The organism is Vogesella alkaliphila (assembly GCF_014652475.1).
Lineage (GTDB): Bacteria > Pseudomonadota > Gammaproteobacteria > Burkholderiales > Chromobacteriaceae > Vogesella > Vogesella alkaliphila.
In genome coordinates this window covers 55638-111253 of record NZ_BMYW01000001.1, presented here as the reverse complement: position 1 = coordinate 111253, position 55616 = coordinate 55638, and the positions used below count along the sequence as shown (strand labels likewise).

The window sequence follows — 55616 nt, the reverse complement described above, 5'->3', positions numbered from 1 at the left end:
CTTCCAGGCTGTAGATGCCGGAGTAGATGATCAGCAGCTGGATGTACAGCGGCGTGCCGCGGAACACGTAGGTGTACAGCCACACCGGGCCGCTGATCAGGCGGTTGGACGACACCCGCGCCACCGCCAGCGGCACCGACATCACGAAACCGATCACGATGGACAACAGCAGCAGCCACAGCGTCATGGCGAGGCCGGACAGGCGGTAGCCGTCGCTCCACAGGTAGGCCTGCCCGTATTCCTGCACGATGGCAATGATCTCGTTCATAGCTCGGCCTTTCTGACACCGGCGGCGTAGTGGCGACCCAGCCACGCCAGCAACAGGGTGGACACCGTGGTGATGGCGAGATAGATCGCCGCCGCCACCAGGCTGAAGAAGAACAGCTGCAGCGAGCCCTTGCCGGCGTCCTGGGTGGCTTTCACCACGTCGGACAGGCCGATGATGGACACCAGCGCGGTGGCCTTGATCATCACCTGCCAGTTGTTGCCGATGCCCGGCAGCGCGAAGCGCATCATCTGCGGGAACAGCACGCGGCGGAACACCTGCCACGGCGTCATGCCGTAGGCCACCGCCGCCTCCAGCTGGCCGCGCGGCACCGCCTGGAACGCGCCGCGAAAGGTCTCGGTGAAGTAGGCGCCGTAGATGATGCCCAGCGTCACCACCCCGGCCACGAAGGGGTCGATGTCGATCTGCCCGGCACCGGCCCACTCGGTCAGGTGGTTCAGCGCGATCTGCAGGCTGTAGAACAGCAGCAGCATGGTGACCAGGTCCGGCACGCTGCGGATCAGCGTGGTATAGCCTGCGGCCAACGTTTGCAGCAGGCGGCTGGCTGACAACCGCGCGCTGGCCCCAAGCAGGCCCAGCAGCAGCGCCGCCGCCAGGGCCAGCAGCGCCAGCTGCAGCGTCATCCAGGTGCCGCTGGCGATCAGCGGCCCATAGCCTTGTAACATGATGATCTCCTTGCGGCACGGGGCGGTGCGCCCCGTGCCGGGGGCGGCTTAGTAGATGTCGAAGGAGAAGTACTTGGCGGCCAGGCGCTTGTAGGTGCCGTCCTTGTGCACCTCGGCCAGCGCGCGGTTCAGCTGCTGGCGCAGATCGGCATCCTCCTGCCGCAGGCCGATGGCGGCGCCCACGCCCAGGGTTTTCACGTCCGCCACGCCGTTGCCGGCGAAGGCGTAGTCACGCCCGGCGGCGGTCTTGAGGAAGCCCAGCTCGGCCTGCACCGAGGACTGGAACGCCGCGTCCAGCCGGCCGGAGGTCAGGTCCTGGTACACCTGGTCCTGGTTCGGGTATGAGGTCACCGTCACCCCCTTCGGCTCCCAGTAGGCCTTGGCGTAGGCCTCGGCGGTGGAGCCCTGCTCCACGCCGATGCGCTTGCCGCGCAGGGTGTCCGGCGCCGGCTGCAGCGCGTTGCCCTTCTTCGCCACCAGCCGTGGCGGCACGTTGTAGATCTTGTCGCTGAAGCTGATCTGCTGCAGGCGTTTTTCCGTCACCGCCATCGACGACAGGATGGCGTCGAACTTCTTCGCCTTCAGCGCCGGGATGATGCCGTCCCAGGCGTTCTCCACCCACACGCACTTGGCCTTCAGCCTGGCGCACAGCGCGTTGCCCAGGTCGATGTCGAAGCCGACCAGCTCGCCGCTGGCGGCCTTGGATTCGAACGGGGCGTAACTCGGATTCACGCCGAAGCGGATGACTTTCCAGTCCTTCGCCACCGCGCCCATGGATGCACAAACCAGCATTACGCCCAGTGCAAGCTTTTTCATGACAGATCTCCTCTTGATGTAGACAGGCGTGGGCGACCCACGCCGTTGCGGCCAACCTTGCTATTGCTGTTGCTCTGGGCTGGCCGTACTGCAACCGGCGGCGGCACGGCCGCGCACCGGGAAAACCTTGACTCAGATGCCGCGCATGCTGCGGCGGTAGCTGGCCGGCGCGAAGCACACCGTCAGCAGCGCCATCGCCAGCACGATGGCGCAGTGCCACCACCAGCCGGTGGCAAAGCTGCCGCCGCGATCGCGGAACCAGCCCAGCAGCCACGGCCCGGCGGCGGTGATCAGGAAACCGCAGCCCTGCACGAAGGCGGCCAGCAGGCCGGCCTGGCGCACATCGGGCAGGTGCTCCAGCACCACGATCAGGCTCAGCGAAAAGAAGCCGCCAAGACCGATGCCGGCCAGCGCCGCCCACAGCCACGGCGCCAGCTGCGGCTGCAGCGCGAGGCCGGCAAACCCGGCCGCCTGGCAGGCCAGCGCCAGCCACAGCATGGCGCGGCGGTCGTGCTGATGGCGCGACAGGAAGGGCAGCGCAAAGGCAGCCGCCGCCTGCAACAGCGCCATCCACGCCAGCAGGTTGGCCGCGGCCTGCGCCGCCTGTCCCTGCTCGCGATAGAACGACGGCAGCCACGCCACCAGGCTGGAATAGCCGCTATTGGTGAGGCCGAAATACAGCGCCAGCTGCCAGGCGCGGCGGTTGCGGAAGAAGCGGCGCATCGACAGCCCGCCCTCACCCGGCCCCGCCGCCAGCGACAGACCGGCGGTCTGCTGCAGCCACAGCCCGAGGCCCAGCAGCGCCGGCAGCAGCCACACCGCCAGCCCCAGCCGCCAGCCGCCGTAGTGCTCCAGCCACGGGCTGGCCGTCGCGCCCAGCGCGCCGCCGCCGACCAGCGCCGCCGAATAGATGCCCATCGCCAGCCCCACCCGCTGCGGGAACAGCCGCTTGGCCACCCCCGGCATCAGCGCCTGGATCGCCGCCACCCCGGCGCCGGCCACCCCGGCACCAGCGATCAGCGCGGCAGCGTCCGCCGCCCACAGCCGCGAGGCGCAGCCGGCGGCCAGCAGCAGCAGCGCCAGCGCCACCGTGCGCCGCTCGCCGATGCGCTGCGCCAGCTGCGCGCCGACAAAGGCCAGCACCCCCATCAGCAGGAAGGGCAGCGCCGTCATCACCGCCGCGGCGCGGAAGCTGAGGCCGGTGGCCGCGCGCAGCGGCTCCAGCAGCGGCCCGACCGAGGTGATGAACGGCCGCAGGTTGAGCGCCACCAGCGCCAGCAGCAGCAGCGCCGCCAGCGGCAGTTCGCCGGCCAGCGCGGCGGGGGCGGCCACGACACGCGACTCAGCCACGGCGCGCTTTCCGGTCGGCGTCGCCACTGCGATGCGGCCCGCGCGGCAGGCCCGCGCAGATGAAGGGGGTGGACAGGGGTGACGCCATGATTCGACTCCTCGATGCCTCGCACGGTGGCGAGTGGTGATTGCTTGCAACGAGTCTACTGAGCCGCGCTACAATTCAGAAATTAAATGTTCAACTAATCATCAGTGGAAAACGCAATGACAAATCCGATGCTGGACCCGGTGCTGCTGAAGAGCTTTGTCGCGGTGGTGGAGAGCGGCAGCTTCACCCGCGCCGGCGAGCGGGTCCACCTGAGCCAGTCCACCGTCAGCCAGCACCTGCGCCGGCTGGAAGAGCAGCTGGGCAGCGAGCTCTTGGACCGCAGCGGCCGCTACGTGGTGACCACCGAAAGCGGCACCCGCCTGCTGGGCCACGCGCGCAAGCTGCTGACGCTGATGGAAGAAGCGGTGGCGGAACTGCACGCGGGCGAGGTGCAGGGCGAGATCCGCCTCGGCGTGCCGGAAGACTTCGCCGCCGACCTGCTGACCCCGCTGCTGGCCGCCTTCGCCCGCGACCATCCGGCCATCCGGCTGGAGGTCAGCAGCGGGCTGAGCAACACGCTGTGGCAGCAGTTCTGCGCCGGCGGCCACGACCTGGTGCTGGTCAAGCAGCGCCAGGGCCACACCGTCGGCGACGCCGCCTGGCCGGAGCCACTGGCGTGGCTGGACAGCCGCGAGCACCCGACCTGGCAGCGCGACATCCTGCCGCTGGTGGTGTTTCCGGTCGGCGGCCTGTACCGCGACGAGATGATCCACGCGCTGGAAAGCAGCGGCCGCCGCTGGCGCATCGCCTACAGCAGCGCCAGCCTGGCCAGCATCCGCGCCGCTGTGGCCAGCGGCCTCGGCGTTAGCCTGCTGCCGGCCCGCCTCGCCCGCGCCGACCAGCACCGCCTGACGCCGGCCCAGGGCTTCCCGGCGCTGCCGCCGCTGGAGCTGGTGCTGCACAGCCGCCCGGAAGTGCCGCAGCGGGTGCGCGATCTGGCACAGCGGCTGATCGCGCTGTGCGATGCGGTGATGCAGGCCGAGCCGCAGCCGTAGCCCGGCCGCGCATGAGAAAGCCGCCGCGACCCGGGGGATCACGGCGGCAGGGGTTTGACGAAGACGCTCACCCGGTACGCGGCGGCCAGATGCCGCCGTTGCCGGTGTCGCTTAGCCGCCGCCCAGGTAGTCCGCCTTGCCCAGCGGCACGCCGTTGTGGCGCAGGATGTCGTAGGCGGTGGTGAGGTGGAAGTAGAAGTTGGGCAGCACGAAGAACTGCAGGTAGTCCTGACCGAGGAAGGTCATGGTCTGGTGCGGAAACTTCAGCACGATATCGCGCACTTCGCTGCCGTCGAACTGCGCCGGTGGCAGACTCTGCAGGAAGCTTATCGTCTTGGCCAGCCGCTGCTGCAGCTCGTCGAAACTGGTTTCGGTATCCGGATAACCGGGGACCTCCACCCCGGCCAGCCGCGCGCCGCAACCCTTGGCGGTATCCGCCGCGATCTGCACCTGGCGGATGAACGGAAACATGTCCGGTGCCAGCCGCGCCTGCAGCAAGACGGCGGCATCGACATGGCGGCTCTCGGCATTCAGCAGCGCCTTGTCGAGGATGGCGGACAGATTGGCCAGCCCGCGCAACAGCGGCGGTATCGCGGCCTGATACATGGATAAAGACATGATAGGGCTCCTGCAATGGGTGGCCATGCGGCCAACGTTGGCCGCAGCGGACACTTCACCATAGCCGATCGCGGCCGGAACCAGGATCAGAATGGCCCCCGTTCTTGCTCCTGCCTTGCTGACCGACCCACCGCCACCGCGCAAGGAAAAAACCGGCCCGCAGGCCGGTTTTGTCACGTCAGACCAGAACAACCTCAACCGCGCGCCAGTGCCGCCTGGGTGATGGTGGACAGCGTGGCGCGGGTGCTGATGATGTCCGGCGACAGGCGGATTTCCAGCAGCGTGCCGCTCTCGCGCGCCAGTGCGCGCTCCAGCGCGGCGTCGAACTCGTCGTTGCTGGCGATGCGCTCGGCGGCGTAGCCGTAGGCGCCGGCCAGCTGGCAGAAGTCCGGGTTGCCAAGCTGGGTGCCGCTGATGCGGTTGGGGTACTCGCGCTCCTGATGCATGCGGATGGTGCCGTACACGCCGTTGTTGAGCAGCAGGATGATGGATTTGCCGCCGTGCTGCAGCGCGGTGGCCAGTTCCTGGCCGTTCATCAGGAAGTCGCCGTCGCCGGCGATGGTGAAGGCGGTGCGCCCGGTGGCGAGGTTGGCCGCAATGCCGGCCGGCACGCCGTAGCCCATGGCGCCGTTGGTGGGCGCCAGCTGGGTTTTGTGGCCTTTCGCCACGCCGTGGTACTGGAAGTAGCGGTGGATCCAGCTGGCGAAGTTGCCGGCGCCGTTGGTGATGACCGCGTCGGCCGGCAGCTGGCGCTGCAGGCTGACAATGACGCGCGGCAGGTCGATATCGCCGCTGATGCCTTCGCTCAGCCCGGCCAGGCGCTGCGGCACCAGGTTGGCGCGGTAGTCGGCATTCAGCTGCTGGCTCCAGGGCTGCCAGCGCGGGGCTGCGGCCGGGGCCGGCAGCGCGGCCAGTGCCTGCGCGGCGGCGTTGACGCCGGACTGGATCGCCACGTCGGCCTGATACACGCGGTCCAGCTCATCGCCCTGCGGCAGGATGTGCACCAGCTGCTGCTGGCTGCGCGGTGCCTGCAGCAGGGTGTAGCCGCCGGTGGTCATCTCGCCGAGGCGAGCGCCGATGGCGATGATCAGGTCGCTGTTGCGGATGTTGGCCGCAAGCGCCGGGTTGATGCCGATGCCGACGTCGCCGGCATACAGCGGGTGGTGGTTGTCGAAGGTGTCCTGGAAGCGGAAGGCGTTGCCCACCGGCAGCTGCCAGCGCTCGGCAAAGGCTTGCAGCGCGGCGGCGCCTGCGGCATCCCAGCCACTGCCGCCGGCAATGATCAGCGGGCGTTCGGCCTTGTCCAGCAGGCGTTGCAGCGCGGCGATGCCGGCCGGGTCCGGGTACGGCGTTACCGCTTCCACTCGTGGCAGCGGCTGCAGGCTGTCGGCCACCGGCTGCACCAGCATGTCTTCCGGCAACACCAGCACTACCGGGCCGGGGCGGCCGTTCATGGCGGTGGCGAAGGCGCGGCTGATGTATTCCGGGATGCGGTTGGCGTCGTCGATGCGCTCCACGCGCTTGGCCATGCCCTTGGTGGACGGGCCGAAGTACACGCTGTAGTCCATTTCCTGGAACGCTTCGCGGTCGCGGCAATCGCTGCCTACGTCGCCTACCAGCAGCACCATGGGGGTGGAATCCTGGAACGCGGTGTGCACGCCGATGCTGGCGTTGGTGGCACCGGGTCCGCGCGTTACCAGGCACACGCCGGGGCGGCGCGTGAGCTTGCCGTGCGCCTCGGCCATGAAGGCGGCGCCGCCTTCGTTACGGCAGGCCACGAAGCGGATCTGCTCGCGGCTGCGATAGAAGCCGTCCAGCACCGCCAGGTAGCTTTCGCCCGGCACGCCAAAGGCGATGTCCACACCCTGTGCCACCAGGCACTCCACCAGCAGATGCCCTGCCAACTTGCTGTTCATGCATTACCCCCTTGTCGGTGGTGAGTTGTCATCATGCGGCCAACCTTGGCAGCCACACGCCGTGCACCTCGAAAAACGCCCGCTTTCGTTGCGATACTGCGTTGCTCACGAAAACCCCCTCCTTACATATTGTCCATATGCGGCGTCGGGGTTTTTCGCTCGCGCCTTGTCTCGCTTAGAAACCGGGGGTTTTTGGAGGCGCCCGCCTGGCAGGCCGCTTCGGCCCGCCGCAAAACAGTCACGGCCGGTGGCAAAGAGCCACCGACAAAATGCAGTACAACGGCGCTGGCAGAGCCTAGCCACGATCTGCTGCGCGTCGGCGATACGGCGTTGAAACCGACTTCGGAATGCTCATTTACCACTTGTAAACTCCGCTTCCTCAGTCGTTTTCGCCTTGTCTCGCCCTAGCTCGCTAGATCGTGATCACTCCAGTCAGGCAGCCGGCGTCAAAGCCTTCAACAACGCGCTGGCCGGATGCGGCAAGGCCACGTCGTCCATTAGCGCCACCTGGCAGCGGCAGGAGTAGCCGGTAGCCAGCAGCGGGCTGTCGTCACGCTGGCCGGCCACGATGCCCTGCCAGCTCTGGCGATAGATGGTTTCCGACAGCGCACGCTTGTCGGCCTCGTGGCCGAAGGTGCCGGCCATGCCGCAGCAGCCGCTGGCGCGGGTGGCGAGGTTCAGGCCGCAGGCGGCGAACACTTTTTGCCAGTCGCCCACCGCCGCCGGGGCGTTGGTCTTCTCGGTGCAGTGCGGCAGCAGGGTGAAGCTTGCGCGCCCAATATCACCCTGGCTGGCCCGCGCGTCTGCCGGCAGCTCGGCCAGTCGGCTGGCCAGCCATTCCTGCAGCAATTGCACCTTGGGCAATTCACCCATCCCCGGCAGCTTGGCGTATTCGCTGCGGTAGGTCAGCGTCATCGACGGGTCGATGCCCACCAGCGGCAGGCCGCTGGCCGCCAGCTGTTGCAGGCTGGCCACGTTGGCCGCCGCCACGTTTTCGAAACGGGCGAGGAAGCCGTGCACGTGCAGCGGCTTGCCGTTGGCGCGGAACGGCGCCAGCAGCGGCACGAAGCCCAGCCGTTGCAGCAGCGCGAACACATCCAGCACCAGCGGGGTTTCGAAGTAGCTGGTAAACGCGTCCTGCACCACGATCACCGCGCGGGCGCGATCTGTCTCGGGCAATGCGGCCAACGTTTGCGCGCTGGCCACGGCCACGCCGCGGCGTGCCAGCTCGGCCTGCAGATCAATACCGGACAGCAGCGGGCTTTCCACCAAGTTCAGCTTGCGCATCAGCATGCGGCCAACCCTGCTGCCGATCACGCCGTTGTATAGCCACGGCAGGCGTGCTGCCAGCGGCAGCGTATGTTCCAGCCCGCCGATCAGGTAGTCCTTGAGCGGGCGCAAGTAACGGCCGTAGTACAGCTCCAGGAACTTGGCGCGGAAGCTCGGCACGTCCACCTTCACCGGGCACTGGCCAACGCAGGATTTGCATGCCAGGCAGCCGTCCATCGCCTCCTTCACCTCGTGCGAGAAGTCGGCGGCGCCACGGCGCTTGCCCAGGGTGTTGGCGATGCGTGCCGGCAGGCCGGCGACAAAGCCGCGCGCGCGCAGCGCGCGGCTGGCGCTCACCGGGTCGCTACCTTGTGCGGCGAGCTGGCGCAGCCACTCGCGCAGCAGCGAGGCGCGGCCTTTCGGCGAATGGCGGCGCTCACGGGTGCCCTTCCACGACGGGCACATGGCGTCGTCCGGGTCGAAGTTGTAACAGGCGCCGTTGCCGTTGCAGTGCAGCGCCTCGTCGTAGTGCTGGCGCACGGCGATGGGAATGGTGCGGTCCAGCTGGCCACGGGTGGTAACGCCGTCCACCTTCCACAGCCCGTCCGGCGTCGGCGCGGCGATCTTGCCGGGGTTGAGCTGGTTGTACGGGTCGAACGCCGCCTTGATCTGCTGCAGCCGCGGGTACAGCGGGCCGAAGAAGGCCGGCGCGTACTCCGAGCGCACGCCCTTGCCGTGCTCGCCCCACAGCAGGCCGTGGTATTTCTGGGTGAGCGCCACCACGCCATCGGTGATGCTGCGCACCAGGCCTTCCTGCGCCGGGTCTTTCATATCGATGGCCGGGCGCACATGCAGCACCCCGGCATCCACATGGCCAAACATGCCGTAACTCACGCCGTGGCTGTCCAGCAGCGCGCGGAATTCGGCGATGTAGTCGGCCAGGTTTTCCGGCGGTACCGCGGTGTCTTCCACGAAGGGAATCGGCCGCCGGCTGTCGTTGACGTTGCCGAGCAGGCCCACCGATTTCTTGCGCATGCCCCAGATGCGGCCAACCGCGGCGCCGCGTGCCACGGTGTACCCCTGACGGCCATGGCTATTGCCTTCGCTATCCAGCTGCGCGCCAATGGCGGCCAGCGTGGCCTCCAGCGCGGTATCGCTGTCGGCGAGGAATTCCACCAGGTTGATACCCTGCGCCGGGGTGGCGTCGTCGGGGAAGAACTCGCGCACGCCGTGCCACACGATGTCCTGCCGCGCCAGGTTCAGCACCTTGGAATCCACCGTTTCGATGGAGGCGGCCCCCAGCTGCATCAGCGCCGGCGCGTCGCGCAGCGCGGCATCGAAACTGGCGTAGCGCACGTTCACCAGCGCGCTGGCGCGCGGCATCGGCAGCACGTTCAGCTTGGCTTCCACAATGAAGCCCAGCGTGCCTTCCGAGCCGCACAGGATGTTGTTGAGGTTGAAGCGGCCGGCGTCGTCGCGGATGTGCGCCAGGTCGTAGCCGGTGAGGCAGCGGTTAAGCTTGGGAAACTTCTCGGCGATCAGCGCCGCGTCCTCCCGCTGGATGTCGTCCAGCAGGCGGTGCACCGCGCCGACGCGGTCGTCACGGCGGCTGATGGCGGCGAATTCGGCCTCGTCCAGCGGCGCGGAGTGCCACAGCGTGCCGTCCAGCAGCACGGTGTCCAGTTCCAGCACGTGGTCGCGGGTCTTGCCGTACAGGCAGGAGCCCTGGCCGCTGGCGTCGGTGTTGATCATGCCGCCGATGGTCGCCCGGTTGGAGGTGGACAGCTCCGGCGCGAAGAACAGCCCGTGCGCCTTCAGCGCGGCATTGAGCTGGTCTTTCACCACGCCGCCCTGTACCCGCACCCAGCGCTCTGCGGCGTTGATTTCCAGGATGCGGTTCATGTGGCGCGAGATGTCCACGATCACACCGTGGCCCAGTGACTGACCGTTGGTGCCGGTGCCGCCGCCACGGGCGTTGAAGCTCAGACCCTGAAAGCGCGGCTCGCCCGCCAGGCGGGCAATGCGGATCACGTCTTCGTTATCGCGCGGGAACACCACCAGCTGCGGCAGCACCTGGTAGATGGAGTTGTCGGTGGACAGCACGGTCCGGTCGGCATAAGCGTGGCTGATCTCGCCGGCAAAGCCGCGCACGGCCAGTTCGGCCGCGAAATCGAGGTACAGCGTGTCGCTGGTGGGGGTGGTATGCAGACGGGGAATCATGTGTGTGTTCAGGCTAAAGGTTGGCCGCAGGCCGGAAAAAGACCTGCCCCGATGCTCAGGGCAGGTCAAGCAGGCAACAAGGAGCCGTTACCCAGAGAGATCGGACGGTGCTCAGCAGGCGGCGGCGGTCATCTTGAAGATGCCCTGCGCGTTGGAGCTGTCGAAGCGCAGATCCAGCTTGTTGTTGCCCGCTTCGTCGGTGTAACGGTCGCGGGTGATGAATTCGTAGAACGAGCCCGGCACGATGCGGCTGACGCGCTGGCCGTCGGCGTCGATGAATTCGCGCTCCACCTGCGCTGCCTTGAACGCGGTCTGGCGCACGCGGCCGCTGGCGGAGACTTCCACCTTGTCCTTGATCGGCTGGCCCTTGGCGCGCAGCTCGTCGGCGGTGGCGAACACGTCGGCTACGTGGTCGGTAGCGTGGTTGAAGGCGTTGCCCTCGGTGGAGATCCACGCCATTTCGGCGGATTCCTGCAGCAGGGTGTGGTAGTCGGCCAGCGCCGGAGTGGCGTGCTGCACGTCGAAGCAGCCTACCAGCTTCGGCAGCAGGCTGGCGGCATCGGCAAACGGCAGTTCACGCTTGTCGGACAGCGTGGCCAGCAGTGCCTTGTCTTCAGCGGACAGCGGGTCGCGCGAGGTGGATACCACCTTGTTCACCGCGGCCTGGAAGGCCGGCGAGAACTGGTCCACGTGCAGCTCTGACACGAAGAACTGCGCTACCTGTTCCGGCGCATCCTGGTGGCAGTAGGCGCGGCCGGTCATCTTCAGGCGCGGCAGTGGGTACACGTCGGCCACGGCAAAGCCCAGCGGCTCCAGCAGGCGCTTGAACGCCAGCTCGCCCTGCGGCAGCGCGCCGGTGTTGGCCGCCGCCACGGTGCGCAGCGCGCCGTGGTCGAACACCACCTGGCCGCCGGCGGCCAGCTTGTCTGCCACGTAGCGCTTGCCTTCCGGCACCGCTTCCAGGTTCTTCGCGAACAGCAGCATGTTCATCGCCTGCGCCAGCGTGAGGCGCGATACGGTGGCACAGGCCTGTTCGGCCAGCAGCACGTCTTCGACCTTGATCATGGTGAACAGCTCGGCGGCGGCTTTTTCGCCGGCGACCTGTACCAGCAGTTTGTGCAATTGGCTGTTGGCGGCGGACGCTTGAGTTTGTGTCATTTGTGAATACCCTTCCCTGAGTGTGCGATGGCGCCGGCGATCTATCGCTGATCCTTGCTGCGGCGTTGATGAAGCAAAGTGTCACGGCTTTCCCTGTCGCGCTCAAGCGATGTATTCTGCTGACTTCATTCCTTAAACTCATGAACTCACTATGCGCCGCACCCTCCCCTCGCTGATGGCCCTGCAGTGTTTCGAAGCCGCCGTGCGCCACCTGAGCTTCACCCGTGCCGCCGAGGAACTGAACCTGACGCAAAGCGCGGTCAGCCGCCAGATTCGCGGCCTGGAAGACTTCATCGGCCGCCCGCTGTTCGAGCGCGTCAAGCAGCGGCTGGTGCTCACCGTGGCCGGCGAGGCCTACGCCGCGGCGATCCAGGACGTGCTGGATCGCGCCGAAGCCGCCACACTGCAGCTGATGGCCTATCGCGGCGAAGGCGGCGTGCTCACCGTGGCCATGCTGCCCACCTTCGGCTCGCGCTGGCTGGTGCCGCGGCTGGTGGACTTCAGCGCGCGCTACCCGGATATCCAGCTCAACCTGGTTACCCAGGTGCGACCGTTCGATTTCGACAAGGTGGAAGCCGACGTGGCGATTCACTTCGGCCCGGCGCTGTGGCCGGGCGCCATCTGCCACCGGCTGATGGGCGAGGACATCGTGCCGGTGTGCGCCCCCGGCCTGCTGCAGAAGCCGCTCGCCGACGTGCGCGAGCTGCTGGACTACACCCTGCTGCAGCACACCACGCGGCCGCAGGCGTGGAACGACTGGCTGTCCGCCGTCGGCCTGCAGGACATGGACACCCATCAGGCCAGCCTGCTGAGCGGGCCCCGCTTCGAGCACTTCTTCATGGTGATCCAGGCGGCCATCTCCGGCCTCGGCATCGCGGTGCTGCCGCAGTTCCTGGTGGCGGAGGAGCTGGCCAGCGGCCGGCTGGTGCTGGCGCTGGACCAGCCGGTACGCAGCCAGCACGCCTACTACCTGGTGCACCCGGCCACCCGCACCGACGTGTACAAGGTGCGCGTGTTCCGCGACTGGCTGCTGGCGCAGGCGGCGCAGGAAGAGGCGGCCCTGTCGCCGCCCGGATAAATTCGTGAACCGGATAAGCGCTGCGCTTATCCGGGCGACGAAAGCCCCCCTCGCGGAGCACGTGCGCCATGTGGACGCCGGGGTGTGTCTATAGTGTGAGCAAGACAACGCCGCGAGGCGGTGCAAGCCGTTCCGGCACCAGCAGGAGACACGATCATGCCCACCACACCGGACCCCGGATTGCTGCAGCTCTTGTATCTCTATTTCATCCCCTACTGGCTGTTCCGCGACGTCTCGCGCGGCGACCAGATGCTGCGCGAGCAGAACTATCGCTACAACCGCGAGCAGCGCAAATACCTGCCGGGCTACCTGCTGAAGTGGACGATCCTGTGCGCCTTGCTGCTGGCCAGCCACCACCTGGCCAAGGCGCTGGCGCTGCAGCTGACGGACTGGGCGTCGCTGTTCCAGCTGTGGGCGCTATTTTCCGGCATCGGCTTCACGGTGGGCGTGGCGCTGATGTCCAACATCATGGTGGCCTGGAGCTTCCTGACCTTCATCCCCTGAGGTCTGTCCGCGTGCGGTGTGCCGCAAGGTTGGCCGCATGGCCGCGCTGTGCTTGCGGCCAAGCTTATCCGGGCTACGCTTCTCCCCGCTCCGCACCGGCACCCGTTGTCGGCATTGCCACACCGGCGGCGGGGTCAAATCAAGTTCCGGCACGCTGTCGCGGCATGGCGAGCATGACTTAAGGTAAAGTGATAACTTGCCGCCGGCACCGGACGGCGCTGCCTGACCACCCTTTTGCGACCCCAGCCGAAAGCCCGTCCGCATGCTATCTCTGTCCTGGCCCGCCAGTACGCCGTCCGCCAACAGCGCAACCCCGCTGCCGCTGGCGCTGCTGCTGTGCTTCCTGATCTCGCTGATGCTGCTGTTGCAGCTGGTGTCGCCCGGCTGGGCGCGCCTGCCCGGCTACGCCGCCATCCACACCATGCTGGAAATCCTGTCCATCGCGATGAGCCTGCTGGTGGCGGTGATGGCCTGGTTCCGCACCGACAGCAGCCGCCCGCTGCGGGTGCTTGCGGTCGGCTTCGCGGTGATCGCGGCGCTGGATACCCTGCACACCGTGTCCTACGCGCTGCTGCCGGCCTTCGTCACCGCCAACACCCCGCAAAAGGCCATCGTGCTGTGGCTGGGCGCACGCGCGATGGTGGCGCTGGCCATCCTGTGCATGCTGCTGCCGCCCCCGCAACAGCGGCGCGCTATTCCGCTGCTGTGGCTTTACGGCGCGCTGGTGGCGCTGCTCGGCGTCGGCCTGTACGACAGGCTGCCGGTGCTGTTCCAGCCCGGCAGCGGCCTGACGCCGCTGAAGATCTCGCTGGAGTGGCTGCTGGTGGGCGCCTACCTGTTGCTGGCCTTTCGCGTGCACCGCGCGCAGCAGTCCATCTTCGCCGGGCAGTGGCTGACCGCCGGCCTGCTGGTGCTGGCCTTCGGCGAGCTGTTTTTCTGCTTCTACCAGCTGGTCGACGACGTCGCCAACGGCCTCGGCCACGTGTTCAAGGTCATCGGCCAGGGCTTCTTCCTGCGCGGGGTGATCGAGACCCGCCTGCTGCAACCCTACCAGCAGCTGACGGTGGAAAAGACCGCGCACGAGGACGCGCGCAACCGGCTGCACGCGCTGGTTTCCGGCGCGCCGCTGGGCATTCTGGTGGTGGATCAGGACGGCCGCATCGTCAGCAGCAATCCGGCGGCGGAGCAGCTGTTCCATGCCGCGCCGGGCGCGCTGGACGGCGGCCACATCGACCAGCTGGTACCGATCGCGCGGCGCGGCGCGCACCGCCAGCACCGTGGCGACTACCACGCCGCGGCCAGCGTGCGCCGCATGAGCGAGCGCCAGCAGGTGACCGCCGAGCGCTGCGACGGCAGCCAGTTCCACGCCAGCGTCGAGCTGGCGCCGCTGCAGTGGGGGCCGCACGACTATGTGCTGGCCTTTGTCAGCGACATCAGCGTGCAGGTGCAGCAGACCTCGCAGCTGCAGTGGCTGGCGCTCAACGACGAGCTGACCGGGCTGCCCAACCGCCACGCCACCCTCCGCCAGCTGGACGCCAGCCTGCAGCAGTGCCCGCACGGCGCGCTGCTGCTGTGCAATATCGACGCGCTGGGCCGCATCAACCAGGTGTTCGGCCACGACAGCGGCGACGCGCTACTGGTGGCCGCCAGCCAGCGCCTGCTGCGCCTGCTGCACCCCGACGAGCAGCTGACGCGCTTGCAGGGTGACAGCTTCGCCGTGCTGATGCCGGGCCAGCGCGAGCCGCTGCCGCGTGCGCAGCAACTGCTGGAAGCCTTTGCCGCGCCCTTCGTGCTGCCCGGCGGCATCGAGCTGCAGGCCGGCGCCCGTGCCGGCTACTGCCGCTATCCCGAGGACGGCGACCAGCCCGGCCAGCTGCTGCAAAACGCCGAGATGGCGATGACCGCCGCCAAGCGCAGCGTCAGCACCCCGGTGGTGGCGTTCAGCGATTGCGAGCCGGCGCGCACCCGGCGCTGGCTGCAGCTGGCCGGCCAGATGGCGCTGGCGCTGCAGCAGCAACAATTCGCGATGGTGTACCAGCCGCGGGTGCGACTGCGCGACGGCTGCGTCGCCGGCTTCGAGGCGCTGCTGCGCTGGCAGGCGGCCGAGGGCGCCATCAGCCCCGGCGAGTTCATCCCGGTGGCGGAAGAAACCGGCTTCATCCTGCGCCTCGGGCGCTGGGCGCTGGACCAGGCCATCGTGCAGCGCGCCGCCTGGCAGCGCGACGGCCACCAGGTTGGCCGCATGGCGATCAACCTGTCGCCGCGCCAGCTCGGCGACGCCGGGCTGCAGGACTGGCTGCTGCAAAGCTGCCGGCGCCACGGCGTGGACCCGGCGCAGCTGGAGCTGGAAATCACCGAGACCGCGGCGATGGAAAACCTGCAGTGGGCGCTGCCGGTGCTGCAGCAGCTGCGCGGGCTGGGGCTGCATCTCGCGCTCGACGACTTCGGCACCGGCTACTCCTCGCTCGCCTACCTGCAGCAGCTGCCGGTGTCGGTGCTGAAGATCGACCTCGCCTTCGTGCGCAACCTCGACCGCGAGGAAGGCCGCGCGGTGGTGCGCACCATCATCACCCTGGCGCAACAGCTGGCCTGCCACACCGTGGCCGAGGGTGTGGAAACCCCGGCGCAGCAGGCCTGGCTGCTGGCCAACGGCTGCGACGAGATGCAGGGCTTTCTCGAAGCGCGACCCATGCCGCCGGCGGCGGTGGTCGACTACCTGCGCGGCAAGTCCTGACAAGCTGTTCAATGCCTGCTGCGACTGATCTCACATGGGGCGATACCGCGTTGAAAACGCCTTCGGCCTGCTTGTTGATATCCAGCTAAACGCCGCTTCCTCAGCCGTTTTCGCCTTGTCCCGCGTGAGCGCGCGAGACTTTGAACAGGTTCTGAGCGCGTGCGGCCAGGCTTGCACAAGCTTGGCCGCACGCAAAAAAGCCCGCACGCGGCGGGCTGTCAAGGAGCAGAAACAACACCCTCAGAAAGTCATGCCCGGCGACAGCTGGGCCGGCAGCGTCAGGCTGCCCGCTTCTACCGATGCCATCGGGTAGGCGCAGTAGTCGGCGGCGTAGTAGGCGCCCGGACGGTGGTTGCCGGACAGGCCGGTGCCACCGAACGGTGCCGCAGAGGAGGCGCCGTTGGTTGGTTTGTTCCAGTTCACCACACCAGCGCGGATGTCCTGGTTGAAGCGCTGCCACAGCGCCTCGTCGTCGGCCAGCAGCGCGGCGGACAGGCCGTACTGGGTGTTGTTGGCGATCTGCAGCGCTTCGTCGAAGTCGTGGTAGCGGATGATCTGGCTCAGCGGGCCGAAGTATTCCTCGTCCGGCAGCTGGGCGGCGATGTCAGTCACGTCCAGGATGGCCGGGGTAACGAAGGCCTTGCCGCCTTCCAGCTGGCGCATGGCCAGGATGGACTTGGCACCCATGGCCAGCAGCTTGTCCTGTGCGGCCAACATGCCCTGCGCGGCCTTCAGCGACACCATGGCGCCCATGAACGGCTGCTGCTCGGCATCGTATTCGCCGATGGTGAGCTTGGCAGCGACCTCGGCAAAGCGGGCGATGAAGCGGTCGCCGAACTCGCCGTGCGGTACCAGCAGACGGCGCGCGCAGGTGCAGCGCTGACCTGCGGACAGGAAGGACGACTGGATGGCGTGGTGCACGGCGCCGTCCAGGTTATCGACTTCAGCAACAACCATCGGATTGTTGCCACCCATTTCCAGCGCCAGCATGAAGCCCGGGCGGCCGGCGAACTGCTTGTGCAGTGCCACGCCGGTGGCGGAGCTGCCGGTGAACAGCAGGCCATCCAGCTGCGGGTGCTGCGCCAGGGCGATGCCGGTGTCGCGCTCGCCCTGCAGCAGGTTGATCACGCCAGCCGGTGCGCCGGCCTTTTCCCACAGCTTGATGGTGAGCTCGGCTACCAGCGGGGTGAGTTCGGACGGCTTGAACAGGATGGTGTTGCCGGCGATCAGCGCCGGCACGATGTGGCCGTTCGGCAGGTGGCCGGGGAAGTTGTACGGGCCGTATACCGCCATCACGCCGTGCGGGCGGTGGCGCAGCACGGTGGTGTCGCCGGCCAGTTCGCCGCGTTTTTCACCGGTACGTTCCTGGTAGGAGCGGATGGAGATGTCGATCTTGCCCACCATGGCGGCCACTTCCTGGCGCGATTCCCACAGCGGCTTGCCGGTTTCCACGCCGATGGCGCGGGCCATCTCTTCCTTGTGCTCGCCCAGCACTTCGGCAAAGCGGCGCACCAGCGCGATGCGCTCGTCCAGCGAGCGGCGGCGCCAGTCGTCAAAGGCGCGGCGGGCGGCGGCGAAGGCGGCGTCGATGTCGGCAGCGGAGGCCGAGTGACCTTCCCATACCGGCTGGCCGTTGGCCGGGTTGAGCGATACGAAGGATGCGCCGCGACCGGTGGTCCAGGCGCCGTCGATGAACAGTTGGCTCATGATTATTTTCCTGTCTGGTCACCCCGAAAACCGCAGTTTTTCGAGGCACCCGTTTGTAAGCCGGCAGCGCTGGCTGCCGGCAAAAGTCTTGGGTTATTTGGCCGGGTTCTGCAGCATCACGCGCACGCGGTCGCCGGCTTTCACCTGCAGCGCGCGCGCCTGTTCGGCAGTGAGATGCACCACACCAGCGCTAACGTTGGCCGCAGCCAGAATCACCCGGAAGTCGGCCAGCTCGCCGTTGGCCACCAGCTGGCGCGGCGCATCGGCGGCAGCTTCAGCCACGATTTCCACCTGGCACAGGCCGCTGTCGCGCATCACGCGCAGGTCGTCGATGCGCGCTTCCAGCACCGGGCCGCCTTCGAAGATGTCCACGTGCTGCTCCAGGCGCAGGCCTTCCACTTCCAGCAGCCGGCGTGCCGGCTCGGTTTCCTTGTGCACCTTGCCGATGCAGTCGCGGGCGTCCTGCGGCAGGAAGTCGATGTACACCGGGTAGCGCGGCATCAGCTCGGCGAGGAAGGATTTCTTGCCCAGCGCCACCAGCCGGTCGGCCTCGTGGAAGTCGATACGGTAGAAGTGCGCGCCCAGCGCCTTCCAGAACGGCGATTCGCCGTTGTCGTCGAAGTAGCCGCGCATTTCGGCGCAGATGCGCTCGGCAAAGCGTTCGCGGAACTGGCCGATGAACATGAAGCGCGCCTTGGACAGCAGCGAGCCGTTGCCGTTGACGCGGTAGTCCGGGTCGAGGAACAGCGTGCACAGCTCGGAGTAGCCAGTAAGGCCGTGCGACATGTGCAGTTTGTCCATGCGCGTCCACAGCCCCAGCTCGCGGCTGGCGTGCACGAAGGTATCCATGCGGTAGGTCCAGAACGCCTGGTCCAGGCCCACGGCCACTTCGATGCCGCACACGCCCACTACCTTGCCGCTGGTGGTGTCTTCCAGCACGAACAAATAACCCTGCTCCGGCAGCTCGGCGCTGCCGGCGATGGTGCGCTGCACGCGCTGCAGGCGCGCGCCCTGCGCATCCGGGTCGGGTTTCAGGGTGGTGAGGCCGGGGCCAGCCTTGTGCCCCAGTTGTACCAGCGCGTCTACGTCATCCGGCCGGCTCATACGCAATACGAACATCAGCGGGCCCCTTCGCTATTCAGCGGGACGCAACGCACGGCGTCGCCATCCACGATTTCCAGTGCATCCGCCACTTCCGGCGGCAAAACCACTTCGTCGCCCATCAGCGGCGGCAGGTCCACCAGCAGGCAGCGGAAGTCGGCAGTCAGCGTGTTGCTGACCAGGTGCGGCACGGTGTCGCCGCTCACTTCGCCACGGCGGGCGGTGTGCAGGCGGCTGTAGCGTACCGAGCGGCAGACATCCAGCTGGGCGGTGAGCACCGGGCCGGCGTCGAACAGGTCGACAAAATGATCCGGCTCCAGGCCTTCGGCCAGGTGGCAGCGGTAGTTGGTGCGCGCGCCGGCGTGCGGCTCGCCCATCACGCGCTGTGCTTCTTCGGCGATCAGCGGCACGTACAGCGGGTCCACCTGCATCATTTCGGCGATGAAGGTGCGGCTGCGACCACCGGAGGCCAGCTCCATCTCGGCGAAGTCGCGACGGAAGAACTTGAAGCCGACGGCGTCCCAGAACGGCGAGCGTCCGTTGTCGTCGGTCACACCCGGCAGCACCGAGAAGATCTCGTTGTTGAAGCGTTCGCGGTGCTGGGCAATGAACATCATGCGGGCGCGCGACAGCAGCTGCGGCAGCGCCATGCCGCGGCCCAGCGCGGCTTCGTCGTAGTAGAAGCCGGTAAGGCGGGTGCGGCCGGTCAGTTCGTGCGAGGTCACCAGCGCGTGTACGCGGTGGTTCACCTTCAGCTCGCGCGAGGCGTGCACCAGCACTTCGTTGCGGAAGGCGTAGAACGGTTCGGAGAAGCCGGCCACCGCCATGATGCCGGCAGTGCCGTGCAGTTGGCCGCTGGCGGTATCTTCCAGCACGAACAGGTAGCTTTCCTCGCCGGGGCAGTCGACATCGGCGCGCAGCGAATGCACGGAATCGTTCACGCGCTGCTGCAGGCGCTCGCGGTCGGGCGGCAGGGAGTGCAGGACCGGGCCGTCGGAGCGCGCCATGCGCTCGATCTGCGGCAGGTCGGACAGCTTGCTGGGGCGGACAAGAAGCATGGATCTTCCTCTGTAGGGAAAAACGGCGGCGATACGTGGTCGCCGCCGTGTATGGGCATTACGCCGGTTGCGCCTCTTTGGCTTCCACCTTGCTCACCAGTTCGGCGATGGTGGCCTCCAGGCGAGCCAGGCCTTCCTGTACGTCGGCTTCCGGAATGATCAGCGACGGCACGATGCGCAGCACGTTGGTGCCGGCGACCAGCACCAGCAGGCCGTGCTTGGCGGCGGCGTTGACGATGTCCTTGGCCTTGTTCACGAACTCGCCCTGCAGCTCGGCGCCCATCAAGAGGCCCATGCCGCGCACTTCCTTGAAGATGCCGTACTTGGCGTTGATGCGCGCGAGGCCGGCCTTGATCAGCTCATGGCGCTGCTGCACCCCGCCCAGCACGGCCGGGGTGTTGATCAGTTCCAGCACCTTGTCGGCCACGGCGCAGGCCATCGGGTTGCCACCGTAGGTGGAACCGTGGGTGCCGACCACGAAGGAGGCGGCTACCTTGTTGCTGGTCAGCATGGCGGCGACCGGGAAACCGTTACCCAGGGCCTTGGCGCTGGTCAGGATGTCCGGGGTCACGCCGTAGGCCTGGTAGGCGTACAGCGCGCCGGAGCGGCCAACACCAATCTGTACTTCGTCGAAAATCAGCAGGGCGTTGTGCTTGTCGCACAGCTCGCGCAGCTTTTGCAGGTAGGCCTGGGTGGCCGGCAGCACACCGCCTTCGCCCTGTACCGGCTCCACGATCACGGCGCAGGTACCGGCATTGATGGCGGCCTCGGCAGCTGCCAGGTTGTTGAATTCGATGTGGTTCAGGTCACCCGGCAGCGGGGCGAAGCCTTCGGTGTACTTCGGCTGGCCGCCCACCGATACGGTGAACAGGGTACGGCCGTGGAAGGCCTGCTTGCAGGACACGATGCCGGTCTTGCTGCCGCCGAAATGGTCGAAGGCGTAACGACGGGCCAGCTTCAGCGCGGCTTCGTTGGCTTCGGCGCCGGAGTTGCAGAAGAACACCTTCTCGGCAAAGGTGGTTTCGGTCAGGCGACGCGCCAGGCGCAGCGCCGGCTCGTTGGTGAAGGTATTGGACAGGTGCCACAGGCGGTCTACCTGCTCGTGCAATACCTTGGTCAGCTCCGGGTGCAGATGGCCCAGGCTAGTCACGGCGATGCCGCTGGCGAAATCGATGTATTCCTTGCCCTGCTGGTCCCACAGGCGCGAGCCTTCACCCTTCACCGGTACGAACGCGGCCGGGGCGTAGTTGGGAACCATCACTTCATCGAACGTTTGGCGGGTAACGGGAGCGGACATCTGGGAATCCTTCATCTGGCGTTGAGATGGAGCCATTCTAGGGAGGCGCGTCAAACTTTCCATCCAGAATCAAGACACGCAGCTTTCTGTTTGGGCCAGCCTGTCACGGTTGCGGCCAACGTTGGCCGCACGCGGCTCAGGCCTCGTCGGCAAAGTCGCCGTCGCCGGGGAAACGCTCCTCGCGCGGCGAGATGCCGAAATGGGTGCGGTACACGGTGGAAAAGTGCGGCCCGGAAGAAAAGCCGCACAACAGCCCGATCTGCACCACCGACTTGCCGGTGTTGCGCAACAGATGGCGGGCGCGCTCCAGCCGCAGCTGCAGGTAGTAGCGCGACGGCGAATCGTCGAGGTACTGCTTGAACAGGCGCGCCAGCTGGCGGCGCGACTGGTTGGTGAGGCGCGCCAGCTCGTCGGTGGTCAGCGGCTCCTCGATATTGGCTTCCATCAGCATCACCGCCTCGGTGAGCTTCGGGTGCTTCTCGCCCACCCGCGCCAGCAGCGGCACGCGCTGGCGCTCGTCGCTGCCGCGCACGCGCTCGGCGCACAGCAGCGCGGCGATGGACTCCACCAGCTCGACGCCGTGCTGGCGCCCGATCAGCGCCAGCGCGCCGTCGATCTGCGCGAGGCCGCCGGCACAGGTGAAGCGGCCGCGATCCAGTTCGTACACGTGCTGCGACGCCAGCACATTGCGAAAACGCTCGACAAAGGCCGGCTGCTCCGGCCAGTGGATGGTGGCGTGGTAGCCGTCGAGCAGGCCGGCGCTGGCCAGCCACCAGGCACCGCAGTGCACCCCGCCCAGCAGCGACACGCGGGACGCCAGCAGCGCCAGCGCGTGGCAACACAGCGCGGCGTCGCTGAACGGCAGCACGCCCTCGCTGAGCACGAACAGCTGGTCGCAGGCCTCGGCGTCGCGCAGCGCGCCGCTCACCGGGTAGCGCATGCCGCCGGCCATCGGCAGCGGCTGGCCGTTCCAGCTATAGAAGCGCAACTGGTACAGCGTCTTGCCGGCCAGACGGTTGGCCTGCAGGAAGGGCTCGGCAAAGCAGCCGATGCCGAACGGCGAACACGGCGGCAACAGCAGCACCGCCAGCTGCAGCGGCGCCGTCATCGCCCTGCCCCCGCGGCGGCTACAGCGCGGCCGGCGCACACCGCGAACGGTGGCGCCACGCCGGTGACGGGCAATGGCCGGGCGGCGGCGACGGGCAGGGACATGCTTCACTCCTTGACGGCGGATGGATGGGGATGGGCGCACGACGCCGGCGTTAGCGGCGGCGCGAACGGACGCGCCCAGCCTGTTGCGTACGCATCATTTCAGCAATCCCTGCGCGTCACAACGGCCGGCGGCGCGCTTGCTGCAACGCAACAACCGGCCGAAAAAAAGAAAACATCCAGACTTATCAAGAAGATAAAATTTTTCCGCGATCGGCAGGAGCGGTGGCGGTGGTGCCGCTTCTGTACAGCGATGTCACCTGTACGCAATTGCCGCGCCCGCGATGGCCGCCGGCTTGCGGCCAACCCTGGGCCGCGGCTGCGCTCAGTTGTCGCTGTCCGCGCTCGGGATGGCGGGCGCCGCCGCCTCGTCGTCCGGGGTGATGCCCCAGTCGCCCCACAGGTACCAGTCGTCACCCAGCATCTCGGCCGGGTGCTGGGTACGGCCGGAGCCGTTGCCGCACTGCAGAGAGCCAGCCGGACAGTACTTGTCGCAGCCCCAGCAGATGCGCTCCGGGTGCCTGGGGTGCAGCGGGAATTTCTTGGCCATGGCGTGATCGCGGGTGGTGCCGGGAAGCCGTCCCGGCCCGGCGTCGCTCAGATGGCGACGGGTCAGCAAGCATTGTAGCCACCGCCCCCTGCCCGGCATTGATGGCGGTCAAGCCGGAAAAAATGGCTGCCCGCGGATTTTTTATCTCGCACTGGCAAAAAAGCCGCACAAATGTATACACAATTGACGCACGCTTGGCACGTCTCCGCGATTAAGATAGAAACAGCCGCGGAGTGCGACACACACCGCAACGACAAAGGAAAACGGAGACCCCATGAACTACAAACACCTGCTGGCGCTGACCGCCATCTGCTCGCTGCCGCTGCTGGCACAAGCCCAAACCGTGCGCATCGTCACCGATGTCAGCTACCCGCCGTTCTCGAAACAGGCCGCCGACGGCAGCATCACCGGCTTCGACCCGGACATCGCCCGCGCCATCTGCGCCGAAGCCAAGCTGCAGTGCGAACTGAAGGCGATGGACTTCGACGGCATCGTGCCGGCGCTGCAGGCCAAGAAGTTCGAAGTCGCCATCGCCTCGATGAGCATCACGCCAGAGCGCGCCAAGATCGTCGATTTCAGCGACATGTACTTCAACGTGCCCGGCCGCCTGCTGGCCAAGGAAGGCACCCAGATCAACGACGCCTGGTACAAGGGCAAGAACATCGGCGTGCTGCGCAGCGCCGTGCAGCAGCAGGAAGCCAACGACAAGCTGAAGCCGAAAGGCGCGCAGATCAAGGTCTACGGCAAGATCACCGACGCCTTCCTCGACCTGTCCAGCCAGCGCCTGGACGCGGTGTTCCTGGAGTCCACCGTGGGTGAGGAAGACTTCCTGAAAACCGGCAAGGGCAAGGGCTACGCCTTCGTCGGCCCGGTGTTCAACGATCCGAAGTACTACCAGGGCTGCGGCATCGCGGTACAGAAAGGCAACAAGGAACTGCTGGCCAAGATCAACGTGGCGCTGAAGAAAATCCTGAAGGACGGCACCTACAAGAAGATCCAGGACAAGTACTTCAGCAACGACATCTACCCGTTCAAGTAAGCCGCCCCGGCAGCAAGCCTGAACCCCGCAACCCGCACCCGTCACGGTGCGGGTTTTGTTTTGCCGCGGCCAACCATTGCCAACGTCATTTTCGCGGCAATGCGGAACAAAAATCAGAAAATAGGCGCTCCTGCGTAACAGAAGTGCCGCACATTGCGCTTTTGCCGCCACCGCCCTCGGCATAATGACAGTCGAGGCATCGCCGCCGGAGCCGGAATCCGGCGCGGCGGCAAGACGGGAGGGCTCGTATGCGTGAACCATTTTCGGCCGGCGAATCGCCGCTGCCGCACGACGGCGGTATCGCGATGCCGCCCGGCCCGCAGTGGCGCTGCCGGCTGCTGCCGGCCCCCGGCGTCGCCGGTGAGCCGCTGAGCGCCGCGCAGCGGCAGCACGCGCAGGCGCTGCTGCAGCAACTGCGCCCGGCCGGCATCGCGCTGGCCGCGCCGGTGCCGCATCCGGCCGGCCTGCTGTGCCATGCCCGCCCCGCCGCCGACGGCCGGGTGCAGGCCTATGCCCTGCTGCGCAGCGACCGCAGCGTGGAAATGGCCGCCGTGCTGCCCACCGGCTGCTGGCCGCCGCACGCGCACGCCTGGTGGCCGGGGGTGTACGAGATTCCGCTGCTGCAACAGCTCACCCCGCTGCTGCTGCCGCTGGCCGGCGCGCTGGCGCTGCCGGCCCCGCGCTCGCTGCAGATGACGCTGCTGGCGCTGCAGGGTTCGGCGCTGATCGCCAAGCACCGCCACGGCTCGGAACGGGCCTATCCGCTGCCGCCGGGCGTTGACCGCATCGCGCTGCCCCCCGTCGCGCTCGACCACTGCAACGACGACTTCAGAAGCGCGCTGATCCGGGCACTGGACCAGGTGCGCCTCTGTGCGGGGGCCGGCGCGGCCACCGCTTTCTATCTCTGACTTTACGGGTGACGCCCATGACCACCACTCTCGATTCCTTCGACCAGAAGATCCTCACCCTCATGCAGCGCGACTGCACGGTCAAGGCGGAAGTGATCGCCGAGGCCATCGGCCTGTCCGCCTCCGCCGTGCAGAAGCGCCTCAAGCGGCTGCGCGCCGAAAAGATCATCAGCGCCGAGGTCGCCGTGCTCGACCGCGCGCTGGTCGGGCGGCCGATGAGCTTTGTCGCCGCCATGGAGATCGAGCGCGACAACTACGACACCGTCAACCGCTTCCGCGAGTGGGCGAAGCAGATCGACGCCATCCAGCAAATCTACTACGTGACCGGCGCCGCCGACCTGATCGTCATCATCACCGCCCAGGATGTCGAGGCCTACGACCGCCTGACGGCGCGGGTGATGGAGAACAACCCGATGATCCGCCGCATCACCACCAACGTGGTGCTCAACACGCTGAAAACCTCGCTGTTCATCCCGGTGGAGGGCGACGGGCAAAGCGCAGCCGGCGGCAGCCAAAGTGCAACAAAATAGTCTTTTTTGGCAACACAATGTCGATTGTTGACGACATTTCGCCGCCTTAACATGAAGTTCCACACTCGAACACGAAGGGATCTAGCGATGACTTTCCGATTGGCACTGATTGGTTTCGGCGGCGTGAACCAGGGCCTGGTGTCCCTGCTCAAGGCAAAGCAGGGCAAGCTCGGCGACCTCGACATCCGTATCACCGCGCTGGCCGACCTGCGCCTGGGCGTGGTCAGCAACCCGCAGGGACTGGACCTTGACGCGCTGCTGGCCACCGCCGACAGCGGCTTCGCCACCGACGCGCTGCGTAGCGACCCCGCCACCCGCATCAGCAAACACATCGACCTCGCCGCCACCCTCGAACTGGTCACCGCCGACTACGTGGACGTGGTGGTCGAGGCCACCTTCACCGACCCGCACACAGGTGAGCCGGCGCTGTCGCACTGCCGCGCCGCGCTGAGCCACGGCAAGCACGTGATCACCACCAACAAGGGCCCGATCGCGCTGGCACAGCAATCGCTCACCGCCCTGGCCGCGGCCAACGGCGCCGCCATCAAGTACGAGGGCGCGGTGATGAGCGGCACGCCGGTGCTGCGCCAGATCGGCACCACGCTGCGCGGCTGCGAGATCAACGGCTTTGCCGGCATCCTCAACGGCACCTCCAACTTCGTGCTGGAACGGCTGGCGCAGGGCCACGACTTCGACGCCGCGGTGCGCGAGGCGCAGCAACTCGGCTACGCCGAGGCCGACCCCAGCGCCGACCTCGGCGGCGGCGACGTGCAGCTGAAGGTGGTGATCCTGGCCAACACGCTGTGGCAGGCCGGGTTGACCCGCGCCGACGTGCCCTGCCGCGGCATCACCGGCCTCACCAGTAGCGACATCCAGGCCGCACAGGCCGCCGGACGCAGCTGGCGCCTGGTCGGTTCCGCCACCCGTCAGCCGGACGGCAGCGTCAGCGCCAGCGTCGAGCCGCGCGAATTACCGGCCGGCCACCCGCTGGCGGCGATCGGCGGCGTCACCAATGCCATCACCTTCGACACCGACGTGCTGGGCGGCGTCACCATCAGCGGCCCGGGCGCCGGACGCGTGGAAACCGCCTTCGCCGTGCTCTCCGACCTGATCGAGCTGGCCGAGCAGACCCGCGGCCAGGAGGTGCAAGCATGAACGCGCCACTGAAACAGCAGTCGCTGCACTGCGAAGTGCAGTCGCCGTTTGACGGCAGCGTGGTCGGCAGCGTCGAGCTGACCCCGGTCGAGGCGCTGCCGGCCATCGTCAGCCACGCCCGCCACGGCGCAACGTTGGCCGCAGCGCTGCCGCGCCACCAGCGCGCCGAGCTGCTGCAGCGCGCCGCGACCATGGTCGAGCAACAGACGACCGAGTTTGCCCGCACCATCGTGCAGGAATCCGGCAAGGCGCTGCGCCAGGCCCGCAAGGAGGTGGCGCGCTGCGTCAACACGCTGCGGCTGTCGGCGGAGGAAGCCAAACGCCACGGCGGCGAGATCATTCCGTTCGACGCCTACGCCGGTGCCGAAGACCGCAGCGGCTACTTCACCCACGAGCCGCTGGGCGTGATCCTCGCCATCACCCCGTTCAACGACCCGCTCAACCTGGTCGCCCACAAGCTGGGCCCGGCGCTGGCCGCCGGCAACGCGGTGATCCTCAAGCCGTCGCTGCTGGCGCCGCTGTCGGCGGTGCGGCTGGCGGAGTGCCTGTGGCAGGCCGGCGTGCCGCGCGATGCGCTGCAGCTGGTGCACGGCGGCAGCGAGGTGGCTGCGCCGCTGGTGCGCGACAAGGCGATCCGCATGGTCAGCTTCACCGGCGGCCCGGTCAGCGGCGAGGCCATCACCCGCGAGGCGGGGCTGAAGAAACTGGCGATGGACCTCGGCGGCAACGCACCGGTGATCGTGATGGCCGACTGCGACCTGCGCGACGCCGCCGAATCCTGCGTCTCCGGCGCGTTCTGGGCCGCCGGGCAGAACTGCATCGGCACCCAGCGCCTGCTGATCGCGCGGCCGGTGTACGAGCTGTTCACCCGCTACCTGACCGAGCTGACCGCCGCGATGCGGGTGGGCGACCCGCTGGACGAGGCCACCGACATGGGGCCGATGATCAGCGAGGCGCAGGCCAGCCGCATCGAAAGCTGGGTGGACGAGGCGATCGCGGAGGGCGCCACCGTGCTGTGCGGCCACCAGCGCCAGGGCGCGCTGTACGCGCCGACCATCCTCGCCGACGTGCCCACCACCGCCCGCGTCTGGCGCGAGGAGGTGTTCGCGCCGGTGGTGATCGTCGCCCCGTTCGACGATCTGGATGGCGCGCTGGCTGCGGCCAACGATAGCGACAGCAGCCTGCAGGCCGGCATCTTCACCAGCCATCTGGAAACGGCGCTGGGGGTGGCGGAGCGGCTGCAGGCCGGCGGGGTGATGATCAACGACTCCTCCGACTTCCGCTTCGACGGCATGCCGTTCGGCGGTTTCAAGTACGGCTCGCTGGGACGCGAGGGGGTGCGCTTCGCCATCGCCGAGATGTCGCAGCCCAAGGTGATCTGTTTCAAACGCAAGCGCCTGGGCGCGCACTAGAAAGCGGTTCCAAGTCGTCGTACCGGCGGCGCTGCCGCCGCCGGAAGTTGTACACAAAAAAAGACGTCCACAAATCGAGAAAGAGGATCACCCATGACATCCCTAGTCCATCCCGCTTTTTCGCCACCGCCGCCGGTGCTGGCCATCGAGGACCTGCACAAGTCCTTCGGCAGCGTCGAGATCCTGAAAGGCATCTCGCTCACCGCGCACAAGCACGACGTGATCTCGATCCTGGGCAGCAGCGGCTCCGGCAAAAGCACCCTGCTGCGCTGCATCAACCTGCTGGAAACGCCCGACTCCGGACGCCTGACCATCAACGGCGAGCATCTGGAGATGAAGGCGACGCGCGATGGCGGCCTGACGCTGGCCGACCCGCGGCAGATCACCCGCATCCGCCGCAAGCTGGCGATGGTGTTCCAGCAGTTCAATCTGTGGGCGCACATGACGGTGCTGCAGAACGTGATGTTCGTGCCGCAGAAGGTGCTCGGCCTGGGCCGCCAGGAAGCCGAAGCCAAGGCGCTGGCGATGCTGGAAAAGGTCAGCATGGCCGGCAAGCGCCACGCCTACCCCGGCCAGCTCTCCGGCGGCCAGCAGCAGCGGGTGGCCATCGCCCGCGCGCTGGCCACCGACCCGGAAGTGCTGCTGTTCGACGAGCCGACCTCGGCGCTGGACCCGGAGCTGGTGGGCGAGGTGCTGAAGGTGATGCGCGCGCTGGCCGAGGACGGCCGCACCATGCTGGTGGTCACCCACGAGATGGGCTTCGCGCGCGAGGTCGCCAGCCGCGTGGTGTTCGTGCACCAGGGCAAGATCGAAGAAGACGGCTGCCCCGACGAAGTGTTCACCCGCCAGCAGTCGCCCCGGTTCCAGAAATTCCTGTCCAGCATTCTGTGATTGCCGTCCCCACCCAAAGGAAATCGCCATGAAAAAGCTCGTGTTCTCCGCCCTTACCGCCCTGACCCTGATCAGCACCGCCCACGCACAGCAGGTGGTGCGCATCGGCACCCTCGCCGACTACGCCCCGTTCGAATACAAGGACGCCTCCGGCAAGCTGCAGGGGATGGAGATCGAAATCGGCAACAAGATGTGCGCCTCGATGAAGGTGACCTGTCAGTGGGTGACCATGGACTTCGACGCGCTGATCCCGGCGCTGAAGGCGCGCCAGATCGATGCGGTGCTGGCGCAGATGTCGCGCACCGCGGAGCGGGAAAAGTCGGTGGACTTCAGCCGCATCTTCACCACCGCGCCGGTGCACCTGGTGGCGAAGAAAGGCAGCGGCATCAGCCACCAGCCGGCCACGCTGCGCGGCAAGACCGTCGGCGTGCAGACCGCCTCCACCCATGAAAGCTATTTCCGCAACCGCCTGCCGACCAGCAGCAGCGGCATCAACGTCAAGGTCTACCAGTCGCTGGACTCGGCCTGGCTGGATCTGGAGTCCGGCCGCATCCAGGCGGTGTTCGCCGACAGCACCGTGGCCCACGACTGGCTGGCCAAGGGTGGCCAGCAGGCGGGCTTCGCCTTTGCCGGCCAGGCCATCAGCGACGACGCGATCTTCGGCGCCGGCACCGCCATCGCCGTGCGCAAGGGCGACAGCCAACTCAAGGCGCAGTTCGACCTGGCCATTCTCGGCGTGCACCAGAACGGCTACTTCCAGACCGTCAACAAGCGCTACTTCCCGTTCAGCATCCTGCCGCAATAACCCCACCCGACGGGCCGCCTGCACGGCGGCCCGCACTGGAGACTCCCCATGGCTGCACTACTCGACTACAGCGCCCAGCTGCTGGAAGGCGCCGGCCTGACCCTGGAACTGGCGTTCACCTCGCTCTGCTTCGGCCTGCTGCTGGGGCTGGCCGGCGCCGCCGCCAAGATGTCGGCGCTGCCCTGGCTGCGGCAGGCCGCCTATCTGGTCAGCAACGTCCTGCGCGGCATTCCCGAATTCCTGATCCTGCTGATCTGCTACTTCGGCCTGTCCAACCTGATCAACACCCACTTCGCCGGCACGCTGAGCCTCAGCCCGTTCGCCGGCGGCGTGGTGGCGCTGGCGCTGGTGTTCGGCGCCTACGCGTCCGAGGTGTTCCGCGGCGCCTTCCTGGCGGTCCCCCGGGGGCAGCTGGAGGCGGCGCGCTCCTACGGCCTGTCGCGCTGGCAGATCTTCTGGTGCGTGCAGCTGCCGCAGGCGTGGCGCATCTGCCTGCCCAGCCTCAACAACATGTGGCAGAACCTGCTGAAGGACACCTCGCTGGTGTCGATCGTCGGGCTGGAGGACATGCTGCGCAAGGCCAGCATCGCCGCGCAGTTCACCAAGCAGCCCTTCGTGTTCTACGCCGCAGTGGCGGTGGTCTACCTGCTGCTGCTGGCCGTCTCCAACCCCGCGTTTGCCTACTTTGAAAAACGCGCCAACCGCGGCTATGCCAGCCCGGCGTGAAAGGAACCCTCATGGACCAACTTGTTTCGCTGCTGAGCCAATCGTGGCCGGCGCTGCTCGACGGACTGTGGATTTCGCTGCAGTTGCTGCTGCTCTCCTGCGTGCTCGGCTTCGCGCTGGCGGTGCCGCTGGCGGTGGCGCGCAGCTCGCCGCGGCGCTGGATCGCGCTGCCCAGCCGCCTGTTCATGTCCGCGTTTCGCGGCACGCCGCTGCTGGTGCAGATCTTCATCCTCTACTACGGCCTGGCCCAGTTCGAGTGGGTGCGCGACTCCGCACTGTGGCTGCTGGTCGGCGACGCCTTCCCCTGCGCGCTACTGGCGCTGACGCTGAACCTGGCGGCCTACATGGCGGAAGACATCCGCGGCGGCATCCTCGGCGTGCCGGCCGGCGAAAAGGAAGCCGCCACCGCCTTCGGCATGAGCCGGCTGATGGTCACCTGGTACATCGTGGTGCCGCGCGCCATCGGCATCTCGGCACCGACGCTGGGCAACGAGATCGTGCTGCAGCTGAAGTCCACCGCGCTGGCCAGCACCATCACCGTGCTCGACCTCACCGGCGTGGCGCGGCGGCTGTCGATCGAGTCCTACACCACCGACGCGCTGCTGCTGGCCGGCCTGCTCTACATCGTGATCGCCGCCGTGCTGTCGCTGCTGACCAGATACGGCGAGGCGTGCCTGAACCGACACCAACTGCGCTGACCCCGTCCGCGCGCAACCAACCCAGCGAGAACAATATGGACTATCAACTGGAAACCATGGTGATTCATGCCGATGCCGACCTCAGCAGCGAAAAGGGCGTCGCGCCGGCCATCCACTACTCGGCGGTGTTCAAGGCCGAGGACAGCGCCGAGTTCATCGCGATGTCCAGCGAGCCGCAGCACCCGCGCAACTACACCCGCTACGGCAACCCGGTGCACGAACGGGTGAAAACCGTGATGGCGCAGCTGGAGGGCACCGAGACGGCGCTGGTGACCGCCTCCGGCATGGGCGCCATCGCCACCACGGTGCTGGCGCTGGTCAAGGCCGGCGACCACGTCATCGGCCAGCGCCGGCACTACATGAGCAGCAGCAAGCTGCTGGACGACATGCTGCCGCGCTTCGGCATCGAGGTGACACTGGTGGAACAGGAAGACGCCGCCGCCTTCGAAGCGGCGATCCGCCCCAACACCCGGCTGATCCTGCTGGAAAGCCCGGTCAACCCGGTGCTGATGCTGACCGACATCGCCGCCGTCACCCGCGTGGCCCGCGCACACGGCATCCTGACCATGGCCGACAACACCTTCTCCTCGCCGATCAACCAGCGCCCGCATGATCTGGGGGTGGACATCGTGATCCACAGCGCCACCAAATACCTGGGCGGCCACCACGACATGAGCGGCGGCGTGATCTGCACCAGCAAGGCGCTGGCCGAGGAAATCTGGCACACCCACATCACGCTGGGCGCGGTGCTGTCGCCGATGGACGCCTGGCTGCTGCTGCGCGGCCTGCGCACGCTGCCGATGCGCGTCGAGCGCATCAACGCCAATGCGCTGGCGCTGGCCCGCTTCCTGGAGCAGCAGCCGCAGGTCGAGCGCGTGTACTACCCGGGGCTGGAGAGCCACCCGCAGCACGAGCTGGCGCGCACGCAGATGCAGGGCTACGGCGGCGTGGTGGCGTTCGGTGTGCGTGGCGGCTACGCCGAGGCCGAGCGCTTCGTCGCCGCGCTGCAGATCCCGCACAACGCCGGCAACCTCGGCGGCGTCGACTCGCTGGCCATCCACACCGCCGCGATGTGGGCCGGCACCATGAGCCCGGCGCAGATGCAGGCCGCCGACATCCCGCTCAACTTCGTCCGCTACTCGGTCGGCATCGAGCATGTCGAAGACCTGAAGCGCGACGTGCTGCAGGCGCTTGCCACACTGTGACCCCCAGCGGGCGGCACCGCCGCCCGTTCCGGAGCTGACCCGACCATGAAACTCGACGCACTCGACCAGCACATCCTCGACGAACTGACTGCCGACGCCCGCATCCCGCTGGCGACGCTGGCCACGCGGCTGGGCCTGTCGCGGCAGTCGGTACGGCAACGCATCGACCGCCTCGAAGGCCAGAAGGTGATCGCCGGCTACACCATCCGCCGCGCCGGCAACGGCAACGCGCACTCGGTACGCGCGGTGATGCTGGTGTACCGCAAGGACCGCATGCGCGGCGCCGATGTCACCAGCGTCATCGCCAAGATCCCGGAGGTGGTGGACTGCGCCATCCTCAGCGGCGAGATTGACCTGATGGTGCGGCTGGAGGCCGACTCCCACGAGCGCATCAACCAGATCTGGAGCCAGATCAGCACCCTGCCCGGCGTGCAGAACATCAACACCTGCTTCGTGCTGTCGGCCCTGGTGCAGCGGGCGTGAGGCGGTCGCAGCCGCCTGGCCAGCCCTGCCGCTGGGCGACGCGGCCGGCAACGGAGCGCCAAGGTTGGCCGCAACGGCCAGCGGCGCGGCCGGCCAGCTAGGCGGACAGGTAATCCCGGATGCCCTGCAGCGTAAACAGCCTGGGGTAGTCCTTCTCGGCGATCGCCACCCCGCTGCCCTGGCTCAGGCCGATGATGAGGTTGAGAAAATCCATCGAGTCCAGATCCAGCGCCGCGCGCAGGTCCTCGTCGTCGCCGACCCCGGCCAGATCGGCCTCTGGGGCGATGCCGGCCAGCACCTTGCCGACCAGCGCCATCACCTCGTCCTTGTCCATGCCTCGTCTCCTTGTGCCGCGTTCATAGCGTGTCCGGGTGCTGCAGCGCATCGCCGATGCCGGCCAGCAGCTGCCCGCCCAGGTGGCCGTCGGTCACGCGGTGGTCGGCGGCCAGGCTCACATTCAGCAGCGGGCGCACCGCCAGCTGCCCGTCCACCACCCACGGCCGCGGCTGTACCCGGCCGAAGCCGATGATGGCGACCTGCGGCGGGTAGATCACGCCCAGCACGCTCTCGGCGCCGCGCTCGCCGAGGTTGGTCAGGGTGATGCTCGGGTCGGCCAGCTCCGAGCTGCGCAGGCTGCCCGCCCGCGCCCGCTGCACCAGATCGCGCATGGCGGTCATCAGCTGCGGCAGGGTCTGCCGGTCCGCGTCGTGGATGGCCGGGGCGACCAGCCCGCCGCCGCGCAGCGAGACGGCCCAGCCGGGATGGATGCCCGCCGCGGCCCGAAAGCCGCCGTCCTCATAAAAGCCGTTGAACTGCGGATACGCCAGCAAGGCCCGCGCGCAGGCCTTGAGCAGCAATACCGCCGGCAGCAGCCGCTGCTCGGGCGGCCGCTCGGCGTTCCAGGCCGCCAGCCACTGCGCGGCGGCGCCGAAGTCGATGCTGTCGGTCAGGTAGTAGTGCGGGATCTCGCGCTTGGAGCGGCCCATCGCCGCCGCGATGGCCTGCCGCATCTGCGCCGGGTCGAAACCGCGATGCACGTCGCTGCCGGTCGCGGCGGTCGCCTCTGCCGGGTGTCTGGACACGGCCGCTTCGACGTCGCGCAGGCAGACGGCGCCGCCCTCGCCTGTCCCGCGCCCGGCCAGCGCCGCCAACTCCACGCCCAGCTGCTGCGCCCGCTGCCGCGCCGCCGGGCTGATGCGGATGCGGCCAACGTTGGCCGCAGAGCGGGCGGGCTCTGCGCTGACCTCCGTAATGACTGGCACCGGTGCGGCAACAGCTGCCGGAGCAACGGCCGCCACAGCCGGTGCGGCGGTTTCCCCGCTCTGCCGCACCGTGGCCAGCACGGTCCCCACCGGCACCTCCTGATCCAGCGGCGCCAGGTTGTCGATAACGCCATCGAGGAAGATCTCTACGTCGATGGCGCCCTTGTGCGTCTCCACCACCGCCACCACGTCGCCGAACTTGACGCGGTCGCCGGGCTTGACCAGCCACTGCACCAGCTTGCCGGTCTCCATGTCGGCGCCCAGCGAGGGCATCAGGAAGTCGGCCATCTGCGCTACCCCGCCGGCGACACCAGCGCGCGGGCGGCGGCCACGATGTCCGCCACCTGCGGCAGCGCCGCGGCTTCCATGTGCGCCGCGTATGGCACCGGCACCTCGGCGCTGCACACCCGCCGCAGCGGCGCATCCAGCTCGTACAGCGCCTCGTCGGCGACGCGGGCGGCGATCTCGGCGGAGATGGAGCCGCTGCGCCAGCCTTCGTCCACGATCAGGCAGCGGTGGGTACGGCGCACCGATGCGATGACGGTGGCACTGTCCAGCGGCCGCAACACGCGCAGGTCGATCACCTCGGCCTGGATGCCGGCTGTGGCCAGTTCGTCGGCGGCGGCCAGGCACTTGGGCAGGCTGTTGCCGTAGGTCACCAGGCTGATGTCGGTGCCGCTGCGGCGCACTTTGGCATGCTCGATGTCCACGGCGCTGACTGCCTCATCCAGCTCGCCTTCGGCGTTGTACAGCACGATGTGCTCGAAGATCAGCACCGGGTTGGGGTCGGCCAGTGCTGCGGCCAACATGTGGCGGGCGTCTTCCACCGTGGCCGGCACCAGCACCTTCAGCCCCGGAATGTGCGCGTACCAGCCTTCCAGGCTGTGCGAGTGCTGCGCCGCCAGCTGGCGGCCGCCGCCGGTGGCCATGCGGATCACCAGCGGCACGGCGAACTGCCCGCCGGACATGTGCGCCAGGCTGGCGGCGTTGTTCATGATCTGGTCCAGCGCCAGCAGGCTGAAGTTGCAGGTCATGATTTCGACGATCGGCCGCAGCCCGGCCAGCGCCGCGCCCACGCCGGCGCCGGCGATGCCGTTTTCCGCCAGCGGGGTGTCGCGGATGCGCTGCGGGCCGAACTCCTCCAGCAGGCCCTTGGTGACACCGTAGCAACCGCCGTAGCGGCCCACGTCCTCGCCCATGACAAAGCAGCGCGGGTCGGCCTGCAGTGCCGCACGGATCGCCTGACGGCAGGCTTCGCGATAGGTGATGGTACTCATGGCGTCTGCTCCTGCACCACGCTGTCCATCAGCACGAAGCGGGTCAGCTCGGCCAGCGGCTCCGGCGTGCCGGCCTCGGCAAACGCCACCGCCGCGTCGATCTCGGCGCCGATGCCGGCATCGATGCCGGCAAGCTCTTCCGCGCTGATCTGCCGGTTGGCCAGCAGCCAGTCCTGCAGCCGGGCGATCGGGTCCAGCTGGCGCCACTTGTCCACTTCGTCCTTGCCGCGGTAGGCCTGGGTATCGAACATGGAGTGCGCGCGGTAGCGGTAGGTGCGGCACTCCAGCAGGTAGGGGCCGCGCCCGACGCGCAGTTCCGCCACCGCCAGCCTGGCCGCAGCCGCCACCTTGACCGGATCCATGCCGTCCACCTGCGCCGCCGCCACGCGGTAGGCGGCGCCCTTGCGGTAGACCTCGGGCTGGGCGTCGGACTCGGCCAGCGGCACCCCCATCGCGTACAGGTTGTTTTCGCACACGAACAAGAGCGGCAGCTGCCACAGTGCCGCCAGGTTCAGGCTTTCGTGAAACGCGCCCTCGGCCACCGCGCCCTCGCCAAAGAAGCACGCCGTCACCGCCCCCGGGCGCAGCGCTTTGTCCGCCATCGCGATGCCCACCGCCAGCGGTAGCCCGCCGCCGACGATGGCGTTGCCGCCGTAGAAGCGCCGCGACTGATCAAACAGGTGCATGGAGCCGCCGCGGCCACGGCAGCAGCCCTGCTCCTTGCCCAGCATCTCCGCCATCAGCGCGTCCATCGGCACGCCCTTGGCCAGCGCGTGTCCGTGCTCGCGGTAGGTCGCCAGCACCGCGTCGCCGGCGTCCAGCGCCGACATCACGCCCACCGCCACCGCCTCCTGCCCGTCGTACAGGTGCAGGAAGCCGCGTATCTGCTGCGCCTGGTACAGGGCGACGCAGCGCGCCTCGAAACGGCGGATGCGCTGCATCTCCCGGTACAAGCGGTGCAGACCGGCACGGTCCAGGTGCAGTTTGTCGCTCATCGGGCGGCCCTCACTTTTCGTCGCTTTCCAGGGTGGACAGATCGCCCTCCGGCAGCCCCAGCTCGCGCGCCTTCAGCAGGCGGCGCATGATCTTGCCGCTGCGGGTCTTGGGCAGGTTGTTGCGGAACTCGATCTGCTTGGGCGCGACCGCCGCGCCCAGCCGCTTGCGGGCGTGGCCCAAGAGCTCGCTGCGCAGCGCCTCGTCCGGGGCGAAGCCCGGCTTCAGCGCCACGAAGGCCTTCACCACTTCGCCGGCCATCGGGTCGGGGATGCCGATCACCCCGGCCTCGGCCACCGCCGGGTGCTCCAGCAGCGCGCTTTCCACCTCGAACGGGCCGATCAGGTGGCCGGACGACTTGATCACGTCATCGGCGCGGCCGACAAACCAGTAGTAGCCGTCGGCATCGCGCCGCGCCAGGTCGCCGGTCAGGTACCAGCCGTCGACAAAGCATTTGCGGTAGCGCTCGTCCTCGTGCAGGTAGCCGCGCATCATCGATGGCCATGGTGTTTTCAGCGCCAGCTCGCCGTCGGTGTCCGGCGTGTCGATCAGCCGCAGGCCGCTGCTGTCGCGCTGCACGATGGCGGCGGTGATGCCGGGCAGCGGTTTGCCCATGGAACCGGGCTTGATGTCCATGGCGGCGTAATTGGCGATCATGATGCCGCCGGTCTCGGTCTGCCACCAGTTGTCGTGGAACGGCAGGCCGAACGCCTGCTGCCCCCACAGCACCGCCTCCGGGTTCAGCGGCTCGCCCACGCTGGCCATGAAGCGCAGCGCCGACAACTCAAAGCCCTGCAGCGCCTCCGCGCCCAGCTTCATCATCATGCGGATGGCGGTGGGCGCGGTGTACCACACCGTGACGCGCTCCTCGGCCAGCACGCGGTACCAGCTCTGTGCGTCGAACTCCGCCTCCACCACCACATTGCTCACGCCGCACACCAGCGGCGCGATGACGCCGTAGCTGGTGCCGGTCACCCAGCCCGGGTCGGCGGTGCACCAGTACACGTCATCGTCGTGCAGGTCCAGCGCGTAGCGGCCGGTCACCGCGTGCGCCAGCACCGCCGCGTGCACGTGCATGGCGCCCTTGGGCTTGCCGGTGGTGCCGCTGGTGAAGTGCAGCAGGCTGACGGATTCCGGGTCGGTGGGGGCGATGGTGTAGTCCGGGCTGGCGGCCGCCAGCAGTGCGTCCCAGCCGTGCAGGCTGGCGTCGCCGGCGGGCGCCTCGCCCACCACGATCACCTGCCGCAGGCCGGACAGCCGCTGGCGTAGCCCCTGCACCTTGCGCTGGTACAGCTCCGGCGTGGTGACCAGCACGCGCGCATCGCCCATCTCGGCGCGGGTGGCGATCGGCTCCGGGCCGAAGGCCGAGAACAGCGGCGTGACCACGCAGCGCGCCTTGAGCGCGCCCAGCAGCGCCACGTACAGCTCCGGCAGCCGACCCAGCAGTAGGAACACGCCCTCGCCCGGCTGCACGCCCAGGTCGTGCAGCGCGTTGGCAAAACGGTTGCTGGCCTGCGCCAGATCGGCGTAGCTCAGCTCGCGCCGCGCGCCGCTCTTGCCCAGCCAGCGCAAGGCGATCCTGTCGCCACGGCCGTGCGCCAGGTGGCGGTCCACCGCCTCGTAGGCGATGTTCAGCCCCGCGCCGCCCGGCAGGCCGTCCAGCAGCTTGGCCGCATCGTCCCAGTTGAACCGCGCGGCGGTCTGCACGTAATCGGCCAGATTGGGATCTGGCCGCAGCGACGCGGGCTTGTGTATCAGGGCATGGTCCGGCTGCTGCGGCATGACACGTCTCCTGGCTGCTGGCGGCCCGTGGAGGGCAATCTGGCCGCTAGGTTCTTTATAAGGGGGCGTCATGCGGACCGCAATGCGCGCCGGCGGCGACCGGGCCGGCGCCGTCCGATGCCGGCTTGCCCGCGGCCGGGGTGCTTGCTATACACAGGGCAAGCCGCACCGACCCCGCACCGGCAAGGACGCTGCCGCGCTTGCGGCCAACCTTTTCGATGCGGCCGCGGACGCGGACGCCCACTTGCCGCGAGGTGACACCCGCCATGACTCCCGGTTTACGAACCTGTTTGTTCGACGAGGCGCAGCTGGCCGTGCTGCTCGACAACATGGCCGAACACTGCGCCGGCTTGCTGCGCGGCCGGCAGCGGGTGGCGGTGATCGGCATCCGCCGCCGTGGCGCGCCGCTGGCCGACCTGCTCACCGAGCGATTGATCGCGATGCACGGCATGGCGCCGCCCTTGCGGCTGGACCTGCTGGTCAAGCGCTACGCCGACGACCTCACCCTGCTGCACCCGGAAACGCAGCTCACCGAACAGGCGCAGCACGCGACGCTGGACCTGTCCGGCTACACCCTGCTGGTCGTGGACGACGTGCTCTACACCGGCCACTCCATCCTGAAGGTGCTGGCCTATCTGGTGCAGAAACAGCCGGCTGCCATCCGCGTCGCGGTGCTGGTGGAGCGGGCCGGCCGCTGCCTGCCGCTGGCCGCCGACGTGGTCGGCGCCCGGTTGGAGATCGCGCCGACCGACATCATCGAGTGCCACGTGCCGCCATTCGAGAGCGATTTCAGGATCGAGCTGCTGCAGCCCGGACGCGCCACCACCCCGGACGGACAGGACCATGTTTGAAGACCGAGACGATGCCGCGCGCCAGCTGGCCGCACGGCTGCACGCCTACCGGGGCCGGCACCCGCTGCTGCTGGCCATCCCGCGCGGCGCGGTGCCGATGGCCAAACTGCTCGCCGACGAGCTGGACGGGGAGCTGGATGTCGTGCTGGTGCGCAAGCTGCGCTCGCCGCGCCACGCGGAAACCGCCATCGGCGCCGTCGATGAAAGCGGCTGGCGTTACGTGACGCCCTACGCAACGGCGATGGGGGCCGACCAGGACTACATCGAGCGCGAGACCCAGGCCCAGCTGGCGACCATCCGCGCGCGGCGGCAAAGCTATACCCCGATCCGGCCGCCACGGAACCCCGCCGGCCGGGTGGTGATCGTGGTCGACGACGGCCTGGCGACCGGCGCCACCATGCTGGCGGCGCTGCACGCGCTGCGCCACCAAAAGCCGGCCCGGCTGGTCTGCGCCGTGCCGGTGGCCTCGCCCGACGCGCTGGAGCTGGTCCGCCCGCAGGCCGACGAGGTGGTCTGCCTGCACGCGCCGTACTACTTCCAGGCCGTCGGCCAGTTCTACCGTCACTTCCCGCAGGTGGAAGACGAGGAAGTGCTGGCGCTGCTGGGCGGCTGAGGCCGTCATCGCCACCGGACGAACCTGCTGGCGGTGGCCGGCTGGCCGCCGTTGCCGGCACAAACCCGCCACCTTGCCACGCCATGTTCTTGCTACCGGACCGGCCTTGACCAGACCTTGACAGCCATCCCGCTTTGCCAACATAATTTTACCATACGGTATAGTTATTTAACGAATGACGGGACAAGCGGACACGCCGAGTGCTGACGTCAGCGCCCCTCTTTGGAAAGCCTGCCGACTTGTGCTTCCACCGGCCGGTGACACGACCGATGCTGGGCCGCATCCGCAGTCTGTTTTTCCGCCATCGCCACGGCCAGCGGCAATGCCTTTTCATATTTTCAGGATGGTGATCATTGCGCGAAATATTGCGAGATTGCGCGACACGGCATTGTCGACAGCCCATGAGAAAATTGAATATCCCTTGCCGAAACGAGCCGTAATATTCAATGCCTTCCAGTCTCGGTTCAATATGAACATGGCCGCTGACTGCTGCCGGCAACCTGGCTTCAGACCGGAATGAAGCAACCAGGATTTTTAACGATAAAACAAGACGGGTGGTTTATGAGTACACTGAGCCGCTGTGCCATGGTTGCGCTTATGGTGCTTTTTTTCGCAATTCTAGGCATCTCCGTTCATGACTTCATCCCGCCCGAGATGGATTTTCCGACAGACATGGCTCGTTCCATATCGGGACTGGTTGGCACGCTATTCGCCATCGTACTGGGTTTGCTGGTGTCGTCATCCTACAATGCCTTTAACGGCCATCAGGCAGACCTGAATTCGCTCGTCACCGTCCTGGCCAACCTGGACCTGTTGCTAAAGAGACTCCAGGCCAAAGACAATGCCTCTCGCCACATCCTGAGTGAAATTGTCATCGCACTGCATTGTCGCTACTGGCCGGAAAAGAACGGCATGCACTGGAAAAAGGTAGGCTATGCCAATCTTTCCGACGATATCGATGGCATGATCGAGATCAACAAGATCGCAGAAAGCCTGCCCGGCGCAACGCACGATGACATTAATGCCATCCGGCAACTTTCCAGTAACTTTGTAACGATTCAATCCAACATCATCAGGAATCTGTCGAACCAGGTTCCGTCATTGTTGCTCTTTATCATTTTTGGCTGGGCATGCCTGTTGTTTTTCCTATATGGCTGTACCGGCGAAGCCAGCTTGTTTTCCATTTTTCTGCTGTTCATGGGGTCGCTGGCCGTTGCCAGTACAAATTTCCTGATACTGGAATTAACCCAGCCCTATCATGGCATTTTCAAGGTCTCCAGCGCGGCGCTGGACTTACTGATCGACTCCATGGAAAAAGACCAACGAGAGCGCTCGCCAAATAAGCCATTCGCGACAGTCATCTGAATGGGTCTTATCTGCTGCCCGCTTTTCAAAAAAAGCCCAACATCCAATGATGTCAAACAGTAAAAACGACACGCATCATCACGCCAGGACCGTTTGCCACGAATGTGACTTGCTGCAGGTGCTGCCGGTTGCCGTCACGCAAAACGTGGTCTGCTGCCGCTGCGGCGCGCTGCTGCATCGTGCGCCGGGTGATCAGCCGCAGACCTCGCTGGCGCTGGTATTGGCCACCCTGTTCGTCTTCGCGCTGGCCAATCTGTTTCCCGTGGTGGGACTGGAGGCGGGCGGAGTGCGCACCGCCACCACGCTGCTGGGCACCGTCTCACAGCTGATGCACCAGGACATGCTGCCGGTGGCCATGCTGGTGCTGTTCACCGGCGTGCTGTTGCCGGGCATCGAGCTGCTGGCCCTGCTCTACCTCTTGCTGCCATTGACGCTGGGCCGTGTGCCGTACGGCTTCCCTCGCGTGATGCGCGCGGTCCGGATCGTGCACCCCTGGGGGATGGTGGAAGTGTTCTTGCTCGGCGTGCTGGTGTCGCTGGTCAAGTTGGCCCATCTGGCCCAGGTGCATCCCGGCATCGGGCTGTGGTCGTTCTTCGTGCTGATCGTGCTGCTGGCCACCAGTGCCAGCCGCTTCGACGCGGCCTTGCTATGGGAGCGATACGAAGCGTGTCGCGCTATCCGCTGAATTCCGCCGCCGCGCGCGGCTGGTGGCATTGCCACGCTTGCGGCCTGCTGTGCCGGGGCGTGGATGAGCGTCCCGGTGCGACGGCCGTCTGCCCGCGTTGCGGCGCCGAGGTGAGCGCGCGCAAGAAGCGCAGCGTGGAATACGCCTGGGCCCTCCTGCTGGCGGCCATCATCTGTTATCTGCCGGCCAATCTGCTGCCCATCATGGAAACCGCCATGCTGTCCGGTACGCAGAGCGACACCATCATGAGTGGCGTGGTGTTCCTCTGGCAAAGCGGCTCCTGGCCGCTGGCGCTGGTGGTCTTCATTGCCAGCGTGCTGGTACCGCTGCTCAAGATTCTGGCCATGCTGCTGTTGCTGGTCACCGTACAGTGCCGCTCGCGCTGGGCACCACGGCAACGCACGCGGCTGTACCGCTTACTGGAAGCCATCGGCCCGTGGTCGATGCTGGATATTTATGTTGTGGCGCTGCTGGTGTCGCTGGTGCAGCTGCAGTCGCTGGCCAGCATCAAGGCCGGCCCCGGCGCCGTGGCCTTCGGCGCGGTAGTGGTGCTCACCATGCTGTCCGCCATGTGTTTCGACCCCAGGCTCATCTGGGACTCCATCGAGGTAAATGATGATCGACAAGCGTGACGACGCGCCGGACGAGCCGGTGCAACAGGCATTGCCGCAGGCCAGGCTGGAGGAACGACGGCGCTGGTCGCCCTCGCTGGTGTGGCTGATCCCGGTGGTGGCCGCACTGATAGGCGGCTACCTGACCGTGCAAGCCATCCTGTCGCGCGGCCCCACCATTACCATCGCCTTTCGCAACGCCGAAGGACTGGAGGCGGGCAAGACGCGCATCAAGTACAGGGATGTGGACATCGGCGAGGTGACCTCGGTCAAAGTGAGCGAGGACCGCAAGAGCATTATCGCCACCGCGCAGATAAGCAAGGAGGCCGAGCCCTATCTCACCAGCGACAGCCGCTTCTGGATCGTCCGGCCGCGCATCGCCGGCGGCAGCGTGTCCGGTCTTGGCACCCTGCTGTCCGGCGCCTATATCGGCATGGACGCGGGGCGGAGCAAGACCAGCAGCCAGCGTTTCAACGGCCTGGAAGTCCCCCCCATCATCACCGGAGACCTGCCGGGCAGGCAGTTCGTGCTGAAATCCGCCGATCTGGGCTCGCTGGACATCGGCGCCCCGGTGTACTTCCGCCGGGTACCGGTAGGACAAGTGGTCGCCTACGCGCTGGACAAGAGTGGGCAGGGATTGGACCTCACCGTCTTCATCAACGCCCCCTACGACCGCTTCGTGGTGCCGGATACCCGCTTCTGGCACGCCAGCGGCGTCGACCTTTCCGTTTCCGCCAACGGGCTCAAGGTGAATACACAGTCCCTGACGGCCATCGCGCTGGGCGGCATCGCCTTCGAGTCGCCATCTTCTGACGAGAACGCGCAGCCCGCCGCAGCAGGCGCGGTATTCGGTCTGGCGGAAACCCGCGATGTGGCCATGCGCACGGCGGATCACGAGGTGTATCCGATACGGCTCAAATTCCAGCAGTCGGTGCGTGGCCTCTCCGTGGGGGCGCCGGTGGACTTCCGTGGCATTGTCATTGGCGAGGTGACGGCCATCGGCCTGGAGCAGGACAAGGCGCGCAAGGACTTCAACATGTTGGTGGATGTGCGCATCTTCCCCAGCCGGTTGCTGGCCATGTCGAGCAATCTCGACAAGGAGCGCAGCCTTCGCCAGCAACTGTCGCTCAAGCAAATGGTGGCAAACGGCCTGCGCGCCCAGTTGCGTTCCGGCAGCCTGATTACAGGCCAGCTGTTCGTGGCGCTGGACTTCTTCCGCAACGCCAGGCCGGCACAACTGGGACACGAACAGAACATGGACGTGATGCCGACCATCCCTGGCGATCTGGAAGAGCTGCAGGCCATGATGCAACGCATTGCCCACAAGCTGGACAAGATGCCGCTGGAATCCATCAGCGCCGGGCTGGACCAGTCCGTTCACGAGTTGCGCGGCATGCTGGCCGCCACCCGCCAACTGATGGGCAACATCGACGACAAGATGCTGCCGCAGGCCACGCAAACGCTGGACAAGCTGCAAAAGACGCTGGACGACACCCAGCAAGTGCTGCAGGCCGACTCGCCGCTGCAGCAGGACATGCGCAACGCCGCGCTTGAGGTCAGCGAAACCGCACGCAGTGTCCGTGCCCTGGTCGATTATCTCGACCGTCATCCCGAAGCGCTGATCCGCGGCAAGCAAGGAGACGCCCGATGAAATGCCGATTCGCATTCCTGCTTGTCCTGGTGCTAGCGGGCTGTGCCTCCGTGCCAGCCACCTTCCATGACCTCCCCGCCATCGCACCGGCGCCGGGCAAGCTGACTTCCGGTGCCAGCCTGCTGGTAGGGCCGGTGACCTTGCCCGCTGGCGTCGACCATCCCCAGCTGGTGCTGGAACAGGCGGATGGCCGCTTGCTGCTGGCCGAGGAGCAGCGCTGGGTCGCCAGTCTGCCGCGGCTGCTCGCGCAGGCGCTAGCCCTGGATTTGTCGCGCCAGTCAGGCCTGGGCACCGTGTACGCTTGGCCGCAACCCGGCCTGGGGCGGACCGATTTTTCGCTCCTGCTTGATGTGAGAGTGTTCCGGCTGGCCCCCGGCAAGGAGGCCGAGCTAGAGACGGGCTGGCGCCTGCAGGCCAAGGGACAGGAGCGGCCGTTGCTGACCGGGGTGTTTCACGCCAAGGAAGCCGTGACCGGTAGCCAGGTGAGCGATGTGGTGAAAGCGCAGGCGCAACTGGTTTACAAACTGGCCCAGTTCTTGTCCGCGAAGCTCGGCGAACAAATCCCTTTGTCCCCCGTGGGGACGTTTTAAGGGAGTGGCGCCCCCGCCCGAACCGGCAACGGGGACGCCCGGCTTTCCGGCGCCGCCGCCACTCCAGCGCCGTCCCTCGGCTACAGCCCGGCCAGCACCTCGTCCAGCGTGGCCAGCAACTGGTCGGCGTTGGCACGCGAAAACGGCAGCTGCGGCCGCAGCTTGAGGATGTTGCCGGCCGGGCCGGTGGCGCTGAGCAGGATGCGGCGCTGGCGCAGCGCGTTGACGATGCGGCCGGTTTCCGCCGTGGCCGGCGCCTTGCTGGCGCGATCACTGACCAGCTCCACACCGAGGAAGAAACCGGCGCCGCGCACATCGCCGATCAGCTCATGCCTTGCGGCCAACCTTTCGAAGCCGGCCTTGAGATAGGCGCCGGTGTCGCGCGCGTTCTGCTGCAGGCCCTCGTCGCGGATGATGTCCAGCACCGCGAGACCGGCGGCGCACGACACCGGGTTGCCGCCAAAGGTATTGAAGTAGCGCACCCTTCGGCCGAAGGCGTCGATGATCTCCGGCCGTGCCGCCAGCCCGGCAATCGGGTGGCCGTTGCCCATCGGCTTGCCCATGGTGACGATGTCCGGGGTGACGCCGTGGCGCTGGAAACCCCAGAAGTGGCTGCCGCTGCGGGCGAAGCCGGCCTGCACTTCGTCGGCGATGAACAGCCCGCCGGCGGCGCGGATCGCGTCGACGGCACCGGCGAGAAAGCCCGCCGGCTCGGCAAACACGCCGTCGCTGGTAAACAGCGTATCCACCAGCAGCGCCGCCGGCTGGATGCCGTGCCGCTGCAAATCGGCAATCGCCTGCTCGACGTGGCGGGTGAAACGCGCCCCCACGTCCTCGTCCGGGTAGCGATAGGCGTCGGGCGCCGGCACGGTGCGCACCTGCACGCCCAGCGGCACGTTGTGGCCGAAGGCCGGCGAGCACGCCGCCACGCTGCTGGTGACGCCGTGATAGGCATGGCTGGTGACGATCACGCCGGCAGCGCCGTTGTAGTTGGCCGCCAACCGCAGCGCCAGATCGTTGGCCTCGCTGCCGGTACAGGTGAACATCGCCTGACTGACGGCCGCCGGCAGCGTCGCCAGCAGCCGTTCGGCGTAGTCGAGGATGATGTCGTTGAGATAACGGGTGTGGGTGTTCAGCGTGGCCGCCTGGCGGGCGATGGCGTCCACCACCCGCGGGTGGCTGTGCCCGACCGAGGCGACGTTGTTGTACACGTCCAGATAGGCGTTGCCATCCGGGTCGTACAGCCACACGCCCTCACCGCGCACCACATGCAGCGGCTGCTCGTAGAACAGCCGGTAGGCCTGTCCCAGCAGCTGCTGCCGGCGCTGGATCAGCGCCTGCTCGCGCGCCGGCAGGCTGGCTGCGGTCGCCGGGTCGAAGGCATTGGCCATGCGTTGGTCCTTGCTGCTCATGCTTGTCCTTTCATGCCGCAGACCTGCAGCAAAAATGCCTGCGCCTGCTCGCGGCCAATGGCTTGCAGCCGTTGCAGCCCGTCCCAGCTCAGGCCGTTGTTGCGCAGGATGTAGGTCCTGTTTTCCGGGTAGCGGCTGGCGCGCCAGCCGGTGATGGTCACCGTCATGCACAGCCGGGTGAGGATCAACTCGTACAGCAGCAGCACTTCTTCGCGCTGCAGCGGGTACAGCGCGTGGTAGCCGGCAATCAGCTCGGCGGCGGTGTCCAGCGGGTTGGCAGTGGCGGACAGCTGGTAGGAACAGGCCACCGCCAGCTCGCAGATCAGCGGCGCCTGCACCATGTCGCCAAAGTCGATCAGCCCGCGGGTGGTGACCTGATCCTGCGCATCCACCAGCACGTTGTAGGGGTTGAGGTCGTTGTGGATCACCTGCCGCCGCAGCCCGGCCAACGCCGACTGGACCTCGCGCCGGAAATGCGCGACGAACGCCGCCAGGGTGTCGGTTTGCGGCCCCGGCGGCAGCTCGGCCAGCAGCGGCTGCAGCCGCTCGCTGTGCTGGATGTCCCACAGCAGCGCGTGATCGGCGGACGGGTGTTCAAAATCGCTGAGCGCCAGATCCAGCCGCGCCAGCGTTGCCCCCAGATCGCGGCGCTGCGCAGTGCTGCGCGTGATCTGGTGCAAAGGTTGGCCGCCAAGATAGCTGAACAGGCGCAGCACCCGCTGTGTGCCATCCGGCAGGGTAATCGCCGCATACGGCGCGCCATCCAGCCGCGGCATCACCCGCGGAATCGGCAGCGCCGGGTCGCGGCTGGCGGCATGCAGCAACGCGCGGGTCTGGAAATCGGTGACGCCGCGCGCCTCCGCCGGGTGGGTCAGCTTCAGCACATACTGCGCGCCGTCGTCGCCGTGGATGTGAAAGTTCTGGTCGCGCTCGCTGTTAAGCACGCTGGCGCTGCCACGCAGGCCGTAGTGCTGCCACAGCAGTTCGCTGGCGGCCTCGGGCGTGGTGGCGCTGCCCATGGTGGAAAACAGCTGGTCGATGGCGCTGTCAGACATGCTGGCCTCCGTTGATGTGGAGTTCCGAGCCATTGATATAGGAGGAACGGTTGGAGCACAGGAAGTAGATCGCCTCCGCCACCTCGTGCGGCGTGCCCAGCCGCTGCATCGGCACATCGTGCTCCACGATCTTGGCGGTGTCCGGCGACAGGATGGCGGTGTCGATCTCGCCGGGGGCGATGGCATTGGCGCGGATGCCGTGCGGCGCGAATTCATGCGCCAGCTCGCGGGTCAGCGCCGCCAGCCCGGCCTTGGACGCGGCGTAGGCGACGCCGGCAAGCGGATGCACCCGCGAACCGGCAATCGAGGTGACATTGACGATGCTGCCCTGCCCTTTTTTCAGCTCCGGAAACAGCGCCCGCGCCAGCAGCGCGGTGGACACCAGATTGACGTTCAGCACCCGACCCCAGGTGTCCATATCGCTGTCCAGAATGCCCAGCCGCGCACCGTGCGGCCCCTTGGGCGAAATGCCGGCATTGTTCACCAGCGCGTGCAGCTCGCCATCCGGCAGCCGGCTGCGCACCTCGGCCACCAGCGCATCGAGGCAGGACAGGTCGGCCAGATCGGCCTGCACATGGCTGGCGCGCGCCGACGGCCAGCGGCAGTCCTCGGAAAACGGCTGCCGCGACACGGTAAAGATGTGCCAGTTGTGTTCCTGGAACAGCTTGACGGTGGCGTGGCCGATGCCGCGGCTGGCCCCCGTCAACAGCATGTAGCGCTTTTTATCCGGCATGGCAGACTCCTGGTTGCTTGGGCGCGGGTCCCGGCGCAGCCCGGCGCCAATTCCGGCGGCGCGGTACTGGCGGCGATGCCGGGGCATCACGATTTCTCGACTTCTCGATTTCTCGACTTCTCGATTTCTCGATTTCTCGACTTCTCGACTTCTCGACTTCTCGACTTCTCGACTTCTCGACTTCTCGACTTCTCGACTTCTCGACTTCTCGACTTCTCGACTTCTCGACTTCATAATTATGATGCATCATATTTGTTGCATTTTTCAATTACAAGCGCCGCTCTGCACCGCGCAATGACTGTCGCCGCCGGGCGCGGCCGCACCGGGCCGGCCAGCCATGCGGCCAACCTTGCACCCCGCCCGCGCCGCCCAGTTTTTTGTTTGATGCATCATATTTTCTAATGCCGATGCTAGAATCAGCCAACTCAATCTACGGCCCCCCACCATGACCGACGCGCTGGACACGCTGGAACACGACAACCTCGGCAGCACCGTCTACCACCTGCTGTGCAATGCCCTGATCCAGGGCAAGCTCAAGCCGGGCGAGCGGCTGAAGATCCGCGAGCTGGCGGCGCGGCTGGGCACCAGCGTCACCCCGGTGCGTGATGCCATCCTGCGGCTGGTACAGGAACAGGCGCTGGCGATGAAGTCGGCGCGCGACATCCGCGTGCCGCACATGACGGTAGAACGCTATCTGGAGATCCGCGCCATCCGCATCAAGCTGGAAGGGTTGGCCGCAGAGATGGCGGCGCAGAATGCCACTGCCGATCAGATCGCGCTGCTGGAGGACCTGGTACGGCAGAACGAGCAGGCGCTGGCCGACGGCGACACCGCGCGCGGCTGCGACCTGAACCAGCGTTTTCACTTCGCACTGGTTGACATCGCCGGCATGCCGTTTCTGCAGGGCATCCTGTACCGCATCTGGCTGCAGATGGGGCCGCTGATTGCCGACATCTACGGTGACGGCGGCGACGACATGCTCGACTTCCACTACCCGGTGCTGGACGCCATCCGCGCCCATGACGGCCCGGCCGCCGCTCGCGCCATCAGCGATGACATCCTGTGCGGCGGGCAGGTGATCCTGCAGCACCTGCAAGCCGCGGCAGCGGCTGCCGAGCCCGCGGACGCGACGGCCGCCAGCGGCACCGACCACGCTGGTGTCGACTAACGACAAGCGGCCACGCTCTGGTCGCGTAACGTTGGCCGCAGCCGACACAAGGCGGCGGTGTCGCCCGCCTGCCGCCACCCGATTGCTTAATTTTGCCCTTAGCCTGTGACCTCCAACATGCCCAGCACCCAACCCCACGCCTGGCTTGGCCAGCTCAAAATCCTGCTGTCCGCCATCGGTTTTGGCAGCATGGCCATCTTCGCCCGTTTTGCCTACGAAGACGGCGCCTCCACCCCCACCCTGCTGTTCCTGCGCTTTGCGCTGGCCGGCGCGCTGCTGCTGCCGTGGTGTCTGGCCAAGCGGCTGGAGTGGCCGCGCGGCCAGTCGCTGCTGGTGCTGGTGCTGATGGGCAGCCTGGGTTACGCCGGCATGGCCGCCTGTTATTTCAACGGCCTGCACTACGCCAATGCCGGCACCATTTCGCTGCTGCTGTACCTGTTTCCGGCCATCGTGCTGGCGCTGTCCACCCTGCTGCTGAAGGAGCCGTTCACCCGTCGCCGGCTGCTGGCGCTGTGCCTGGCGCTGTCCGGCCTGCTGGTCACCGTCGGCGTGGATTTGCAGGCGCAGCCGCTGGGCCTGCTGCTGGGGCTGACCTCCGCGCTGATCTATTCGCTGTACATCCTGGCCGGCAGCCGGCTGGTGCACGGCGGCCATCCGCTGACCCACGCCTGCGTGGTGGTGCTGTCCGCCGCCAGCTGCTACGGCGTGTGGCTGGCCATCAACGGCTTCCGCCCGCCGCACAGCCCGGCCGGCTGGGGCGCCATCCTCGGCATCGTGCTGCTGGGCACGGTGGCGGCGCTGGCTCTGTTCCTCTCCGGCCTGCAAAGCACCGGCGCCACCCAGGCCTCGCTGATCTCCACCGCCGAGCCGGTGGTGACCATCATCCTGGCGTGGCTGTTCCTGGGCGAGCAGCTGAGCCTGTCGCAAGTGCTGGGCGGCGCACTGATCCTGTGGGCGGTGATGCTGATCAGCCGCGAATCGCGCCCGGAACAGGTATCGCTGACCGAGCTGCACGACTAGGGCCTGCCGGCGCTCGTTTCATCGTAGCGGCGCTTGCCGCCGCCGCGCCTGCGGCCAACCTTGCCGGCGCAAAAAAAAGACGCGCCCTTCGCCGTGGGAACGGCCAAAGACGCGCAGCAAGGAAAGGGAAACTCAAGAAACCATCACTAGCCCTGGTCGCCACCTCCTACCGGCAATACCGTGCCGGTGATGTAGGAGGACTCGTCCGACGCCAGGAACAGGATCGCCGCGACCTGCTCCGCGATCGTGCCGTAGCGGTGCATCAGGCTGGAGGCGATGGTCTGGTCGACGATGCCCTGGTACCAGCCGGCCTCCTGTTCGCTCATCGCCGCCGCGTTGCGCGGCACCTTGCGCGGCGGCGCCTCGGTGCCGCCGGTGGCCACCGCATTGACGCGGATGCCATCCTCGGCATGCTCGAAGGCGAGGCTGGCGGTCAGCGCGTTGACACCACCCTTGGCCGCCGAGTACGGAATGCGGTAGATGCCGCGGGTGGCGATGGAGGACACGTTCACGATCACCCCCTGCCGGCGGGCGATCATCGCCGGCAGTACCGCGCGGCAGCACCACAGCGTCGGGAACAGCGAGCGGCGGATCTCGGCCTCGATCTGGGTCTCGTCGTACTCCTGGTAGGGCTTGGCCCAGATGGTGCCGCCGACGTTGTTGACTAGCACGTCGATGCGGCCGAACTCGTCCAGCGCCGCCGTCACCGCCTGCTGCGCCCCGGCATAGGTTTCCAGGTCGGCGCTGACCACGATGGCGCGGCCGCCGGCAGCCTTGATCTCGCCGGCCACCTCGTGCACGTAGTCGGAGCGGTCGACCAGCACCAGCATCGCCCCCTCCTGTGCCGCCGCGATGGCGACGCCGCGACCGATGCCCTGCGCCGCTCCGGTCACCACCATGACTTTTTCGTCAAAACGTTGTTGCTGTCGCATCGCGTCACGCCTCGCTGCTGGCCGAGAATTTCTCGTAGTAGAAGTTGGCCGGGCTAATGCCCGAGTCGGCCAGCCACTGGCGTACCGCATCGACCATCGCCACCGGGCCGCACAGGTAGATGTCGATGTCGCCGCCATTGAGCCACGCCGGGTCGATGTGACCGGTGACGTAGCCCTTGCGCGGATGCTCGCTGTCGGCGGCCGCCACGCAGCTGCGGTACTCGAACTGCGGCAGGCGGACATGGGCGGCCTCCAGCTGATCCAGCGCCACCAGATCGACATCGTTGGTCACGCCGAACACCATGCGCAGCGGTTGCGGGCTGCCGGTTTCGGCCAGCACCGCCAGCATCGACAGGAAGGGCGCGATGCCGGTGCCGCCGGCGAGGAACAGCACCGGACGCACCACCTCGCGCAGGTAGAAGCTGCCGTACGGGCCGCTGAAACTGATGCGCTGGCCGGGGCGCGCGTCGTGGCACAGGAACTGGCTCATGCGGCCGCCCGGCACATTGCGCACCACGAAGGCCGATTGTGCGGCGCCCGGCGGCGAGCTGAAGGAATAGGCGCGCGACAGCTCGCTGCCGGGGATGTTGACCTTCACGTACTGCCCGGGCAGGAAACCAAGGTTGGCCGCAGCGTCCAGTTCGATGGCAAAGCCGATGGTGGAGTCGGACAGGGTTTCCACCGCCGCCAGCGTGCCGTCAAAGGTGGTCACGCCGGTCTTGCAGGCCTGCGACGAGGCCGGGATGCGGATCACGCAATCCGACTTCGGCCGCGTCTGGCAGGCGAGGATATAGCCCTGGCCGGCCTCTTCCGGTGTCAGCGCGTCGTCGATGTAGCTGGACGGCGGCAACTCGTAGCTGCCCGACTCGCACAGGCCGCGACAGGTGCCGCAGGCGCCGTCACGACAATCCAGCGGGATGTTGATCTTCTGGCGGTAGGCGGCATCGGATAGCGTCTCGTTGTCGTTGCAGCCGATGAAACGGGTGACGCCATCCTCGAACTGAAGTGCAATCTGATAACTCATGGTGTATTCCTGCCTGGCGGATCAGATGTGGTAGATGTCGATTACCTGGTGGATGTAATCGTTTTTCAGCACCACATACTTGTTGCGGATTTTCGGACTGTCCCCGGCAAAATCGATCACGTAGCGCGCCATGCCGAAGTGGCTGTAATCGGTCTTGTAGCGGTGGCTCAGCGTGTGCCAGTTGAAGCGCACGGTGACCTGCGCGCCGTCCTGCGCCACCAGCTCGACATTGCTGATGTTGTGGCTGGTGCGGGTGTCCGGCATGGTGGCGCTGGAACGCTCGGTCTTGATGCGGAACACGCGGTCTTCCAGCCCCTGCCGATTCGGGTAGTAGATCAGCGAGATCTCGCGCTGCGGGTCGGACACCAGGGTGTCGTCGTCGTCCCACGACGGCATCCAGAACTCGGCGTCAGGGTGGTAGCACGCCAGCCAGTCGTCCCACTGTTCGTCGTCCAGCAGGCGGCTTTCGCGATAGAGAAAGGCGCGGATCTGCTCCATGTTCACGGTACTCATGCCTGTCCCCCTTCCGCGGCCACGGCTTTCTTCATCACGTCCAGCCAGTAGCGGTGCTGCACCGTGTACAGGCCCTCGTCCTCGGTCTTCACCCCGCTGAGCACCGGCTTCAGGCCGATCTTGCGGGCGGCGTCGTCGGCCCCTTCCACCCAGTGCGTGGCGCCGCGGCACATGTCGTTCCATTCCACCGCACGGCCGGCGTAGCCTTGCTGGCAGGCGCGGAACTCTTCCAGATCGTCCGGCGTGGCCATGCCGCTGGCGTTGAAGAAGTCCTCGTACTGGCGGATGCGGCGGGCGCGCGCGTCGGCCGGCTCGCCCTTGGGCGCGATGCAGTAGATGGTGACTTCGGACTTGCCCACCGACAGCGGCCGTACCACGCGGATCTGCGAGCCAAACTGGTCCATCAGGTACACGTTCGGGTACAGGCACAGGTTGCGCGAATTGCGCACCATCCAGTCGGCCATCTCCGGGCCGAGCTTCTCGGCGTACTCGTCGCGGCGCGCGAAGTTCGGGCGGTCTTCCGGGTTCGCCCACTGCGTCCACAGCAGCATGTGGCCGTGCTCGAAGGCGTAGAAGCCGCCGCCCTGCTTGCCCCACTTGCCGGCGTCCATCGCGCGGGTGTTGTCCTCGCGCGCATTCTGTTCCTTGCGCTGGCTGGTGGTGGCGGCGTAGTTCCAGTGCACGGCCGAGACGTGGTAGCCGTCGGCGCCGTTTTCGGCGGTCAGCTTCCAGTTGCCGTCGAAGGTGTAGGTCGACGAGCCGCGCAGCACTTCCAGCCCGTCCGGCGACTGCTCGACGATCATGTCGATGATCTTGGTGGCCTCGCCGAGGTAGTCCTGCAGCGGCTTGACGTCCGCATTGAGGCTGCCGAACAGGAAGCCACGGTAGTTCTCGAAGCGCGCCACCTTCTTCAGGTCGTGCGAGCCTTCCTTGTTGAAGCAGTCCGGATAGCCGGCGTCTTCCGGGTCCTTCACCTTCAGCAGCTTGCCGCTGTTGTTGAAGGTCCAGCCGTGGAACGGGCAGGTATAGGTCGCCTTGTTGCCGCGCTTGTGGCGGCACAGCGTCGCGCCGCGGTGGGTGCAGGCATTGACGAAGGCGTTCAGCTCACCCTGGCGGTTGCGCGCGATGAAGATCGGCTGGCGCCCCATATTGGTGGTGTAGTAGTCGTTGTTGTTCGGGATCTGGCTCTCGTGCGCGAGATAGATCCAGTTACCCTCGAAGATGTGCTTCATCTCGAGTTCGAACAGCGCTTCGTCGGTGAACACGCTGCGGTGCAGGCGGTAGTCGCCGGTCTGCGGGTTCTCGATCAGGTAGTCGTCCAGCTGCCGCAGCTTCGGCGTGGCATCGGGATGGATGGGGATCATTTCCGTACTCCTCGGTCTGGTCAGACGGATCACGCCCTGGCGTGATCCGTCCCTGTGGCTTGATGTCCGCTGCCGCTCAGGCGCTGGCGCGCTGGCGCTCGACGACGCTGCTCGGCACGGTGGCCGTTTCGCCGTTGAGGTGGAAATCGAAATCGATGGAGGCGAACGGCTTGTCCAGCTGCTTCTTGTCCAGCTCGGCCGGGTCGCTGATGCGGGTCACCGATGGCACCAGGCCTTCGCGGCTGGCAAAGGCGAAGTCGTCCCAGCAGTACTCGTCGCCCTCGATGTTGATCTGGGTGGTCAGCTTGCGGTGTGCCGGCGCCGACACGAAGAAGTGGATGTGCGCCGGGCGGCGGCCGTGGCGGCCGAGCTGTGTCAGCAGGCGCTGGGTGGTGCCTTCCGGCGGACAGCCGTAGCCCATCGGCACGATGCTGCGGAACTGGTAGCGGCCCTGCTCGTCGGTGACGATGGTGCGGCGCAGGTTGAAGTGGGACTGGCTCTTGTCGAAGAACGAGTAGTTGCCCATCAGGTTGGCGTGCCAGACCTCGACCTGCGCCCCCGGCAGCGACTTGCCGTCGGCACCGTAGACGGTCCCCTGCATGAACAGCACTTCGCCCTGCTCGGCCTCGGTGCCGTCGTCCAGGCGGGCAAAACCGGTGCTCTTCGGCGCGCCGGCCACGTACAGCGGGCCCTCGATGGTGCGTGGCGTACCGCCGGTCAGGCCGGCGCGGGCCTCGGCCTCGTCCTGGCGGATGTCGATGAAGCGCTCCAGGCCGATGCCCGGGGCCAGCAGGCCCAGCTCGTGGGTGGCGCCGGCTTCGGCAAAGTACTCCAGGCCTTTCCAGATCTCGCTCGGGCTGAGGTCCAGGTCCTCGATCGCCTTGAACAGGTCGCTGGTCAGGCGCACCACCACTTCCTGTACGCGCGGGTTCACATCGCCGGTCGCGGTATCCACGATGAAGCTCTTTACCAGGGCGTCGATTTCTGCGTGATTCATTTTTGTACTCCTCTGTAGTTCTGTTGTGTTTACTCGGGGTTGCGGGTAGCGCGGGTTTTACGGCTCGGGCCTTCTGCGGGCCTTGTTCAGCGGTCGTCGTCGTGTATCGAAGACGGATGACGACACAGGGGCATGACCTGGATGGTCATGTACGGAAACAGTGGCAGCGTGGATAACAGCTGATGCAGTTCCTCCACATCCGCCACGTCAAAAATGCTGACGTTGGCGTACTGGCCGGCGATGCGCCACAGGTGGCGCCAGGTGCCGCTGCGTTGCAGCGCCTGTGCCTTGTCCTTCTCGACTTGCTTCAGGTTGGCCGCAACGCTGTCGGCCATGTCGTGAGGCAATTTGACGTCCATTCGTACGTGAAACAGCATGGTTTGCTCCTCTTCGAAGCGGGATAAGGGCAGGAATGGGCTTACTGGCGGCGCAGGCGGGCGAGCTTGTCGCGATCGATGCGGATCCCCAGCCCCGGCCCGGTCGGCACCTGCAGCATGAAATCCTTGTACTCAAGCGGCTCGCACAGGATTTCCTCGGTCAGCAGCAGCGGCCCGAACAGCTCGGTGCCGTGCGAGAGCGTGGCAAAGGTGGAGAACAGGTGCGCCGAGGCGGCGGTGCCGACGGCGCCTTCCAGCATGGTGCCGCCGTACAGGCCGATGCCCGCCAGCTGCGCCAGCTCGCCGACCAGCCGCGCCGGCAGCAGGCCGCCGGACTGGGCGATCTTGATCGCGAACACATCGGCACCGGCGGTGGCGGCCAGCTCGAAGGCACTCTGCGGGCCGTGCAGGGCCTCGTCGGCCATCAGCGGCACGCTGAAGCGGCGGGCCAGGCGGGCCAGCGACGCACGTTGTTCGGCGCGCACCGGCTGCTCGATCAGGTCGATGCCACCATCCTCCAGTGCCGCGATGCCGGCCATCGCGTCCAGCTCGCTCCACGCCTGGTTGACATCGACGCGCACGCTGACCTCGTCACCCAGCGCCCTCTTGATCGCCAGCACATGGGCCACGTCTTCCTGCACGCTACGCAGACCGATCTTCAGCTTGAAGATGCGGTGCCGGCGCAGGGCCAGCATCTGCTCGGCCTCGGCAATGTCGCGGGCGGTATCGCCGCTGGCCAGCGTCCACGCCACCGGCAAGGCATCGCGCACCCGGCCGCCGAGCAACTCGCTCAGCGGCATGCCCAGCCGCCGCGCCTGCGCATCCAAGAGCGCGGTCTCGATCGCGCACTTGGCGAAGCGGTTGCCCTGA

General features: G+C 67.2%; 53 protein-coding genes (2 of these 53 cut by a window edge). 24 read left to right on the top strand and 29 right to left on the bottom strand.

From position 1 onward, the window contains the following. From IE100_RS00540 to IE100_RS00525, 4 genes are all read right to left on the bottom strand, one after another. Positions 1 to 268, bottom strand: the start of a protein-coding gene (locus IE100_RS00540; RefSeq protein ID WP_308426759.1) for an ABC transporter permease. 455 nt of this gene lie to the left of the window's left edge; the window shows 268 of its 723 coding nt (coding positions 1–268); its start codon is at positions 266 to 268; its stop codon lies off the left edge, out of view. Next, on the bottom strand, positions 265 to 951 hold the full coding sequence (locus tag IE100_RS00535; protein WP_189372114.1) for an ABC transporter permease: 687 nt from the start codon (positions 949 to 951) through the stop codon (positions 265 to 267). Before IE100_RS00535 ends, IE100_RS00540 begins: the two co-directional genes overlap by 4 nt. 48 nt (positions 952 to 999) lie before the next feature. Then, positions 1000 to 1767 carry an ABC transporter substrate-binding protein gene (locus IE100_RS00530; RefSeq protein ID WP_189372113.1) on the bottom strand — a complete coding sequence of 256 codons (768 nt, stop codon included), beginning with the start codon at positions 1765 to 1767 and terminating at the stop codon, positions 1000 to 1002. Between the two features lie 132 nt (positions 1768 to 1899). Beyond that, on the bottom strand, positions 1900 to 3117 hold the full coding sequence (locus tag IE100_RS00525; RefSeq protein ID WP_229800159.1) for a cyanate transporter: 1218 nt from the start codon (positions 3115 to 3117) through the stop codon (positions 1900 to 1902). A 204-nt stretch (positions 3118 to 3321) separates the two neighbouring features. On the opposite strand from IE100_RS00525, the gene IE100_RS00520 reads away from it, so the two are divergent. After that, complete coding sequence (locus IE100_RS00520) at positions 3322 to 4200, top strand: LysR family transcriptional regulator (protein WP_189372112.1); 879 nt, start codon at positions 3322 to 3324, stop codon at positions 4198 to 4200. Positions 4201 to 4311: 111 nt separating this feature from the next. On the opposite strand, the gene IE100_RS00515 is transcribed toward IE100_RS00520, so the two are convergent. The 4 genes from IE100_RS00515 to IE100_RS00500 all read right to left on the bottom strand — a co-directional run bounded on the left by IE100_RS00515 (position 4312) and on the right by IE100_RS00500 (position 11381). Beyond that, positions 4312 to 4818 carry a DUF1993 domain-containing protein gene (locus IE100_RS00515; RefSeq protein ID WP_189372111.1) on the bottom strand — a complete coding sequence of 169 codons (507 nt, stop codon included), beginning with the start codon at positions 4816 to 4818 and terminating at the stop codon, positions 4312 to 4314. A gap of 194 nt (positions 4819 to 5012) precedes the next feature. Then, positions 5013 to 6734 (bottom strand): thiamine pyrophosphate-binding protein, encoded by a 1722-nt coding sequence (locus IE100_RS00510; RefSeq protein ID WP_189372110.1) that lies wholly within the window; start codon positions 6732 to 6734, stop codon positions 5013 to 5015. A 432-nt stretch (positions 6735 to 7166) separates the two neighbouring features. Next, positions 7167 to 10223, bottom strand: coding sequence for a D-2-hydroxyglutarate dehydrogenase YdiJ (gene ydiJ / locus IE100_RS00505; protein WP_189372109.1), 3057 nt, complete (start codon positions 10221 to 10223; stop codon positions 7167 to 7169). Positions 10224 to 10334: 111 nt separating this feature from the next. Next, a complete protein-coding gene (locus tag IE100_RS00500) occupies positions 10335 to 11381 on the bottom strand; it encodes a DUF1338 domain-containing protein (RefSeq protein ID WP_189372108.1) in 1047 nt (348 codons plus the stop codon). Between the two features lie 151 nt (positions 11382 to 11532). Between IE100_RS00500 and gcvA the strand changes: the two genes are divergently transcribed. The 3 genes from gcvA (at position 11533) to IE100_RS00485 (ending at position 15697) form a co-directional block, all read left to right on the top strand. Beyond that, positions 11533 to 12459 (top strand): transcriptional regulator GcvA, encoded by a 927-nt coding sequence (gene gcvA / locus IE100_RS00495; RefSeq protein WP_189372107.1) that lies wholly within the window; start codon positions 11533 to 11535, stop codon positions 12457 to 12459. A gap of 156 nt (positions 12460 to 12615) precedes the next feature. Next, positions 12616 to 12963 (top strand): hypothetical protein, encoded by a 348-nt coding sequence (locus tag IE100_RS00490; RefSeq protein ID WP_189372106.1) that lies wholly within the window; start codon positions 12616 to 12618, stop codon positions 12961 to 12963. Positions 12964 to 13225: 262 nt separating this feature from the next. Then, entirely contained in the window at positions 13226 to 15697 is a 2472-nt protein-coding gene (locus IE100_RS00485) for a putative bifunctional diguanylate cyclase/phosphodiesterase (RefSeq protein WP_189372105.1), read from the top strand. Positions 15698 to 15937: 240 nt separating this feature from the next. On the opposite strand, the gene astD is transcribed toward IE100_RS00485, so the two are convergent. From astD to IE100_RS00455, 6 genes are all read right to left on the bottom strand, one after another. Continuing rightward, complete coding sequence (astD, locus tag IE100_RS00480) at positions 15938 to 17404, bottom strand: succinylglutamate-semialdehyde dehydrogenase (protein ID WP_189372104.1); 1467 nt, start codon at positions 17402 to 17404, stop codon at positions 15938 to 15940. 93 nt (positions 17405 to 17497) lie between these two features. Then, a complete protein-coding gene (astA, locus tag IE100_RS00475) occupies positions 17498 to 18523 on the bottom strand; it encodes an arginine N-succinyltransferase (RefSeq protein ID WP_189372103.1) in 1026 nt (341 codons plus the stop codon). After that, positions 18523 to 19563: an arginine N-succinyltransferase gene (gene astA, locus IE100_RS00470; RefSeq protein ID WP_189372102.1), complete on the bottom strand. Its 1041-nt coding sequence runs from the start codon at positions 19561 to 19563 to the stop codon at positions 18523 to 18525. The genes astA (IE100_RS00475) and astA (IE100_RS00470) overlap by 1 nt, the downstream gene beginning before the upstream one ends. 58 nt (positions 19564 to 19621) lie before the next feature. Then, positions 19622 to 20860 (bottom strand): aspartate aminotransferase family protein, encoded by a 1239-nt coding sequence (locus tag IE100_RS00465; protein ID WP_189372101.1) that lies wholly within the window; start codon positions 20858 to 20860, stop codon positions 19622 to 19624. Between the two features lie 136 nt (positions 20861 to 20996). Then, positions 20997 to 21968: a GlxA family transcriptional regulator gene (locus IE100_RS00460; protein ID WP_189372100.1), complete on the bottom strand. Its 972-nt coding sequence runs from the start codon at positions 21966 to 21968 to the stop codon at positions 20997 to 20999. A gap of 426 nt (positions 21969 to 22394) precedes the next feature. Continuing rightward, a complete protein-coding gene (locus tag IE100_RS00455; RefSeq protein ID WP_373295275.1) occupies positions 22395 to 22688 on the bottom strand; it encodes a DUF3079 domain-containing protein in 294 nt (97 codons plus the stop codon). A gap of 205 nt (positions 22689 to 22893) precedes the next feature. Here IE100_RS00455 and IE100_RS00450 point away from each other — a divergent pair, with 205 nt between their 5' ends. The 11 genes from IE100_RS00450 to IE100_RS00400 all read left to right on the top strand — a co-directional run bounded on the left by IE100_RS00450 (position 22894) and on the right by IE100_RS00400 (position 32471). Further along, positions 22894 to 23658: a transporter substrate-binding domain-containing protein gene (locus IE100_RS00450; RefSeq protein ID WP_189372099.1), complete on the top strand. Its 765-nt coding sequence runs from the start codon at positions 22894 to 22896 to the stop codon at positions 23656 to 23658. A 248-nt stretch (positions 23659 to 23906) separates the two neighbouring features. Then, the gene (locus IE100_RS00445) at positions 23907 to 24566 is read left to right on the top strand and encodes a hypothetical protein (RefSeq protein WP_189372098.1); all 660 of its coding nucleotides are present in this window, start codon (positions 23907 to 23909) and stop codon (positions 24564 to 24566) included. 17 nt (positions 24567 to 24583) lie between these two features. After that, the gene (locus tag IE100_RS00440) at positions 24584 to 25096 is read left to right on the top strand and encodes an Lrp/AsnC family transcriptional regulator (protein ID WP_189372097.1); all 513 of its coding nucleotides are present in this window, start codon (positions 24584 to 24586) and stop codon (positions 25094 to 25096) included. Between the two features lie 87 nt (positions 25097 to 25183). Beyond that, entirely contained in the window at positions 25184 to 26251 is a 1068-nt protein-coding gene (locus IE100_RS00435; protein ID WP_189372096.1) for a homoserine dehydrogenase, read from the top strand. Next, on the top strand, positions 26248 to 27663 hold the full coding sequence (locus IE100_RS00430) for an aldehyde dehydrogenase family protein (RefSeq protein WP_189372095.1): 1416 nt from the start codon (positions 26248 to 26250) through the stop codon (positions 27661 to 27663). The genes IE100_RS00435 and IE100_RS00430 overlap by 4 nt, the downstream gene beginning before the upstream one ends. Before the next feature lie 93 nt (positions 27664 to 27756). Beyond that, positions 27757 to 28554 (top strand): ABC transporter ATP-binding protein, encoded by a 798-nt coding sequence (locus tag IE100_RS00425; protein ID WP_189372094.1) that lies wholly within the window; start codon positions 27757 to 27759, stop codon positions 28552 to 28554. 28 nt (positions 28555 to 28582) lie between these two features. Beyond that, entirely contained in the window at positions 28583 to 29359 is a 777-nt protein-coding gene (locus IE100_RS00420; RefSeq protein ID WP_189372093.1) for an ABC transporter substrate-binding protein, read from the top strand. A 48-nt stretch (positions 29360 to 29407) separates the two neighbouring features. Next, on the top strand, positions 29408 to 30085 hold the full coding sequence (locus tag IE100_RS00415; protein WP_189372092.1) for an ABC transporter permease: 678 nt from the start codon (positions 29408 to 29410) through the stop codon (positions 30083 to 30085). 11 nt (positions 30086 to 30096) lie between these two features. Next, positions 30097 to 30783, top strand: coding sequence for an ABC transporter permease (locus IE100_RS00410; protein WP_189372091.1), 687 nt, complete (start codon positions 30097 to 30099; stop codon positions 30781 to 30783). A 35-nt stretch (positions 30784 to 30818) separates the two neighbouring features. Continuing rightward, complete coding sequence (locus tag IE100_RS00405; protein ID WP_189372090.1) at positions 30819 to 31988, top strand: trans-sulfuration enzyme family protein; 1170 nt, start codon at positions 30819 to 30821, stop codon at positions 31986 to 31988. A gap of 45 nt (positions 31989 to 32033) precedes the next feature. Next, positions 32034 to 32471: an Lrp/AsnC family transcriptional regulator gene (locus tag IE100_RS00400; protein WP_189372089.1), complete on the top strand. Its 438-nt coding sequence runs from the start codon at positions 32034 to 32036 to the stop codon at positions 32469 to 32471. A gap of 97 nt (positions 32472 to 32568) precedes the next feature. On the opposite strand, the gene IE100_RS00395 is transcribed toward IE100_RS00400, so the two are convergent. From IE100_RS00395 to acsA, 5 genes are read right to left on the bottom strand one after another with little or no spacing between them, the layout of a single operon-like run. Continuing rightward, complete coding sequence (locus IE100_RS00395) at positions 32569 to 32805, bottom strand: acyl carrier protein (protein WP_189372088.1); 237 nt, start codon at positions 32803 to 32805, stop codon at positions 32569 to 32571. Positions 32806 to 32827: 22 nt separating this feature from the next. Beyond that, the gene (locus tag IE100_RS00390) at positions 32828 to 34021 is read right to left on the bottom strand and encodes a dihydrolipoamide acetyltransferase family protein (RefSeq protein ID WP_189372087.1); all 1194 of its coding nucleotides are present in this window, start codon (positions 34019 to 34021) and stop codon (positions 32828 to 32830) included. A 5-nt stretch (positions 34022 to 34026) separates the two neighbouring features. After that, the gene (locus IE100_RS00385; RefSeq protein ID WP_189372086.1) at positions 34027 to 35010 is read right to left on the bottom strand and encodes an alpha-ketoacid dehydrogenase subunit beta; all 984 of its coding nucleotides are present in this window, start codon (positions 35008 to 35010) and stop codon (positions 34027 to 34029) included. Further along, the gene (pdhA, locus tag IE100_RS00380) at positions 35007 to 36005 is read right to left on the bottom strand and encodes a pyruvate dehydrogenase (acetyl-transferring) E1 component subunit alpha (RefSeq protein ID WP_189372085.1); all 999 of its coding nucleotides are present in this window, start codon (positions 36003 to 36005) and stop codon (positions 35007 to 35009) included. Before pdhA ends, IE100_RS00385 begins: the two co-directional genes overlap by 4 nt. Before the next feature lie 10 nt (positions 36006 to 36015). Then, positions 36016 to 37785, bottom strand: coding sequence for an acetate--CoA ligase (gene acsA / locus IE100_RS00375; RefSeq protein ID WP_189372084.1), 1770 nt, complete (start codon positions 37783 to 37785; stop codon positions 36016 to 36018). 266 nt (positions 37786 to 38051) lie between these two features. Between acsA and IE100_RS00370 the strand changes: the two genes are divergently transcribed. The 7 genes from IE100_RS00370 to IE100_RS00340 all read left to right on the top strand — a co-directional run bounded on the left by IE100_RS00370 (position 38052) and on the right by IE100_RS00340 (position 44151). Beyond that, on the top strand, positions 38052 to 38636 hold the full coding sequence (locus IE100_RS00370) for a phosphoribosyltransferase family protein (RefSeq protein WP_189372083.1): 585 nt from the start codon (positions 38052 to 38054) through the stop codon (positions 38634 to 38636). Continuing rightward, positions 38629 to 39249, top strand: coding sequence for a phosphoribosyltransferase (locus IE100_RS00365; RefSeq protein WP_189372082.1), 621 nt, complete (start codon positions 38629 to 38631; stop codon positions 39247 to 39249). The genes IE100_RS00370 and IE100_RS00365 overlap by 8 nt, the downstream gene beginning before the upstream one ends. 561 nt (positions 39250 to 39810) lie before the next feature. Next, the gene (locus IE100_RS00360; protein WP_189372081.1) at positions 39811 to 40614 is read left to right on the top strand and encodes a bestrophin-like domain; all 804 of its coding nucleotides are present in this window, start codon (positions 39811 to 39813) and stop codon (positions 40612 to 40614) included. Between the two features lie 118 nt (positions 40615 to 40732). Beyond that, complete coding sequence (locus IE100_RS00355) at positions 40733 to 41299, top strand: paraquat-inducible protein A (RefSeq protein WP_229800196.1); 567 nt, start codon at positions 40733 to 40735, stop codon at positions 41297 to 41299. Further along, positions 41281 to 41931 (top strand): paraquat-inducible protein A, encoded by a 651-nt coding sequence (locus IE100_RS00350; protein ID WP_229800158.1) that lies wholly within the window; start codon positions 41281 to 41283, stop codon positions 41929 to 41931. Before IE100_RS00355 ends, IE100_RS00350 begins: the two co-directional genes overlap by 19 nt. Next, on the top strand, positions 41912 to 43561 hold the full coding sequence (locus IE100_RS00345) for a PqiB family protein (protein ID WP_229800157.1): 1650 nt from the start codon (positions 41912 to 41914) through the stop codon (positions 43559 to 43561). The genes IE100_RS00350 and IE100_RS00345 overlap by 20 nt, the downstream gene beginning before the upstream one ends. Further along, a complete protein-coding gene (locus IE100_RS00340; protein WP_189372078.1) occupies positions 43558 to 44151 on the top strand; it encodes a PqiC family protein in 594 nt (197 codons plus the stop codon). The genes IE100_RS00345 and IE100_RS00340 overlap by 4 nt, the downstream gene beginning before the upstream one ends. An 80-nt stretch (positions 44152 to 44231) precedes the next feature. Here IE100_RS00340 and IE100_RS00335 read toward each other — a convergent pair whose 3' ends face one another. From IE100_RS00335 to IE100_RS00325, 3 genes are read right to left on the bottom strand one after another with little or no spacing between them, the layout of a single operon-like run. After that, positions 44232 to 45563, bottom strand: coding sequence for an aspartate aminotransferase family protein (locus IE100_RS00335; protein WP_229800156.1), 1332 nt, complete (start codon positions 45561 to 45563; stop codon positions 44232 to 44234). Then, positions 45560 to 46618: a phosphotransferase gene (locus IE100_RS00330; protein ID WP_189372077.1), complete on the bottom strand. Its 1059-nt coding sequence runs from the start codon at positions 46616 to 46618 to the stop codon at positions 45560 to 45562. Before IE100_RS00330 ends, IE100_RS00335 begins: the two co-directional genes overlap by 4 nt. Continuing rightward, the gene (locus IE100_RS00325) at positions 46611 to 47351 is read right to left on the bottom strand and encodes an SDR family NAD(P)-dependent oxidoreductase (protein WP_229800155.1); all 741 of its coding nucleotides are present in this window, start codon (positions 47349 to 47351) and stop codon (positions 46611 to 46613) included. Before IE100_RS00325 ends, IE100_RS00330 begins: the two co-directional genes overlap by 8 nt. A 445-nt stretch (positions 47352 to 47796) precedes the next feature. Here IE100_RS00325 and IE100_RS00320 point away from each other — a divergent pair, with 445 nt between their 5' ends. Both IE100_RS00320 and IE100_RS00315 read left to right on the top strand, forming a co-directional pair. Continuing rightward, the gene (locus IE100_RS00320; protein WP_189372076.1) at positions 47797 to 48519 is read left to right on the top strand and encodes a GntR family transcriptional regulator; all 723 of its coding nucleotides are present in this window, start codon (positions 47797 to 47799) and stop codon (positions 48517 to 48519) included. A gap of 117 nt (positions 48520 to 48636) precedes the next feature. Further along, positions 48637 to 49539 (top strand): DMT family transporter, encoded by a 903-nt coding sequence (locus tag IE100_RS00315; RefSeq protein WP_189372075.1) that lies wholly within the window; start codon positions 48637 to 48639, stop codon positions 49537 to 49539. A gap of 146 nt (positions 49540 to 49685) precedes the next feature. Here IE100_RS00315 and IE100_RS00310 read toward each other — a convergent pair whose 3' ends face one another. From IE100_RS00310 to IE100_RS00280, 7 genes are all read right to left on the bottom strand, one after another. Continuing rightward, positions 49686 to 50471 (bottom strand): 1,6-dihydroxycyclohexa-2,4-diene-1-carboxylate dehydrogenase, encoded by a 786-nt coding sequence (locus IE100_RS00310; RefSeq protein WP_189372074.1) that lies wholly within the window; start codon positions 50469 to 50471, stop codon positions 49686 to 49688. 4 nt (positions 50472 to 50475) lie between these two features. Next, complete coding sequence (gene benC, locus IE100_RS00305; RefSeq protein ID WP_189372073.1) at positions 50476 to 51495, bottom strand: benzoate 1,2-dioxygenase electron transfer component BenC; 1020 nt, start codon at positions 51493 to 51495, stop codon at positions 50476 to 50478. Between the two features lie 21 nt (positions 51496 to 51516). Beyond that, entirely contained in the window at positions 51517 to 52008 is a 492-nt protein-coding gene (gene benB / locus IE100_RS00300) for a benzoate 1,2-dioxygenase small subunit (protein ID WP_189372072.1), read from the bottom strand. Continuing rightward, a complete protein-coding gene (gene benA / locus IE100_RS00295) occupies positions 52005 to 53372 on the bottom strand; it encodes a benzoate 1,2-dioxygenase large subunit (protein ID WP_189372071.1) in 1368 nt (455 codons plus the stop codon). The genes benB and benA overlap by 4 nt, the downstream gene beginning before the upstream one ends. A gap of 76 nt (positions 53373 to 53448) precedes the next feature. Then, on the bottom strand, positions 53449 to 54369 hold the full coding sequence (gene catA / locus IE100_RS00290) for a catechol 1,2-dioxygenase (protein WP_189372070.1): 921 nt from the start codon (positions 54367 to 54369) through the stop codon (positions 53449 to 53451). A gap of 86 nt (positions 54370 to 54455) precedes the next feature. Next, the gene (gene catC / locus IE100_RS00285; RefSeq protein ID WP_189372069.1) at positions 54456 to 54746 is read right to left on the bottom strand and encodes a muconolactone Delta-isomerase; all 291 of its coding nucleotides are present in this window, start codon (positions 54744 to 54746) and stop codon (positions 54456 to 54458) included. Positions 54747 to 54787: 41 nt separating this feature from the next. Then, positions 54788 to 55616: the 3' portion of a muconate/chloromuconate family cycloisomerase gene (locus tag IE100_RS00280; protein ID WP_189372068.1), read on the bottom strand. It continues 281 nt past the right edge of the window; only the last 829 of its 1110 coding nucleotides appear in the window; the start codon falls outside the window, past its right edge; the stop codon is at positions 54788 to 54790.

What these genes read in the sequence shown, in the direction of transcription:
- IE100_RS00535 (WP_189372114.1), bottom strand. Translation starts at nt 951, where the DNA reads ATGTTACAAGGCTATGGGCCGCTGATCGCCAGCGGCACCTGGATGACG.
- IE100_RS00530 (WP_189372113.1), bottom strand. Translation starts at nt 1,767, where the DNA reads ATGAAAAAGCTTGCACTGGGCGTAATGCTGGTTTGTGCATCCATGGGC.
- IE100_RS00520 (WP_189372112.1), top strand. Translation starts at nt 3,322, where the DNA reads ATGACAAATCCGATGCTGGACCCGGTGCTGCTGAAGAGCTTTGTCGCG.
- IE100_RS00515 (WP_189372111.1), bottom strand. Translation starts at nt 4,818, where the DNA reads ATGTCTTTATCCATGTATCAGGCCGCGATACCGCCGCTGTTGCGCGGG.
- IE100_RS00510 (WP_189372110.1), bottom strand. Translation starts at nt 6,734, where the DNA reads ATGAACAGCAAGTTGGCAGGGCATCTGCTGGTGGAGTGCCTGGTGGCA.
- ydiJ (WP_189372109.1), bottom strand. Translation starts at nt 10,223, where the DNA reads ATGATTCCCCGTCTGCATACCACCCCCACCAGCGACACGCTGTACCTC.
- IE100_RS00500 (WP_189372108.1), bottom strand. Translation starts at nt 11,381, where the DNA reads ATGACACAAACTCAAGCGTCCGCCGCCAACAGCCAATTGCACAAACTG.
- gcvA (WP_189372107.1), top strand. Translation starts at nt 11,533, where the DNA reads ATGCGCCGCACCCTCCCCTCGCTGATGGCCCTGCAGTGTTTCGAAGCC.
- IE100_RS00490 (WP_189372106.1), top strand. Translation starts at nt 12,616, where the DNA reads ATGCCCACCACACCGGACCCCGGATTGCTGCAGCTCTTGTATCTCTAT.
- IE100_RS00485 (WP_189372105.1), top strand. Translation starts at nt 13,226, where the DNA reads ATGCTATCTCTGTCCTGGCCCGCCAGTACGCCGTCCGCCAACAGCGCA.
- astD (WP_189372104.1), bottom strand. Translation starts at nt 17,404, where the DNA reads ATGAGCCAACTGTTCATCGACGGCGCCTGGACCACCGGTCGCGGCGCA.
- astA (WP_189372103.1), bottom strand. Translation starts at nt 18,523, where the DNA reads ATGTTCGTATTGCGTATGAGCCGGCCGGATGACGTAGACGCGCTGGTA.
- astA (WP_189372102.1), bottom strand. Translation starts at nt 19,563, where the DNA reads ATGCTTCTTGTCCGCCCCAGCAAGCTGTCCGACCTGCCGCAGATCGAG.
- IE100_RS00465 (WP_189372101.1), bottom strand. Translation starts at nt 20,860, where the DNA reads ATGTCCGCTCCCGTTACCCGCCAAACGTTCGATGAAGTGATGGTTCCC.
- IE100_RS00460 (WP_189372100.1), bottom strand. Translation starts at nt 21,968, where the DNA reads ATGACGGCGCCGCTGCAGCTGGCGGTGCTGCTGTTGCCGCCGTGTTCG.
- IE100_RS00450 (WP_189372099.1), top strand. Translation starts at nt 22,894, where the DNA reads ATGAACTACAAACACCTGCTGGCGCTGACCGCCATCTGCTCGCTGCCG.
- IE100_RS00445 (WP_189372098.1), top strand. Translation starts at nt 23,907, where the DNA reads ATGCGTGAACCATTTTCGGCCGGCGAATCGCCGCTGCCGCACGACGGC.
- IE100_RS00440 (WP_189372097.1), top strand. Translation starts at nt 24,584, where the DNA reads ATGACCACCACTCTCGATTCCTTCGACCAGAAGATCCTCACCCTCATG.
- IE100_RS00435 (WP_189372096.1), top strand. Translation starts at nt 25,184, where the DNA reads ATGACTTTCCGATTGGCACTGATTGGTTTCGGCGGCGTGAACCAGGGC.
- IE100_RS00430 (WP_189372095.1), top strand. Translation starts at nt 26,248, where the DNA reads ATGAACGCGCCACTGAAACAGCAGTCGCTGCACTGCGAAGTGCAGTCG.
- IE100_RS00425 (WP_189372094.1), top strand. Translation starts at nt 27,757, where the DNA reads ATGACATCCCTAGTCCATCCCGCTTTTTCGCCACCGCCGCCGGTGCTG.
- IE100_RS00420 (WP_189372093.1), top strand. Translation starts at nt 28,583, where the DNA reads ATGAAAAAGCTCGTGTTCTCCGCCCTTACCGCCCTGACCCTGATCAGC.
- IE100_RS00415 (WP_189372092.1), top strand. Translation starts at nt 29,408, where the DNA reads ATGGCTGCACTACTCGACTACAGCGCCCAGCTGCTGGAAGGCGCCGGC.
- IE100_RS00410 (WP_189372091.1), top strand. Translation starts at nt 30,097, where the DNA reads ATGGACCAACTTGTTTCGCTGCTGAGCCAATCGTGGCCGGCGCTGCTC.
- IE100_RS00405 (WP_189372090.1), top strand. Translation starts at nt 30,819, where the DNA reads ATGGACTATCAACTGGAAACCATGGTGATTCATGCCGATGCCGACCTC.
- IE100_RS00400 (WP_189372089.1), top strand. Translation starts at nt 32,034, where the DNA reads ATGAAACTCGACGCACTCGACCAGCACATCCTCGACGAACTGACTGCC.
- IE100_RS00395 (WP_189372088.1), bottom strand. Translation starts at nt 32,805, where the DNA reads ATGGACAAGGACGAGGTGATGGCGCTGGTCGGCAAGGTGCTGGCCGGC.
- IE100_RS00390 (WP_189372087.1), bottom strand. Translation starts at nt 34,021, where the DNA reads ATGGCCGACTTCCTGATGCCCTCGCTGGGCGCCGACATGGAGACCGGC.
- IE100_RS00385 (WP_189372086.1), bottom strand. Translation starts at nt 35,010, where the DNA reads ATGAGTACCATCACCTATCGCGAAGCCTGCCGTCAGGCGATCCGTGCG.
- pdhA (WP_189372085.1), bottom strand. Translation starts at nt 36,005, where the DNA reads ATGAGCGACAAACTGCACCTGGACCGTGCCGGTCTGCACCGCTTGTAC.
- acsA (WP_189372084.1), bottom strand. Translation starts at nt 37,785, where the DNA reads ATGCCGCAGCAGCCGGACCATGCCCTGATACACAAGCCCGCGTCGCTG.
- IE100_RS00370 (WP_189372083.1), top strand. Translation starts at nt 38,052, where the DNA reads ATGACTCCCGGTTTACGAACCTGTTTGTTCGACGAGGCGCAGCTGGCC.
- IE100_RS00365 (WP_189372082.1), top strand. Translation starts at nt 38,629, where the DNA reads ATGTTTGAAGACCGAGACGATGCCGCGCGCCAGCTGGCCGCACGGCTG.
- IE100_RS00360 (WP_189372081.1), top strand. Translation starts at nt 39,811, where the DNA reads ATGAGTACACTGAGCCGCTGTGCCATGGTTGCGCTTATGGTGCTTTTT.
- IE100_RS00345 (WP_229800157.1), top strand. Translation starts at nt 41,912, where the DNA reads ATGATGATCGACAAGCGTGACGACGCGCCGGACGAGCCGGTGCAACAG.
- IE100_RS00340 (WP_189372078.1), top strand. Translation starts at nt 43,558, where the DNA reads ATGAAATGCCGATTCGCATTCCTGCTTGTCCTGGTGCTAGCGGGCTGT.
- IE100_RS00335 (WP_229800156.1), bottom strand. Translation starts at nt 45,563, where the DNA reads ATGAGCAGCAAGGACCAACGCATGGCCAATGCCTTCGACCCGGCGACC.
- IE100_RS00330 (WP_189372077.1), bottom strand. Translation starts at nt 46,618, where the DNA reads ATGTCTGACAGCGCCATCGACCAGCTGTTTTCCACCATGGGCAGCGCC.
- IE100_RS00325 (WP_229800155.1), bottom strand. Translation starts at nt 47,351, where the DNA reads ATGCCGGATAAAAAGCGCTACATGCTGTTGACGGGGGCCAGCCGCGGC.
- IE100_RS00320 (WP_189372076.1), top strand. Translation starts at nt 47,797, where the DNA reads ATGACCGACGCGCTGGACACGCTGGAACACGACAACCTCGGCAGCACC.
- IE100_RS00315 (WP_189372075.1), top strand. Translation starts at nt 48,637, where the DNA reads ATGCCCAGCACCCAACCCCACGCCTGGCTTGGCCAGCTCAAAATCCTG.
- IE100_RS00310 (WP_189372074.1), bottom strand. Translation starts at nt 50,471, where the DNA reads ATGCGACAGCAACAACGTTTTGACGAAAAAGTCATGGTGGTGACCGGA.
- benC (WP_189372073.1), bottom strand. Translation starts at nt 51,495, where the DNA reads ATGAGTTATCAGATTGCACTTCAGTTCGAGGATGGCGTCACCCGTTTC.
- benB (WP_189372072.1), bottom strand. Translation starts at nt 52,008, where the DNA reads ATGAGTACCGTGAACATGGAGCAGATCCGCGCCTTTCTCTATCGCGAA.
- benA (WP_189372071.1), bottom strand. Translation starts at nt 53,372, where the DNA reads ATGATCCCCATCCATCCCGATGCCACGCCGAAGCTGCGGCAGCTGGAC.
- catA (WP_189372070.1), bottom strand. Translation starts at nt 54,369, where the DNA reads ATGAATCACGCAGAAATCGACGCCCTGGTAAAGAGCTTCATCGTGGAT.
- catC (WP_189372069.1), bottom strand. Translation starts at nt 54,746, where the DNA reads ATGCTGTTTCACGTACGAATGGACGTCAAATTGCCTCACGACATGGCC.